Annotated in this window: 58 protein-coding genes and 1 other RNA gene (2 of these 59 cut by a window edge); 46 read left to right on the plus strand and 13 right to left on the minus strand. The window is 26.9% G+C overall.

All coding sequences use genetic code 11. The features are described from left to right. Window positions 1-290, minus strand: partial view of a YeeE/YedE family protein gene (locus NY022_RS04405; protein WP_267523846.1) — the 5' portion only. 598 nt of this gene lie to the left of the window's left edge; the window shows 290 of its 888 coding nt (coding positions 1-290); its start codon is at window positions 288-290; its stop codon lies off the left edge, out of view. A gap of 130 nt (window positions 291-420) precedes the next feature. Between NY022_RS04405 and NY022_RS04410 the strand changes: the two genes are divergently transcribed. The 8 genes from NY022_RS04410 to NY022_RS04445 all read left to right on the plus strand — a co-directional run bounded on the left by NY022_RS04410 (window position 421) and on the right by NY022_RS04445 (window position 7,643). After that, window positions 421-1,362 carry a methionine ABC transporter ATP-binding protein gene (locus tag NY022_RS04410; RefSeq protein ID WP_267523848.1) on the plus strand — a complete coding sequence of 314 codons (942 nt, stop codon included), beginning with the start codon at window positions 421-423 and terminating at the stop codon, window positions 1,360-1,362. Further along, entirely contained in the window at window positions 1,352-2,017 is a 666-nt protein-coding gene (locus tag NY022_RS04415; protein WP_267523850.1) for an ABC transporter permease subunit, read from the plus strand. The genes NY022_RS04410 and NY022_RS04415 overlap by 11 nt, the downstream gene beginning before the upstream one ends. Before the next feature lie 9 nt (window positions 2,018-2,026). Then, the gene (locus NY022_RS04420) at window positions 2,027-2,809 is read left to right on the plus strand and encodes a MetQ/NlpA family ABC transporter substrate-binding protein (protein ID WP_267523852.1); all 783 of its coding nucleotides are present in this window, start codon (window positions 2,027-2,029) and stop codon (window positions 2,807-2,809) included. Window position 2,810: 1 nt separating this feature from the next. Beyond that, window positions 2,811-3,584 (plus strand): DUF169 domain-containing protein, encoded by a 774-nt coding sequence (locus tag NY022_RS04425; RefSeq protein ID WP_267523854.1) that lies wholly within the window; start codon window positions 2,811-2,813, stop codon window positions 3,582-3,584. Between the two features lie 58 nt (window positions 3,585-3,642). Further along, the gene (gene ccoS, locus NY022_RS04430; RefSeq protein ID WP_267523856.1) at window positions 3,643-4,338 is read left to right on the plus strand and encodes a cbb3-type cytochrome oxidase assembly protein CcoS; all 696 of its coding nucleotides are present in this window, start codon (window positions 3,643-3,645) and stop codon (window positions 4,336-4,338) included. Then, the gene (locus tag NY022_RS04435; RefSeq protein WP_267523858.1) at window positions 4,335-5,711 is read left to right on the plus strand and encodes a bifunctional heptose 7-phosphate kinase/heptose 1-phosphate adenyltransferase; all 1,377 of its coding nucleotides are present in this window, start codon (window positions 4,335-4,337) and stop codon (window positions 5,709-5,711) included. The genes ccoS and NY022_RS04435 overlap by 4 nt, the downstream gene beginning before the upstream one ends. Further along, window positions 5,704-6,261, plus strand: a complete 558-nt coding sequence (locus NY022_RS04440) for a D-sedoheptulose 7-phosphate isomerase (RefSeq protein WP_267523860.1) — start codon at window positions 5,704-5,706, stop codon at window positions 6,259-6,261. The genes NY022_RS04435 and NY022_RS04440 overlap by 8 nt, the downstream gene beginning before the upstream one ends. Before the next feature lie 83 nt (window positions 6,262-6,344). Next, window positions 6,345-7,643, plus strand: a complete 1,299-nt coding sequence (locus tag NY022_RS04445; protein ID WP_267523862.1) for a type II restriction endonuclease subunit R — start codon at window positions 6,345-6,347, stop codon at window positions 7,641-7,643. Here NY022_RS04445 and NY022_RS04450 read toward each other — a convergent pair. Continuing rightward, entirely contained in the window at window positions 7,640-8,380 is a 741-nt protein-coding gene (locus tag NY022_RS04450; RefSeq protein WP_267523863.1) for a DNA-methyltransferase, read from the minus strand. The two genes, NY022_RS04445 and NY022_RS04450, sit on opposite strands and share 4 nt — an antisense overlap. Continuing rightward, window positions 8,377-9,168, minus strand: a complete 792-nt coding sequence (locus NY022_RS04455; protein ID WP_267524043.1) for a DNA-methyltransferase — start codon at window positions 9,166-9,168, stop codon at window positions 8,377-8,379. The genes NY022_RS04450 and NY022_RS04455 overlap by 4 nt, the downstream gene beginning before the upstream one ends. Before the next feature lie 284 nt (window positions 9,169-9,452). Here NY022_RS04455 and NY022_RS04460 point away from each other — a divergent pair, with 284 nt between their 5' ends. After that, on the plus strand, window positions 9,453-9,980 hold the full coding sequence (locus tag NY022_RS04460) for a restriction endonuclease subunit S (RefSeq protein ID WP_267524044.1): 528 nt from the start codon (window positions 9,453-9,455) through the stop codon (window positions 9,978-9,980). A gap of 17 nt (window positions 9,981-9,997) precedes the next feature. Further along, window positions 9,998-10,333: a restriction endonuclease subunit R gene (locus NY022_RS04465; protein ID WP_267523865.1), complete on the plus strand. Its 336-nt coding sequence runs from the start codon at window positions 9,998-10,000 to the stop codon at window positions 10,331-10,333. A gap of 896 nt (window positions 10,334-11,229) precedes the next feature. On the opposite strand, the gene NY022_RS04470 is transcribed toward NY022_RS04465, so the two are convergent. Both NY022_RS04470 and rnpB read right to left on the minus strand, forming a co-directional pair. After that, the gene (locus tag NY022_RS04470) at window positions 11,230-11,598 is read right to left on the minus strand and encodes a YbgC/FadM family acyl-CoA thioesterase (RefSeq protein WP_267523867.1); all 369 of its coding nucleotides are present in this window, start codon (window positions 11,596-11,598) and stop codon (window positions 11,230-11,232) included. Window positions 11,599-11,607: 9 nt separating this feature from the next. Continuing rightward, window positions 11,608-11,932: RNase P RNA component class A (gene rnpB / locus NY022_RS04475), an RNA gene on the minus strand. Window positions 11,933-11,985: 53 nt separating this feature from the next. Here rnpB and NY022_RS04480 point away from each other — a divergent pair. Beyond that, complete coding sequence (locus NY022_RS04480) at window positions 11,986-12,741, plus strand: hypothetical protein (RefSeq protein ID WP_267523869.1); 756 nt, start codon at window positions 11,986-11,988, stop codon at window positions 12,739-12,741. A 250-nt stretch (window positions 12,742-12,991) separates the two neighbouring features. Here the strand turns inward: NY022_RS04480 and NY022_RS04485 are convergent, their stop codons facing one another. Genes NY022_RS04485 through alaS form a run of 3 tightly spaced genes read right to left on the minus strand, consistent with a single transcriptional unit; the run spans window position 12,992 to window position 17,936 of the window. Continuing rightward, on the minus strand, window positions 12,992-14,935 hold the full coding sequence (locus NY022_RS04485) for a PBP1A family penicillin-binding protein (RefSeq protein WP_324287465.1): 1,944 nt from the start codon (window positions 14,933-14,935) through the stop codon (window positions 12,992-12,994). A gap of 8 nt (window positions 14,936-14,943) precedes the next feature. Continuing rightward, window positions 14,944-15,402, minus strand: a complete 459-nt coding sequence (locus NY022_RS04490) for a hypothetical protein (RefSeq protein ID WP_267523871.1) — start codon at window positions 15,400-15,402, stop codon at window positions 14,944-14,946. Beyond that, a complete protein-coding gene (gene alaS / locus NY022_RS04495; RefSeq protein ID WP_267523872.1) occupies window positions 15,396-17,936 on the minus strand; it encodes an alanine--tRNA ligase in 2,541 nt (846 codons plus the stop codon). The genes NY022_RS04490 and alaS overlap by 7 nt, the downstream gene beginning before the upstream one ends. 145 nt (window positions 17,937-18,081) lie before the next feature. On the opposite strand from alaS, the gene NY022_RS04500 reads away from it, so the two are divergent. From NY022_RS04500 to NY022_RS04520, 5 genes are read left to right on the plus strand one after another with little or no spacing between them, the layout of a single operon-like run. Beyond that, a complete protein-coding gene (locus NY022_RS04500) occupies window positions 18,082-19,176 on the plus strand; it encodes a DegT/DnrJ/EryC1/StrS family aminotransferase (RefSeq protein WP_420707983.1) in 1,095 nt (364 codons plus the stop codon). Next, complete coding sequence (locus tag NY022_RS04505; protein WP_267523874.1) at window positions 19,177-20,301, plus strand: 5-methyltetrahydropteroyltriglutamate--homocysteine S-methyltransferase; 1,125 nt, start codon at window positions 19,177-19,179, stop codon at window positions 20,299-20,301. Further along, on the plus strand, window positions 20,298-21,116 hold the full coding sequence (locus NY022_RS04510) for a Gfo/Idh/MocA family protein (RefSeq protein WP_267523876.1): 819 nt from the start codon (window positions 20,298-20,300) through the stop codon (window positions 21,114-21,116). Before NY022_RS04505 ends, NY022_RS04510 begins: the two co-directional genes overlap by 4 nt. Before the next feature lie 18 nt (window positions 21,117-21,134). Further along, a complete protein-coding gene (guaC, locus tag NY022_RS04515) occupies window positions 21,135-22,124 on the plus strand; it encodes a GMP reductase (RefSeq protein WP_267523877.1) in 990 nt (329 codons plus the stop codon). Between the two features lie 16 nt (window positions 22,125-22,140). Then, window positions 22,141-23,106, plus strand: coding sequence for a putative transporter (locus NY022_RS04520; RefSeq protein ID WP_267523879.1), 966 nt, complete (start codon window positions 22,141-22,143; stop codon window positions 23,104-23,106). A 17-nt stretch (window positions 23,107-23,123) separates the two neighbouring features. Here NY022_RS04520 and NY022_RS04525 read toward each other — a convergent pair whose 3' ends face one another. Continuing rightward, window positions 23,124-23,621 carry a DUF1523 family protein gene (locus tag NY022_RS04525; protein WP_267523881.1) on the minus strand — a complete coding sequence of 166 codons (498 nt, stop codon included), beginning with the start codon at window positions 23,619-23,621 and terminating at the stop codon, window positions 23,124-23,126. A 64-nt stretch (window positions 23,622-23,685) separates the two neighbouring features. Then, window positions 23,686-25,653, minus strand: coding sequence for an excinuclease ABC subunit UvrB (gene uvrB, locus NY022_RS04530; protein ID WP_267523883.1), 1,968 nt, complete (start codon window positions 25,651-25,653; stop codon window positions 23,686-23,688). A gap of 83 nt (window positions 25,654-25,736) precedes the next feature. Between uvrB and NY022_RS04535 the strand changes: the two genes are divergently transcribed. The 17 genes from NY022_RS04535 (at window position 25,737) to NY022_RS04615 (ending at window position 40,083) form a co-directional block, all read left to right on the plus strand. Continuing rightward, entirely contained in the window at window positions 25,737-25,973 is a 237-nt protein-coding gene (locus tag NY022_RS04535) for a hypothetical protein (RefSeq protein ID WP_267523885.1), read from the plus strand. After that, window positions 25,957-26,250 carry a hypothetical protein gene (locus NY022_RS04540; protein ID WP_267523886.1) on the plus strand — a complete coding sequence of 98 codons (294 nt, stop codon included), beginning with the start codon at window positions 25,957-25,959 and terminating at the stop codon, window positions 26,248-26,250. The genes NY022_RS04535 and NY022_RS04540 overlap by 17 nt, the downstream gene beginning before the upstream one ends. An 8-nt stretch (window positions 26,251-26,258) precedes the next feature. Next, window positions 26,259-26,756 carry a type II secretion system protein gene (locus tag NY022_RS04545; RefSeq protein WP_267523888.1) on the plus strand — a complete coding sequence of 166 codons (498 nt, stop codon included), beginning with the start codon at window positions 26,259-26,261 and terminating at the stop codon, window positions 26,754-26,756. Window position 26,757: 1 nt separating this feature from the next. Further along, window positions 26,758-27,240: a prepilin-type N-terminal cleavage/methylation domain-containing protein gene (locus NY022_RS04550; protein WP_267523890.1), complete on the plus strand. Its 483-nt coding sequence runs from the start codon at window positions 26,758-26,760 to the stop codon at window positions 27,238-27,240. Between the two features lie 9 nt (window positions 27,241-27,249). After that, entirely contained in the window at window positions 27,250-27,846 is a 597-nt protein-coding gene (locus NY022_RS04555) for a hypothetical protein (RefSeq protein WP_267523892.1), read from the plus strand. Next, on the plus strand, window positions 27,846-29,684 hold the full coding sequence (gene priA, locus NY022_RS04560) for a replication restart helicase PriA (protein WP_267523894.1): 1,839 nt from the start codon (window positions 27,846-27,848) through the stop codon (window positions 29,682-29,684). Before NY022_RS04555 ends, priA begins: the two co-directional genes overlap by 1 nt. 62 nt (window positions 29,685-29,746) lie before the next feature. Further along, window positions 29,747-32,299 (plus strand): bifunctional aconitate hydratase 2/2-methylisocitrate dehydratase, encoded by a 2,553-nt coding sequence (locus tag NY022_RS04565; protein WP_267523895.1) that lies wholly within the window; start codon window positions 29,747-29,749, stop codon window positions 32,297-32,299. A gap of 153 nt (window positions 32,300-32,452) precedes the next feature. Continuing rightward, entirely contained in the window at window positions 32,453-32,887 is a 435-nt protein-coding gene (locus tag NY022_RS04570; protein WP_267523896.1) for a copper resistance protein CopD, read from the plus strand. Next, entirely contained in the window at window positions 32,880-33,299 is a 420-nt protein-coding gene (locus tag NY022_RS04575) for a hypothetical protein (protein WP_267523901.1), read from the plus strand. Before NY022_RS04570 ends, NY022_RS04575 begins: the two co-directional genes overlap by 8 nt. Further along, window positions 33,292-34,485: an MFS transporter gene (locus NY022_RS04580; RefSeq protein ID WP_267523904.1), complete on the plus strand. Its 1,194-nt coding sequence runs from the start codon at window positions 33,292-33,294 to the stop codon at window positions 34,483-34,485. The genes NY022_RS04575 and NY022_RS04580 overlap by 8 nt, the downstream gene beginning before the upstream one ends. 85 nt (window positions 34,486-34,570) lie before the next feature. Then, the gene (locus NY022_RS04585; protein ID WP_267523906.1) at window positions 34,571-34,969 is read left to right on the plus strand and encodes an Rrf2 family transcriptional regulator; all 399 of its coding nucleotides are present in this window, start codon (window positions 34,571-34,573) and stop codon (window positions 34,967-34,969) included. 27 nt (window positions 34,970-34,996) lie between these two features. Beyond that, window positions 34,997-36,019 carry a DHH family phosphoesterase gene (locus NY022_RS04590; RefSeq protein ID WP_267523908.1) on the plus strand — a complete coding sequence of 341 codons (1,023 nt, stop codon included), beginning with the start codon at window positions 34,997-34,999 and terminating at the stop codon, window positions 36,017-36,019. Then, a complete protein-coding gene (locus tag NY022_RS04595; RefSeq protein WP_267523910.1) occupies window positions 36,009-36,221 on the plus strand; it encodes a hypothetical protein in 213 nt (70 codons plus the stop codon). Before NY022_RS04590 ends, NY022_RS04595 begins: the two co-directional genes overlap by 11 nt. Window positions 36,222-36,231: 10 nt before the next feature. After that, the gene (locus NY022_RS04600; RefSeq protein WP_267523912.1) at window positions 36,232-37,080 is read left to right on the plus strand and encodes an aminotransferase class IV; all 849 of its coding nucleotides are present in this window, start codon (window positions 36,232-36,234) and stop codon (window positions 37,078-37,080) included. An 85-nt stretch (window positions 37,081-37,165) separates the two neighbouring features. After that, window positions 37,166-37,783, plus strand: a complete 618-nt coding sequence (locus NY022_RS04605; RefSeq protein ID WP_267523914.1) for a hypothetical protein — start codon at window positions 37,166-37,168, stop codon at window positions 37,781-37,783. A gap of 159 nt (window positions 37,784-37,942) precedes the next feature. Beyond that, the gene (locus NY022_RS04610) at window positions 37,943-38,818 is read left to right on the plus strand and encodes an aspartate carbamoyltransferase catalytic subunit (protein ID WP_267523917.1); all 876 of its coding nucleotides are present in this window, start codon (window positions 37,943-37,945) and stop codon (window positions 38,816-38,818) included. A gap of 2 nt (window positions 38,819-38,820) precedes the next feature. Continuing rightward, window positions 38,821-40,083, plus strand: a complete 1,263-nt coding sequence (locus NY022_RS04615) for a dihydroorotase (protein WP_267523919.1) — start codon at window positions 38,821-38,823, stop codon at window positions 40,081-40,083. A 12-nt stretch (window positions 40,084-40,095) separates the two neighbouring features. Here NY022_RS04615 and NY022_RS04620 read toward each other — a convergent pair whose 3' ends face one another. After that, window positions 40,096-40,536: a low molecular weight protein-tyrosine-phosphatase gene (locus NY022_RS04620; protein WP_267523921.1), complete on the minus strand. Its 441-nt coding sequence runs from the start codon at window positions 40,534-40,536 to the stop codon at window positions 40,096-40,098. A gap of 84 nt (window positions 40,537-40,620) precedes the next feature. On the opposite strand from NY022_RS04620, the gene NY022_RS04625 reads away from it, so the two are divergent. Then, on the plus strand, window positions 40,621-41,406 hold the full coding sequence (locus NY022_RS04625; protein WP_267523923.1) for a prepilin-type N-terminal cleavage/methylation domain-containing protein: 786 nt from the start codon (window positions 40,621-40,623) through the stop codon (window positions 41,404-41,406). Window positions 41,407-41,566: 160 nt separating this feature from the next. Here NY022_RS04625 and NY022_RS04630 read toward each other — a convergent pair whose 3' ends face one another. Next, on the minus strand, window positions 41,567-42,469 hold the full coding sequence (locus NY022_RS04630) for a lactate/malate family dehydrogenase (protein WP_267523924.1): 903 nt from the start codon (window positions 42,467-42,469) through the stop codon (window positions 41,567-41,569). Beyond that, window positions 42,466-43,665: a methionine adenosyltransferase gene (gene metK / locus NY022_RS04635; RefSeq protein ID WP_267523926.1), complete on the minus strand. Its 1,200-nt coding sequence runs from the start codon at window positions 43,663-43,665 to the stop codon at window positions 42,466-42,468. The genes NY022_RS04630 and metK overlap by 4 nt, the downstream gene beginning before the upstream one ends. A gap of 154 nt (window positions 43,666-43,819) precedes the next feature. Between metK and sstT the strand changes: the two genes are divergently transcribed. From sstT to murC, 12 genes are all read left to right on the plus strand, one after another. Next, window positions 43,820-45,049, plus strand: coding sequence for a serine/threonine transporter SstT (gene sstT / locus NY022_RS04640; protein ID WP_267523928.1), 1,230 nt, complete (start codon window positions 43,820-43,822; stop codon window positions 45,047-45,049). Between the two features lies 1 nt (window position 45,050). Next, the gene (locus NY022_RS04645; RefSeq protein WP_267523930.1) at window positions 45,051-46,748 is read left to right on the plus strand and encodes a M3 family oligoendopeptidase; all 1,698 of its coding nucleotides are present in this window, start codon (window positions 45,051-45,053) and stop codon (window positions 46,746-46,748) included. Beyond that, window positions 46,745-48,754, plus strand: coding sequence for an ATP-dependent helicase (locus NY022_RS04650; RefSeq protein ID WP_267523932.1), 2,010 nt, complete (start codon window positions 46,745-46,747; stop codon window positions 48,752-48,754). The genes NY022_RS04645 and NY022_RS04650 overlap by 4 nt, the downstream gene beginning before the upstream one ends. Window positions 48,755-48,764: 10 nt before the next feature. Continuing rightward, a complete protein-coding gene (locus tag NY022_RS04655; RefSeq protein WP_267523934.1) occupies window positions 48,765-49,163 on the plus strand; it encodes a hypothetical protein in 399 nt (132 codons plus the stop codon). Window positions 49,164-49,238: 75 nt separating this feature from the next. Beyond that, on the plus strand, window positions 49,239-50,909 hold the full coding sequence (locus NY022_RS04660) for an OmpP1/FadL family transporter (RefSeq protein ID WP_267523936.1): 1,671 nt from the start codon (window positions 49,239-49,241) through the stop codon (window positions 50,907-50,909). Window positions 50,910-50,919: 10 nt separating this feature from the next. Further along, on the plus strand, window positions 50,920-52,437 hold the full coding sequence (locus tag NY022_RS04665; RefSeq protein ID WP_267523938.1) for a long-chain-fatty-acid--CoA ligase: 1,518 nt from the start codon (window positions 50,920-50,922) through the stop codon (window positions 52,435-52,437). After that, window positions 52,421-54,088, plus strand: a complete 1,668-nt coding sequence (locus NY022_RS04670; protein WP_267523940.1) for an ATP-binding protein — start codon at window positions 52,421-52,423, stop codon at window positions 54,086-54,088. Before NY022_RS04665 ends, NY022_RS04670 begins: the two co-directional genes overlap by 17 nt. 51 nt (window positions 54,089-54,139) lie before the next feature. Further along, window positions 54,140-54,376 (plus strand): exodeoxyribonuclease VII small subunit, encoded by a 237-nt coding sequence (gene xseB / locus NY022_RS04675; RefSeq protein WP_267523951.1) that lies wholly within the window; start codon window positions 54,140-54,142, stop codon window positions 54,374-54,376. Further along, window positions 54,373-55,161, plus strand: a complete 789-nt coding sequence (locus tag NY022_RS04680; protein WP_267523952.1) for a carbon-nitrogen hydrolase family protein — start codon at window positions 54,373-54,375, stop codon at window positions 55,159-55,161. The genes xseB and NY022_RS04680 overlap by 4 nt, the downstream gene beginning before the upstream one ends. After that, entirely contained in the window at window positions 55,133-55,789 is a 657-nt protein-coding gene (locus NY022_RS04685) for a HesA/MoeB/ThiF family protein (protein ID WP_267523954.1), read from the plus strand. The genes NY022_RS04680 and NY022_RS04685 overlap by 29 nt, the downstream gene beginning before the upstream one ends. Beyond that, window positions 55,786-56,625 carry a DMT family transporter gene (locus NY022_RS04690; RefSeq protein ID WP_267523956.1) on the plus strand — a complete coding sequence of 280 codons (840 nt, stop codon included), beginning with the start codon at window positions 55,786-55,788 and terminating at the stop codon, window positions 56,623-56,625. Before NY022_RS04685 ends, NY022_RS04690 begins: the two co-directional genes overlap by 4 nt. Window positions 56,626-56,634: 9 nt before the next feature. Beyond that, a protein-coding gene (gene murC, locus NY022_RS04695) for a UDP-N-acetylmuramate--L-alanine ligase (protein WP_267523958.1) crosses the window boundary here: on the plus strand, window positions 56,635-57,671 show its 5' portion. It continues 268 nt past the right edge of the window; 1,037 of the gene's 1,305 nt are visible here — the first part of the coding sequence; the start codon lies at window positions 56,635-56,637; its stop codon lies off the right edge, out of view.

Consider the following 57,671-nt stretch of genomic DNA (forward strand, 5'->3'; position numbering starts at 1 on the left):
ACTCTAGTAAAACTACCACTAACACAAGCCTTGCTAAACGCCATTCCAACGCCAAATGCAAAGCTACCTATAATAGTAGCAAGTATTGAGAATTTAAACTCGGGTATGGTAATTAGTTTAAAATGTTCTAATGTGAATAAGCCAAGAGATTGTAAAAATATACAAAAACTTAAAGCACTAACAAATGAAAAATCTTTAAAATAAAAAAGATTTCTAAAACCAGAAAAAAAGCAAAATCTATATCTTGCTAATAAAAATCCAAAAACAATTCCAAATATAAGCGTATTCATTACCTAATGACTTTCTAAAATAATTTTGCTAATTGTATAGCATAAAAATTACAATAAATTTAATTACTTGTTATTTGTATTTTGTTTATAGAATTTGAAATTATGCATACAAATTGGCGTAAGGAAATCAATGATAGTTGTAAAAAACTTAAATAAATTTTACAATAATAATAAAATTTTAAACAATATATCCTTGAAAATAAATGATGGTAAAATCTGTGCAATTTTAGGCAAAAGTGGCTCAGGAAAATCTACATTACTATCTTGTATAAATGGCTTAGAAAAATTTCAAAGTGGTGAAATTTATATAGATAATCAATTAATCAATACTTTAGATGAAAAAGCACTAAGAATAGCTAGAAAAAATATAGGTATGATATTTCAAAATTATATTTTAATATCAAGAAAAAATGTTTATGATAATATTGCTTTACCTATGCAGTGTTGGGGATATGATAAAAATATAATTGATTTAAAAGTAAAATCACTTGCAAAATTAGTAGGGCTTTTTGATAAACTTTATGTAAAACCTAATGAATTAAGTGGTGGGCAAAAACAAAGAGTAGCAATAGCAAGGGCTTTATCGTTAGAGCCTAAGTATTTATTATGTGATGAATGTACATCAGCACTTGATGAAGGCACTACTGAATCAATATTAAAACTATTAAAAGAATTAAATGAAAAACTAAATATAACAATAATTATAGTAACTCACGAAATGAATGTGGTAAGGGCAATTTGTGATGAAATTTACTATATAAAAAATGGCGAGATATCTAATCTATTTAGTGCCAGTGAATTTTTCTTAAATGATGATTTTAGGCTTAATAAATCAGGTTTAGAGTTTAGTTTATATATAAAAAATTATGAAAAGTATACGCAAATATTTTATGATTTATCAAAAATTTTAAATAATCCTTATGAAATTATAAGTACTAATTATCATCATTTTAATAATACTTCTACTATGCAAATTAATATTTCAATAAATGAGATTGATAAAAATACTTTTTTAGATTTATTAAAAAGTCTAGATATTACTTATAAACAAAAGGATGATAATGTTTGGTGATACAAGATTATTTGAATATATGAATATATTAATTATTCCATCAATTTTAGTAACTTTAAAAATGATATTTTTTTCATTTGTTTTTTCAGTGTTTTTTGGATTTTTACTTGGAATTTTAATGTTTATCACTAAACTAGATGGTTTAAAGCCCAATAAAATTATATTTTTCTTAGCAGAAAAATTTACTGATTTAATAAGATCATTTCCCACCCTTATTTTAATGGTAGCAATTACTCCCATAACAAAATTTTTTATAGGCACTTCAATTGGTGTAAATGCAGCTATTTTTACAATTACATTAGCGTGTACTCCTTTTGCAGCTAGAATGACTTTAAATTCGTTTAATACTATTGATAAGGATTTAATAAAAGTAGCAAAATCTTTTGGTGCTACAAATTTACAAATTATTTTTAAGGTTTTATTAGTTGAATCCTTACCGACTTTAATTTCTAACTACACAATAATGCTTGTAAATATGCTAAATATGAGTGCTATGGCAGGAGCTATTGGTGCTGGTGGTTTAGGAGCAGTTGCACTTGCTTATGGTTATCAACAATATGATGAGATGATAATGTATTTTATAGTTTTTATTTTGATAATTATAGTTTTTTTAATAGAAAAAATAAGCAAAATTATTTATTACAAACTTAAATAAGGAGAAAAAATGAGAATATTTAAAGGTATTTTGTTGCTTTTAGTATTTTTGCTAATAGCTTGTTCAAATGATGATAAAAAAGTCATAAAAGTCGGTGGAACTGTGATTTCAAAAGTAACTTATGATGCTATTAAGCCTGTTTTTGAAAGTAAAGGCTATAAAAGTGAATTTATTTTACTTGATGCAAATCCAGTTTGCCTTGAGGCTTGTAATAGTGAAGAAGTTGATATTTCATTAGGTCAGCATAAAAAATTTATAGAAAATTATAATACTAGTAAGGGTGGAGATTTAGTGATGGTTAAGCCTTATGGTTATTATACGGGTATAGGACTTTATTCTTTAAAATATAAAAATATTGAAGAAATTCCACAAAATGCAAGAATTGCAATAATGAACGATGCTATGAATATGCAAATTGCACTTAGAATTTTAGAAAACATAGGGCTTATAAAATTAAATGAAAATGTAAAAAATCCTACAATTATTGATATTATACAAAATCCTAAAAATATACAAATAATAGATTTAGACCAAGCCCAAACAGTAAAAGCATTGGATGAATTAGATGCTGCTTGCGTGTTTTTTACTCATATGAGTAATGCTAAAAAAGACCCAAAAAGTTATTTAGCAAGAGATAATGAAATGATAAATGTTCCTATGGGTGTTATTGTAAAGGCAAAAAATGAAAATGCAAAATGGGCAATTGATTTTGCAAATAGTTTTAAAGATAAAGGTGTGCAAGATAAGATAAATGCTGCTTTTCCTGGAGTTTTTGAGTTTTATAAGGACTAATATGAATTATATTGATATTGTTAATACACTTTATTCTTCACTAATTTTAAAGTATAAAATTATAGGAATTAAATTAATTAATTCAAAAGAAGAATATGAAAAAATTGATTTTAAAGAGCCATCAAAGACTCTTAATTATTGTGCTATGGTAAGAATGGCTGCTATGGGAGCTGCTTATAAGGCAAAAGAAGCTGATTTTAAGTGCAAAAGTGCTCCTAGAGTATTAGGTATAAATCCATCTGATACATTGAATGATAAAGGACAAAGATGGGCTAGTTGGGGGCTTTATAAAGACGATAAAACAGCTTTTAATGTTCGTTCAAAATTAAACTACTTTAAAGAGCAAAATTATGGAGTTGTTATAGCTCCTATTGAAAATTATTTAAATTTACCTGATGTTATAATTTTTATTTGCAATCCTTATAATGCTATGCGTATTTTTCAAGGATATACATATAGTTATGGAATTTGTGATAATCTTGAAGTTATAGGAAATCAAGCAATTTGTTATGAAAGTACTACTAGAATTTTACAAAATAAAAATATAAGCATATCATTTTTATGCACAGGCACAAGACACAAGGCTGGTTGGGGTGATGATGATATGTCAATAGGGATTAATAAAAAATGTTTAGAAGGTATAGCTAGAGGTATTTTAAATACCATAAATCCAATGGAGCACGATAAAAAGAAAAAAATTATAGAAGAGAATTTAAAATTAAATAAGATAGATTATAAAGTAGAATATTCGTGTAATTACTACAAAAAAGCTTAAACAAATTTATATTATTTATTAAAAAACTTTTCATAAACTTATACTATAAGGATGGTTTATGGAAAATGTTTTAATGCTTATGATAGGTATGTCTATATTTTTAGCTTTTATTGTTATTTTAGCATTTGTATGGGGTTTTAAGAATAAACAATTTATAGAAAATAGGGGATTTTTAGAGCTTAATGATAGTGAGGAATCATTACAAGATGCGATTATTTTAGAAAATCGTAAAAATGCGTTGAAAAATCAAAAAAAAGCTTTATTCTTAGATAGAGATGGTGTTATAAATAAAGATTTTTCTTATGTTTATGAATTAGAAAAGTTAGAATTTATACCTAATATTTTTGAAATTGTTAAATTTTTTCAAGATAAAGGATATTTAATATTTATTATCACGAATCAAAGTGGAGTAGGGCGTGGGTATTTTACAAAAGAACAAATGGAAAATTTTAATAATGCAATAATTAAAGAATTTTCTAATCATCAAATAAAAATTACTAAAATTTATACTTGTTTGCATACTCCAGCTGATAATTGTGAATGTAGAAAACCAAAAGCTGGATTAATTTTTAGTGCAGCAAATGAATTTAATATAGATTTAAATAATTCAATTTTTATAGGTGATAAACCAAGTGATATGCAAGCAGCTTATAATGCAAATATTAAAAATCGTTATTTTTTTAGTGATGATTTTAGTGAGGTTTCGTGTAAGCAAATTTGTAATTTATTAGATGTTAAAAAGGATTTTGAATGAAGGATATAAAAGCACTTGTAGTGGGAGATTTAATATACGATATTTATGTTTTTGCAAATTGTAATAGAATAAGTCCTGAAGCACCTGTTCCTGTAATTACTCCAACTAGCGAGAAAAAGGTCTTAGGCGGAATGGCAAATGTTGCTAGTAATCTAGCTTCTTTAGGGGCTAGTGTTGATATATTAAGTGTGTTAGGAAATGATGAAAGTGCAAAATTTATTGAAAATGAACTAAAAATTCAAAAAATAAATTCCTATATTTTAAAATTAAATGATAGAAAAACATCTACAAAAACTCGTATTTTTGGTTCAAATCAGCAAATTGTAAGAATTGACATAGAAAGCACAGATGAAATTAGTGAAGATATTGCTAATAAATTATTTTCTATGATAGAACAAAATACTTATAATGTTATAGTGTTTAGTGATTACGCAAAAGGCGTAATAACCCCTTATTTAGCTAAAAAATTGATAAATTATGCAAAAGATAAAAATATTTTAACATTAGCTGACCCAAAAAAAGATTTTTATAAATTTAGTGGAGTTGATATCATTACTCCTAATTATAAAGAGGCTTGCGAGTTTTTAGGTAAATTTAATGATAAAGATGATTTTGAATTGAATAACGCTTTAATGAAAATGCAAAATGAGTTAAATTTAAAAATTCCTTTAATTACATTAGGTAGTAATGGTATAGCAGCACTTTATGATAATAAATTAAACCATCATTACGCTCTTGCTAAGGAGGTTTTTGATGTTACTGGTGCAGGGGATAGTGTTATATCATCGTTATCATTTTTTCTAGCGAATGATTTTAGTATTAGTAAAAGTATAGATTTAGCAAATAAAGCTGCGGCTATAGTTGTGGGAAAAATCGGTGCTGTTAGTGTTGGACTTGATGAAATTATTAACTTTGATAATGAATTTTATAAATGCAAAGATATTAATGAGATAAAAGAGCTTAGTAAAGGAAAAAAAGTAGTATTTGCAAATGGGTGTTTTGATATTTTACATTATGGGCATTTAAGTTATTTAAGAAGTGCAAAGGAGTTAGGAGATATTCTTATAGTAGGGTTAAATTCAGACGATAGTGTAAAAAGACTGAAAGGAAATAAGCGCCCTATTAATGATATAATGACTAGAAAAGCTATGTTAAATGCTTTAGAGTTTGTGGATTTTGTATGTGAATTTAATGAAGATACACCACTTGAAATAATAAAAGTTTTAAAACCTGATATTTTAGTAAAAGGTGCTGATTACGAAGGAAAAGTAGTAGTTGGAGCTGAATTTGCTAAGGAAGTTAAATTAATAGAATTTAAAAAAGGTTTTTCAAGCACAAGTATTATAGAGAAAATAAGGAAAAATAATGATTAATAAATTAATGTATGAATTAAACGAGCATAAAAATGCTTTTAATAGAATTGATGAAAAATATTTAAATGAGATTATAAAAGCTTATGAGATTATAAAAAAAGCTTTAGAAAATGGCAAAAAAATATTGATTTTTGGTAATGGTGGAAGTGCTGCAGATGCTCAACATTTTGCGGCTGAATTAAGTGGTAGATACAAAACAGAAAGAAAAGGCTTAAGCGCTATTGCACTTAGCACAGATACTTCAGCGCTAACAGCTATAGGAAATGATTATGGATATGAATTTGTATTTGCTAGACAGGTTGAAGCTATTGCAAAGCAAGGTGATGTAGTATTTGGAATAAGCACGAGTGGGACTAGTAAAAATGTGATTAAAGCGCTTGAAGTAGCAAATAGTATGAATTGCGAGTGTATTTTAATGGCGAGTGAGAAATTAAAAGATAGTCCATATTTTACTTTAAAAGCTCCTAGTTTAGATACTCCTAGAATCCAAGAAGTGCATATTTTTACAATTCACAGCATTTGTGAATTACTTGATGGGTATTTTAAATGATTTAGTAATGAGATGTTTTTTATTTTATTATTATTAAGAATTATTAAATAATATAAATAAATTAGTAACATAAGGAGGGTTAAATGAGTTATAGTTTTACTTTGAGTGATTTGGAAAAAGAATTAAAAATGATTCCTTTTGCAGGGACTGATTATTTGATTGATAGATTAAAAAGAGACGATTATAGAGGAAAACATCTATCGCAACATAATAGATATACAAAAGATGATATTTTTATTATTTTAGATGAAATAGATAAAATTTTGAATAAATATAATTTGCAAGTGTTACAAATAAGAACCACAGATATGAGTAAAAGGCCGAGTAATACACCTGATGAATTGCAATATGCCGAGCTTACTAGCAATATTGCTAAGAAAATGGATAGAACCACTCAAGATAGTTTGAGAAAAAACCACTTAGTAGATATGGCTAGAATGGGGTTTGTTAATAGATTTAATAACAAAGGTAAGTTAAACAATCCACACATCAGGTCAAATACCAAATATATAAATATCACAGAATTAGGATATAAATTTTTAAATAACATAAGAGAAAATAAAATTTTTGATGCTGCTAGGTTTTGGTCTTTAGCCCTAGATAATTTACATTGTGGTTTTGATACTAAGCTTTTAAAATTTATGCTTTTGTTAGATACTAATAAGATAAAAAGTATTAGCGAGATAGAATTTATGCTTTTTGTTACTGAGATTGATAAAGTAAAATTTAATGATGTTTTAGAATATATTAAAAGTTTTAAAAAATTATCAAGATTTCAAAGAGAAAAGATAGTAGAGATTATCAAAAAATACGCAAATCCTAAAAACAATGATATCTTTAAAGGACTTGATAAAACTAAAAAAAGAGATTTTCATAATTGGATAAATGAAACTCAACAGCTTTTTATGTTGTTTGATTTCGGTATCTTATTTAGCGTTGGGGAGATAAATAAAGATGAATTAAGTCTAAGAAGCAAACAAAATAACGGTATAGTAAAAAACCCAGTAAAACTATTAAATCGCTCAAATAAAACAAAAGACGAATACTTTATAAACCATAAAATTGATAAAAATACAATTAAAGGAAAAGGCTATGAATTGCACCACATAGTGCCATTGCTTTTAGCTAAAACAGAAGAAGAGTTTTTAGAATTAGACCGTTGGGAAAATTTAATTTTAATAGATGCACATAGTCATTCAATAATAAGTCAAAATTGCAGTAAAAATATAAAATTAGATTTTAATGATTATGATATGAATTTTATTGATTTTAGTATACCACCACATATAGTAAAATGCTTATATGATAAAAATGTAAAATATCTGAAAAGCTTAAAAGAAGTTTTAGAAAAAATTAATGAGATGTTGCTAAATTCTATTTAATAATTAATATCAGTGCCAAGATATAGCCTATTTAAATCTTGGCAAACTTTTAATCCTATTCCACTACCTGCGAATAAATCTAATACCACATCATGTTCATTGCTACTAGCTAAAACCATTCTTTTTATCATTTCATAGGGTTTTATTGTTGGATGCTTTTGTTTTTGTGTTTTGCCATTGATTTTTTCTTTGTGTTTTTGGCTAGTTATCCCCCATACTTCGGTACATAATTTGCCATTTGGATTAGGATACCATCTTTTACCATTTTTTAAGATTCCTTTTTTTAATGCGTGTTCTATCCTTTCTTTGCTTTCATATTCTACTCTTATACTATCAGCGTTAAAAGTGTATTTTTTATCGTGCATTGTATAAAATAATATGCTTTCACTTGCATTGTTATATTTTTTCTTAGCGTTAGCAAAACCGTCTTTTTTATGCCAAGTAATCCAGTTTTTAAAATAGCAACTTTTGTTTTGTAGATAATTTAAAAATAAAGCATTATTAAAAGGGGTATTAAATATATAAAAACTACCATTAGGTTTTAGTTTTAGTAATACTTCATCTATCCATTTGTAGCTAAATTTTAAAAAATCATCTAAAGTTAAAAAAGTGTCCCAATCTGCGATTTTTAAATTATAAGGTGGGTCAATTATCGCTAAATCAACGGAATTATTTTCTATAAATTTTAAAAAATCAAATACATCAAGGTTATAAATTTCATTATAATTTAATTTCAAAATAGACCTTCTAATTTTTTATTTATGACATTTTTGTAATGTTCGTATAATTCATAACCTATATATTTTCTATTTAGCATTTTAGCCACTCTTAATGTAGTTCCACTTCCTGTAAAAGGGTCTAAAACTACATCATCAATAAAAGAAAAAAGCTTTATTAATCTATAAGGAATTTGCTCAGGCATTATAGCAGGGTGTATTCCAAAAGCTAAATCGCCTTTACTAGGAATAGGGATATTCCAAATTTGTTTGGTGTATTCTACCCATTCGCTTTGAGTTAATTTACTTTTTTCTTTTATTTCTTGAGATTTAAATTTTGGCTTACCATCTTTTACAAAAACAACTATAAATTCGCTAGTATTTTGTGCATAAAAATTGCCTGGATAAGGATACGAGCCAAACATCAATCCTTTAGAAGTATTAGTTCTATTCCAAATATACAAATCATATAAAAATAAATTAGTATTTTCTAAAATGCTATTTTGAATGCTGCTTTGTAAGTCAAAAATATGCCTATTGTAATGAGTATTTAAGTCTTTTTTAAGCATTGGCATTAAGGGTACATTTATGCAAATTTTGCCATTTGGCTCTAGAACCCTTTCGCACTCTTTCCATACATCAACCAAGGATTTTATATATAAATTAAAATTATTCATATTTCCTATATCACCGTTTAAAATTTCTGAATGCTTAAAATTTTGAGTTCCGTTTTTGCTGTAATCTTTAATATTAAAATATGGTGGAGATGTAATTATAAGTTTTACTGAATTATCTTTTACTTCACTCATATTACTAGAGCTTTTATAAAAGACTTTATTTATCATATTTTTCAAATTAACCCTTGTAATGCATAATACTAGTAATTATATTTTTTTAAGTTTAAATTGTAGTTAATTAGTTATATTTAAAAATTAATTAAGTAAAAAATTAAGTTTATATTGGATTTATTTTATATTTTTTTTACATTAATAAACACTTTTATATTATAGTTAAATATATTTGGTAGAATTACCAAAATTAATAATGAAAAAAATAAAAGAAAACAGTCATTAAAAAATTCAATAAGTTTTTAATCGGCGGTACACCTAGTAGGAAAAATCATTTATACTATGGTGGAAATAATTTATGGGTTAGTATTGCTGAAATGAATGGCAATATAATATCTGATACAAAAGAAAAAATCACAGAACTAGGTGTAAAAGAATCAAATGTTAAGTTAATACCAAGTGGGACTACTTTATTAAGTTTTAAATTAAGCATAGGAAAAATAGCATTAGCCGGAGCTGATTTATATACAAATGAAGCCATTGCTGGGCTTATACCTAAGGATAAAAATATAGTTTTAGATAAGTATTTGTTTTATCTATTTAAAAATAAAGTTATAGATTTAGATCTAAAAAATAAAAATACATTTGGCACTAGCTTAAATTCTCAAATTTTAAAAGATGAAGTTGAAATACCATTAATACCTATTGATAAACAAAAACTTTTAATCAACATTATAGATAAAATAGAGAATAAAATTCTTGAACTTGAAAGTTATCAAAATGATATAAGTAATAAGATAAATGGAATATTAAATAAATATTTAAGAATATAATTTTTAAATGATAGTGAGTGGGGAGGGGTAGTAGAATTGTTGAAAATGTAGATGATATTTATATCCCTTATTTTGATACACAAAGTCAAATTTATAGAAAATTTTACCCTGATTTTATTTTTTGGTTAAAAGATAGAGCAAGTGGAATTGAGAGCATATATTTTATAGACCCTAAAGGTTTAACTTGTAGTCAAAATTCGATAGATAAAATAAAAGGCTTTGAAAGTATCTTTAAAGTAAATGGAAAAAGTCATAATGATATAAAAGTATATTTATATTATTACAATAATAAAAACCCTTTAGATGGCTATAATGATTATGTGAGAGGTAGTATTACAGATATTTTTATTTAGTTACTTTAGTAGCTAAATAAAAAATTATTAAATATTTTATATTTTTTATGTAAAGTATAAGAAATGATAGATTTAAAAATAATGCGATAAATTACTGTTGAATTTATCAATTTTATTTGTTTGGTTAAATATGTATTGTAAAAACTAGTGATTTATTTTTTATTTTAATAAATGAGTTAAGTGATAAAAACTTAGAGCTTATTTTACAGCAATGGTATTAAAGGCTATTGTACTTTTGTTAAAAATTTATTTTTGCTATAAAAAATTATTTGATTATTAGTTTTATTTAGAAATCAAGATTTTTATAAAAATTATATGGATGATAATATTAATACAATGATTAATCAATGTATATTTAATATATAAAAAATTAAAAAGTTAAATTCCTAATAGTATATTTTTAAATATTAGTGTATTTAAAAAATTTAAAATAGAATATTTTTGATATTCAAAACAAATATTAGTTAATATTAAGTTAATTATGATGTTAAGGTGTAAAATTATAGTTCATCAAATAAGTTTTTAATATAATCTAGACAAAATTTTTTAATGTTATATAAATTTAAAATATTTGATATTTCAAAATCTTATGATAATAATATTTAAAAGATATTAAAAATATAAAATTAAATTATAAAATTATGAAAAATTAGCTACTATCATTAGACAAAAATAAATATGAAAAGTATAAAAAACTTATAAATGACATAATATACAATAAAGATTTTAGTGCAAATTCATATCTTAGTGATGATAGATACTGATTAATCTAATATTGAGTAAGTAATTTAAAAGTATGCAATACATATGATTATTTTACAGATTTATAAATTTAGTTTTGTTTATTAGATAAAGATTTTGTTGAAAATGTATAAATAATATTATTAAAAGAATATTTATCTAACTGATAAATATTCTTTTAATTCTTCACTAATTGGAGATAGTTTGCCATCTTTTATATGAACTAATTTTATAAAAGCTTCAAAAATAGCTTTATCATCTTTATAAATTATTTGCTTTAATTCTAAACAATATTTATCAAATCCTACAAGAATATTTTTAACTTCTAAAATATCTCCTAATTTAGCAGGTGCTTTATAAATAGCCTTAATTTCTCTTAATGCAAAAGGATTTTCTTTTAATAAATCTTTTCCTTCATTAGCGAAAAACCATTCGCTCCTAGCTCTTTCACAATATTTTAAATAATTTGTATGATAGACAATCCCCATACAATCAGTATCTTCATAATAAACTCTAATTTGCATCCTAATCCTTAAAAGAGTATGGCTATAAGCCGGGTTTTGTCTTGGATAATCATTTATCTACTTACTATTTCACAATAGCACTCTAGCGAAGGGTTTAAAATATAAGATAAAAACCACCCCTTCTTGCTGCAGGTTGGGTTTATAAGCTGAATTGCTTTTACTCGCATAATCACTGGTGGGCTCTTACCCCGCCGTTTCACCTTTACCTAAAATTAGGAAGTTTATTTTCTGTTACACTTTCCCTTAGATTGCTCTAGCCATCTGTTAGATGGAACCTCATCTTATTGCAGCCCGGACTTTCCTCTTAATTAAAAGCGATTATCCACCATACTCTTACGCCATTTTAACTAAGCTTGTTTAAGATAAAGAAAATTAAAGGAGTAAAAAATGTATAAATATAATTTATATTATCCAGCAGGAAATACTACAGCTTTGGTTATTGGTATTAATAACTTAGATTTTAAAAGTATAAATAATGAGATTTTATCTAAGCATAAAGATGTTGAACAAGTTGGCTTTATACAAGATTATGAATTAAAAATGGCAGGTGGAGAGATTTGTTTTAATGCTTTAAGATGTGCGGGAAAGTATTTTTTAGATACTAATAATTTAAAAACTACAAAAATTAAACTAAATGATAAAGATTATTTATGCGGTATTAGTAGCAGTGATTTTATAAAAGATAATAATATTAAAAAACTATATAAAGATGATAATTTTTATTATTTAAGATTTAAAAATGAATATAAATTAAATAAGCTTGATGATGATATATATTATGTAGATTTAGGAGATATTTTTCATATTATTTATACGAAAAAATTAAATTTATCTAAAATTAATTTAAAAGAATTTGCATATTCATATTTAAAAGATAATGATTTTTTAGACAAAAAAGCAAGTGGTTTTATGTATTTACAAGGTGATTGCCTTGAGCCTATTGTCTGGGTAAGAGATATTAAGACTTTATTTTATGAGAGCGCTTGTGGGAGTGGGAGTTTTGCTAGTTATTTATATTGCAATGAAGTTTTAGGTAAAAATTATTTAGCGCTAAAACAACCTTCAAATGAGTATTTGTTTTTAAGAGAAGTTGATGGCTTTATAGAAATTAGCTCAATTATTAAAGATATTACTAATTTATGATACAAAAATTGCTAGATTTATAATCACTAAATTATAGAAATTAAATTAGAAATTTAGATTTTAAAATTAAAATTTAAAAGCTTTTAATTTCAAGATTTTATATTATAAGCAAATTATTACATTTAAAATTAGTAATAATTATTCTAGCTATGTAGTGATATGTTTTATAAGTTATATGCTAATAATTTGAAGTCTAAAAATTAAATTCCTATTTTAAATTATTTAAAATAGGAACTAAAATAATTAAATATTAAAACATTAATCCATCTTCTTCTTGTTGTTTTAATATGTCATTTCTACTTGCTTTTGGTAAAGGTGATTTATCTGTATAAAACCAAGTTTTACCATCAATTACTCTTTTTTCAACGCCTTTTGGTATATCAAAAGTTCTTTTAATATTTGGATTTTCTGCTAAATATTTTTGCATAAAATATCTAAATACAGGAGCAGCCGTTCTAGCACCACCTTCATAATATTTCATAGGCTTATTATTATCATTACCATACCAAGTTATTACTTGAATACTAGGCGTAAAACCTACAAACCAAGCGTCTATACTTTTATTTGATGTCCCTGTTTTTCCAGCTACTTCAAGTCCTGCAATTCTTGCTGCACCACCAGTTCCGGCTGCGACAACATTTTTCATCATATCAATCATTAAATAAGCTTGTTCAGGTTTTACAAATTCTTCTGCTTCTTTGGTTTTTAACTCAATTTCATTACCAAATTTATCAGTAACTTTTGTAATCAATCTAATAGGTTGTTTTGTTCCATAATTTGAAATAATGCTATAAAGTTCAGCGTAATTATAAGGACTAACACCAAAAGAACCTAATCCTATTGATAAATCTTGTGGAACATTTGTAAAACCAAATTTAGTAATTGTTTGATGAACAAAACTAAGGCTAGTATCAAGTAATAAGTTAATTGTAGCTAGGTTTCTACTTTTTGTAAGTGCTTCTTTAAGAGTGATTAAACCATTAAAATCTTTTCCATAATTTTTAGGCTTCCAAATCATTTTCTTACCCTGTGCATCACGAGTTTCAAATACTCTCGCAATATCAGCAATCTCACTAGCAGGTGAATATCCAAGATTTAAAGCTGTAAGATATACAAATGGCTTAAAGCTTGAACCTACTTGGCGATTACTCATAGTAGCACGATTAAAATTACTTTTATAATAATCAACCCCACCAACTAAAGCTAAAATATCCCCGCTACTAGGCTCTGTAACTATCATAGCTCCATTGATTTGGTTTAAATCTATATCTTTATCTCTTTTGATAAGTTCATCATATCCAAACTTAATAGCTTCTTCAGCTATTTTTTGAGTACTCAAATCAACACTAAGTTCAACTCTATAACCACCTGTTTTAATGTCTTCAATTCCCATAGCTTGTAATTGTCTAATAGCTTCATCTATTACATAAGGAGCTTTATTTTGGGTTAAACTCTCATCATAAACAATCGGTTTTAAAGCTACATTTTGTTTATATTCAGCTTCACTAATCCAGCCTAAATCATACATTCTTTTTAAAACCGCATTAGCTCTTGAAAGCGATAAATCAATTCTTTTTGTAGGATCATATGTGCTAGGAGCTTTTGGTAAGCCAACTAGCATAGCCATTTCTTTAAGGCTAAGTTCGTTTAATTCCTTATGAAAATACCCAGCTGCAGCTGTTTTAATCCCATAATATCCATGCCCTAAAAATATAAAGTTTAAATATCTTTCTAATATTTGTTCTTTTGTTAGATTTTTTTCAATTTCATAACTAATTATTGCTTCATTTATTTTTCTTTTAATACTTTTTTCACTTGTTAAATAATGATTTTTCACAAGTTGTTGAGTAAGAGTTGAAGCACCTTCTGCTAAGCGACCTTTTTGAATATCTTTAATAATTGCTCTAAAAATAGCATCAATATTAATTCCTTCGTGTTCAAAAAAACTCGTATCTTCAATAGCAATTAATGCTTCAATTAGTCTTGGTGGAATTTCTTCAAATCTAGCATAAGCTCTATTTTCGTTAAAAACATTTGCAAGTAAAGTGCCATTTCTATCATAAAATTGAGTTGTTAAATCTACATCAAAATCTTTAAAATCAATGTTTTTATTTTCAATATTACTTAGAAAATACCCAATTATTGCTACTGATATGATAGAACAAATTGCTATAAAATAAAATATTTTTTTCATAAAATTCCTTATATTATTGTACTAATTATTAATGCAAAAAGCACACCAATAAGTGATATTAAAATATTAAGTGGAATAAAATAATAAATTATTAAAGCAATTTTTTCATTGCATATTAATAATTTATTTTCTTTTGCCGCTACACATAGTGTATATTGATAATATATGTATGATAAATTTATAGTTAAAAAAACATATAAAGACCATTGTGTTGATGCTAACGTATTAAACATAGGATTTGTTCCATTATCAATAATTGCATATATAGTGCTTAAAGCCATTATAATCATCAATATAAAAAAGGTATAAATTTGCCTTCTTAAAATATTTAAGGTTTTTATTAAAGCATTTTCATTTTCACAAAAATAAAAAATAGCATTTGCTCTAATTCCTATATGAAGACCTATAAAGCAAATTCCAGCTAATAAATGAATAAATGGTAAAAGAAGGCTATTTATATCTAGCATATTACCTTCTTGATTTCGTCTTTTGCTAAAGCTAAAGCTTCATTAATTTTGCTAATATCTTTTGCACCAGCAGTAGCAAAATCATCTCTACCGCCGCCATTTCCGCCTAAAAATTGAGCTACAATCTTAGCTAAATTTCCAGCCTTAACGCTAGTATTTTTTGAGCCAACCGCAATGCTTACTTTATTGTCTTTACAAGTGATTAAAACAATAACAGCTTTATCAAATTTATTTTTAAACTCATCTATGTCTGCTTTAATATCAAGCCCGTTATATTCACTAACACAAACATTAATTCCGTTAATAATCTCACTATTTAAATTATTAGCACCATTTTTTAAAGCGTCTTTTAGTTCTTTTATTTCATTTTTTAAATTCTCAAAACTCTTTAAAATATCATTTGTTTTTAGACTTTTTTTGATATTTTCAAATTCCGCAATCAAATTCCTTGAGTATTCTTTAGCAGCCTTACTTGCTATTGCTTCAATTCTTCTAACACCAGCACTTACTCCGCTTTCTTTTAATATTATAAAATCGCCAATTACTGAAGTATTGCTAACATGAGTTCCACCACAAAGCTCAATGCTATCTCCTAAAGTTAATACCCTTACTTTATCGCCATATTTTGTATCAAAAAGCGCCATTGCACCGCATTTTTTTGCACTTTCAATATCAGTTATTTGAATATTTGAATTTGTAGCTTTATAAATCATATCATTTACAATATCACTAATTTGCTTTAGCTCATCTTCGTTTAATGCACGGGTAAAATTAAAATCAAATCTAATTCTATTGTAATCAACAAATGAACCTGCTTGAGTTGCATTTTCTCCTAAAACCTTTCTTAACGCATAATGAAGCAAGTGAGTAGCACTATGATGTCTTGCGATTTCTGCTCTTCTTTCGGTATCAATTTTGATTAATAATTCATCATTTACATTAAAATCACCTACAATTTCAACTAAAGCTAAATTAATATCAAAAAATTTCTCAACTTCAAGCACATTTGCAACTAATTTATCATTTTTATAAATACTACCTAAATCGTAATTTTGCCCACCACTTGTTGCATAAAGCGGAGTTTTATCAAACATTAGCCAAGCTTTTTTGCTTTTAATTCCAATTTTAAATTCTTCATCTAAAGCAGCTAATAATTTTGCTTTAATTTCAGTGTTTTCATATCCAACGAACTCATTTAGACCGAATTTATCTAATAATTCTTTAAAATCTCCGTGAGTTGCTTTATCCCCACTACCTTTCCAATTTGCTTTAGCTAATTCTCTTTGTTTAGCCATTAGTTCATTGAATTTGTCTTCATCAATTTTAAGATTTTTTTCTCTTAACATATCAAGAGTTAAATCAAGTGGAAAGCCATAAGTATCATATAATTTAAACGCAACTTCTCCACTAAAAATATCTTTAGTATTGTTTAATTCATCATTAAAGATTTGCATACCTTTTTCAATAGTATTTAAAAATCTCTCTTCTTCGCTTAATAATTGCTCTTTTACAAAAGATTTTTTCTCATTTAAATATGTATAATGCTCTCCCATTAATTCACAAACAATATCTACTAATTTATACATAAATGCACTTTTAAATCCTAGTAAATATCCATGTCTTAAAGCTCTTCTTACGATACGGCGTAAAACATATCCTCTACCTTCTTTATCAAATGTTACGCCTTGAGCTAGTAAAAATGTAGCTGAACGAATATGATCAGCAATTACTCTAAAGCTTGCTCCACTTTTATATTCATATTTTAAGTTTGCTAAACTTGCGATTTTTTCAATTATTGGCATAAATAATGAGCTATCAAAATTGCTAAATTTACCTTCTTTAATAGCACTTACACGCTCAAGTCCCATACCCGTATCAATGCTAGGTTTTGGTAGTTTTGTCATAGTTCCATCAGGGTGTTTTTCAAACTGCATAAAAACTAAATTCCAAATCTCAAGAAATCTATCTCCATCTCCACCCATATAATCTTCATCACTTTTAAAATTTTCTTCACCTTGGTCGTAAAAAATCTCACTACAAGGACCACATGGGCCAGTATCACCCATTTGCCAGAAATTATCTTTATCTCCAAATTTATAAATGCGTTCTTTTGCAATGTGTTTTTGCCACATATTATAAGCTTCATCATCGTTTTCATGAACGGTTACATAGAGCCTATCTTTAGGTAATTTTATAATCTCAGTTACAAATTCCCAAGCATAAGCAATTGCTTGTTCTTTAAAATAATCACCAAAAGAGAAATTTCCTAACATTTCAAAAAATGTATGATGTCTTGCAGTATAACCAACATTATCTAAGTCATTGTGCTTTCCACCTGCACGAATACAAGTTTGACAGCTTGTTTTTCTAGGTGGATTTGGGCGTGGCACTTCACCTGTAAAAATACTCTTAAAAGGAACCATTCCTGCATTTGCAAAAAGCAAAGTCGCATCATCAGGCACAAGTGGGCTTGATGGGGTAATTTCATGACCTTTACTAGCAAAAAACTCTAAAAATTCTTTTCTTATATCCATTTTTATATCCTTATAATTTTTTATGATTTTAAGCAATTTATGCTAATAAAATAATAAAAATTATGCATTAGATTTAAATTTTTGGTATAAAAGAATTAATTATTAGAAAAAATTAGTAGAATGTGTCATTTAATTTTAAGGAAAAATGATGATAGCCTTTTGTAATCTTAAATCACAGTATGATAAATATAAATTTGAAATTGATGATAAAATACAGAATTTATTAAATAATACAAATTATATAGGTGGACAAGAAGTTAAGGAATTAGAAAATAATTTAGCAAATTATGTTAATGTAAAATATGCTTATGCTTGTTCAAATGGGACTAGTGCTTTATTTTTAGCATTGAAAGCTTTAGGGATTAAAGAAGGTGATGAGATAATTACTACGCCATTTACATTTATAGCTAGTTCAGAAATGATTGCATTAATAGGTGCTAAGCCTGTTTTTGTAGATATTAGTGATATTGATTATAATCTTGACATAAATGAAATTGAATCAAAAATTACATCTAAAACAAAGGCTATTTTAGCGGTTTCAATATTCGGTCAAATGCCAAATTTAATTAAATTAAAAGAAATTTGTAAAAAATATAACATTTATTTAATTGAAGATGCGGCACAGAGTTTTGGTGCTAAAGATGATTTTAACAATGTTTCATGTAGTATAGCTGATATTAGCACGACAAGTTTTTTTCCTTCAAAGCCACTTGGATGTTATGGTGATGGTGGGGCTATTTTTACAAATGATGAAAATTTAGCAAACACAATAAATTTATTAATTAATCATGGAAGTAAGGAAAGATATTTACATGAAATTATAGGTTTAAATGCTAGGCTTGATACTATACAAGCTGGGATTTTAAATGTTAAATTTAAATATTTTGATAAAGAAATAGAACAAAGAAATAAGATTGCTAAAATTTATACTGATAATTTAAATAATTGTATAGTCCCTAAAGTAAAAGATGGTTATAAAAGTGTGTGGGCACAATATAGTATCAGGGTTGAAAATAGACAAGAAGTGATAAAAAAATTACAAAAAAATAACATTCCTACAGCAATTCATTATCCTACTCCACTACATTTACAGCCTTGTTTTAGATATTTAGGGTATAATGAAAAAGATTTTCCTATTGCTAAAGTGGTTAGTGATGAGATATTATCTCTTCCTTTCTCGGCGTTCTTAAACTATGAAGATCAAAGTAAAATAATTGAAATTTTTAATAAAGGAGAATAAATGAGAAAATTAGATCAAGTTGGGTCATTTTTAAGACCTATAAAGCTTAAGACAGCTAGAAGTGAGTTTGCTAATGGAAAAATTACAAGTGAACAATTAAGAAAAGTTGAAGATGAATGCATTAAAGAGTTGTTAATTGAATGTGATAAAAATGGGCTTTATTACTTAACAGATGGTGAATTTAGAAGAAGTTGGTGGCATTTAGATTTTTACTGGGGATTTAGCGGTGTAGAAAAAGTAATAAGAGAAAAAGGATATATTTTTAAAGGTATTGAAACAAGAGCTGAAGGTGTTAAAATTGTAGGAAAAATTGAATGTAAAAATCATCCATTTATTAAAGATTACGCAAGATTAGTTGAGTTAGCAAAAGAATTAAATATAGATACTAATCGCTTAAAATTAACAATTCCAAGTCCAGCAATGTTTATTTATATGTTATTTATTAGAGGTGGATTTAATGTTGAATTTGAATATTATGGAAAAGATTATGCAAAATTAAAAGTTGATATTTTAAAAGCATATGAAGATTTTTATGCCGAATTTAGTAAAGTTGGTGGTGTATATTTACAACTTGATGATGTTAGCTTTGGTTCGTTTTGTGACGTAGATTTTAGAGCAAATTTAAGTGCAAATAAAGTAGATGCGATTAGCTGTGTAAATGAATATGTTGATTTTTTAAATAAGAGTTTAGATACAATGCCTAAAAATATTACAACTGGAATTCACATTTGCAGGGGTAATTATAGGAGCCATTTTAGTGCTAGTGGTGGATATGAATATGTGGCACAGAAATTATTTGGTGAACTTAAAATAAATAAATTTTTCTTAGAATTTGATAGTGATAGAGCAGGGGATTTTAATCCTTTAAGATTTATAAAAAATCAAACTGTAGTTTTAGGATTACTTACAACTAAAGTGAAAGAAAACCCTAGTTTAGATGAGTTAAAAATTAGAGCAAAAGAAGCTGCAAAGGTTATAAATTCAAAACAAATAGAATTTAGTACTCAATGTGGTTTTAGTTCTACAGAAGAAGGTAATGAAATTACATTTGATACTCAATGGGAAAAAATTAATCTATTAAATAATTTAAATTCTAGCTTAGAAAAAGAAGGATTTTTTGCGTGAATATTGCATTAATAGGCCTTGGTGTAATGGGTAAAAACCACTACACCGAGCTAAAAAAAAGAGATATTAATTTATTTTTACACGATGTTATAAAACCTAATTGGTTAGATAATTATGATAATTTTTTTATAAGTATTGATGAACTTTTAAAAAATAAAATTGATGGAGTTATCATAGCTACTCCTACTAAATTTCATTTTGAAATTTTTAAAAAAATTTATAAAAATATTAAAAATATTCTAATAGAAAAACCATTAAGTTTTGATATGAAAGAAGCTTATAGTATTAAAGAATTAGCTAAGGATAATAATGTTTGTGTAGGATTTTGTGAAAGATTTAATCCAGTTAGTTTGATGTTTAAAAAACTTATTGCAGATGAAAATATTTTAAGTGCAAATTTTATTAGAGTTTCACCTAAACCAGAAAGAATTAATGATGTTGGAGTTGATTTAGATTTAAGTGTTCATGATATTGATTTGGCTAGTTTTTTTGGTTTAAAAAATAAATTTGATATATTTAAAAAGAATTTTCCTTGTACTACCATAAAACTTCATTCAGATAATATTGAAATATTAGCTTCATGGGATTTTAATATTAAGATTAGAAGGGCTTTAATAAATACAAATGTAAATACTTATGAATTAGATTTTTTAAATTGTAAAATTTTAAAAAATAATGAAAATATAGATATCATAAAGCATTCTAGTTTATATATAGAACATGAAGAATTTATAAATTTAATAAAAACGAATGATTTTAATAATTTAGCAACTATTGATGATGCAATTTATACTCAAGAAATTTTAATAAATTAATTATATGAAAGGATAAAAATGTTAAACAATTTATTGGTTTTTGATTACGAAGATGTGCAGTTAATTCCTGCAAAATGTATAGTTAATTCTCGTTCAGAATGCGACACAAGTGTAAAATTAGGTAATAGAAAATTTAAATTACCCGTAGTTCCTGCAAATATGCAAACAATTATAGATGATAAGTTAGCTATAGATTTTGCGAAACAAGATTATTTTTATATCATGCATAGATTTGAACCTAGAACTAGAATAGATTTTACAAAAAAAATGCATAGCTTAGGGTTATTTTCATCAATATCAGTTGGAGTTGGAGAAAGTGAGTATAATTTAATAAAAGAATTTAAAAATCAAAATATAACACCTGAATATATTACTATTGATATTGCACATGGGCATAGTGAAAGTGTTATTAAAATGATAGGACATATTAAAGAAAATTTACCAAATGCTTTTGTAATAGCAGGAAATGTCGGAACTCCTGAAGCTGTTAGGGATTTAGAAAATGCTGGAGCTGATGCAACTAAGGTTGGTATTGGACCTGGTAAGGTATGTATTACTAAGCTTAAAACCGGTTTTGGAACTGGTGGTTGGCAGCTTGCAGCACTTCGCTGGTGTGCTAAAAGTGCTAAAAAGCCAATAATTGCAGATGGTGGTATTAGAAATCACGGAGATATAGCAAAATCAATTCGTTTTGGAGCTACTTTTGTAATGATAGGCTCATTATTTAGCGGACACGAGCAAAGTCCTGGAAAAACCATAGAAATTGATGGTAAAAAAATGAAAGAATATTATGGCTCAGCAAGTGAATTTCAAAAAGGTGAGCGTAAAAATGTAGAAGGTAAAAAAATGTATGTTCCATTTAGGGGAAATATTTTTGATACCTTAAATGAAATGAGAGAAGATTTGCAAAGCTCAATTTCATACGCAGGTGGAAAAGAACTTCGTGATATTAGAAAAGTTGATTATGTAGTGGTTAAAAACTCAATCTTTAACGGAGATACTATTTAATTTTCTAAGATTGTTAATGTTTAAGTCGTTTTATTTAACTAAAAAATGGTTTTTTTGGGCTTGGGGTGGAACGGCTTTTATATTGCTTAGCTTATATGCACAGACTTGGTTGAATGTTCAAATTAATGCTTGGTATAAAGATTTTTATGATTTGTTACAAAAAGCTCCTAAGGATAGTACATATGAGCAATTTATAAGTGAATTATTTAATTTTTCTTACATAGCCTTTCCTTATGTTTTAATATCTACTATTACAGCTTATTTTTCTAGACTTTTTGCATTCGCTTGGAGAGAGGCTATAACATTTGCATATTTAAATCAGTGGAAAAATAATAATGAAAATATAGAAGGCTCATCTCAGCGTATTCAAGAAGATATTTATCGTTTTGCAAAAATTATTGAGAGTTTAGGTATTAGTATAGTAAAGGCTTTAATGACTTTAATAGCATTTTTACCTATACTTTATGAAGTTGGGAAAGGTCTTAAAACTCCAATATTTGAAAGTGATTTTTCTCTAATTTATTGGGCTATTTTGGCTAGTATAGGTGGTCTTATAATATCATGGTTTGTTGGTATTAAATTACCGCATTTAGAATATAATAATCAAAAAGCAGAGGCAAAATTTAGAAAAGAATTAGTTTTAGCAGAAGATGATAGAAAAAATTATGCTAGTGATAAGACAATGTTTGAATTATTTACCGGTCTTAAGATTAACTACAATAAATTATTTTTACATTATGGGTATTTTGATATATGGCTTTATACTTATGAACAATTTATGGTAATTTTTGCATTTATTTTAGTTGGTGAGAATTTATTTTTAGGTACTTTGTCTTTAGGTGTATTAATACAAATAAATAATGCTTTTTCTAATGTACGAGCGAGTTTTAGTGTTTTAACTCAAAATTGGACTACAATAACTGAACTAAGAAGTATATTTATAAGATTAAGTGAATTTGAAAAACATATATCATTTAAGTAATTTAAATTGAATTTAAATTACTTCTTTTTAATAATAGCACTTATTAAAAATATCATAGATATAAGTGTTAAAATATAAAAAATATAGCTAAATATTGGATTAGATATATCATTTATATTATCTAATTTTTTAATTGAAACTATATTAGGAAATTTATCTAGCATATTTATTCTCCATCCATAATATTTAATTTGTACTAATGATTTTTCATCTAAAAAGCTTACAGCATTAGCTTGTATATCAGCAGAATTAAATTTGAAATAAAAAGGAAAACCCCATCTAGTATCTTCATTTTTATAAACTCTACTTTTTTCATTATCTTTTACATATATAAAATACGTATCCTTACTTAACTCGGGTGTATCTTGTGCTAGTTTTGTTTTATCAATTCTTTTTACTTCAGCACCGACAATATTTACAGCTTTATAATTAGGCATAGAATAATTGATAAACAATATTAATAATAAATGAAAGATAATAACAAATAAAATCATTACTTTTTTAAATAAATTCATAACATTCTCCATAAATTTTCATAATTATAATTTAAAAAAGTATTTTTTAGACTTTATTATAAAATTAAATACTTCTTAGTTTTTTAATCTCATCTCTATAAAATGCTGCTTGTTCAAAATCAAGCTCTTTTGCTGCTAGGTGCATTTTTTCTCTTAATTCATTTACTAATTTAGCCCGCTCATTTGCTGGCATTTTTTCTATTTTTGATTTTTTTATAGAAACATTATCTTCGTTTTGTTTTAAAGTCTTTTCTAATTTTCGCTCAACACTTCTTGGAGTAATTCCGTGCAATTTATTATAAGCTTGTTGCAAGCTTCTTCGCTCACTCGTAATATCTATTGCTTCTTGCATTGATTTTGTGATTTTTTTAGCATATAAAATTACTTTTCCATTGACATTTCTAGCTGCTCTTCCCATTGTTTGAATTAAACTCGTAGTTGAGCGTAAAAAGCCTTCCTTATCAGCGTCTAAAATAGCTATAAGACTAACTTCAGGTAAATCAAGCCCTTCACGAAGCAAGTTAATTCCAATTAACACATCAAAATCTGCATTTCTAAGACCAATTATCAATTCATTTCGCTCAATTGCATCAATATCTGAATGCATATATTTACATTTGATACCTAATTCTGTGTAGTATCTTTGCAATTCTTCTGCCATTTTTTTAGTTAGCGTTGTGATTAATACACGCTCATTTCTAGCAATCACCTTTTTAATCTCATCATATAAATGCTCTATTTGGTTTTCGCTATCAATTATGCTAATTTCAGGGTCAAGCAGTCCTGTTGGACGCATAATTTGCTGATAAACACACTCACCACTAAGCTCAAGCTCTAATTCAGCAGGGGTTGCACTCACAAATAAAAAAAAGCAATCTTTATTAATAAATTCATCAAATTGTAATGGTCTATTATCTAAAGCACTTGGCAATCTAAAGCCGTATTCAACTAGCACTTCCTTTCTAGCTCTATCTCCTGCAAACATTCCCCTAAATTGTGGCAAACTAACATGGCTTTCATCTACAATTACTAAAAATGGCTTTTGTTTTATTTTAAAATAATCAAATAAAGTATAAGGAGTTTCTCCTGCATTAAGCCCACTTAAATGCCTTGAATAATTTTCTATTCCTTTAGTCATTCCTGTAGTTTCTAGCATTTCTAAATCAAATTCAACTCGCTGTTCTAAGCGTTGTGCTTCTAATAATTTGCCTTGTTTTTTAAAATATTCTAACCTTTCATCAAGCTCATTTTTAATATCTTTACAAGCTCTTTTAAGCGTTGGAGTAGCGACTATAAATTGATTTGCAGCATAAAGTGTGAATTTATTTAAATCTTTTATTTTTTTATTATCAAAAGTATTAAAAGTATAAATCTTTTCTAATTCATCATCAAAAAATTCTAAGCGAATTGCATCATCTTCATAATAAGCTGGATAAATATATATAATATCCCCATTTACACGGAAATTCCCCCTATCAAAAAACGTATCATTTCTACTATATCCCATAGCTACTAAATGAAGTAATAATTCTTTTTGTTTATAACATTTGCCTACTTCAAAAAACTCTACCATATCAATATATTCAGCAGGATTTCCTAATCCATAATTAGCACTTACACTTGCAATACAAACGCAATCATCGTATGCTAAAAGCGAAGCAGTTGAGCTTAAACGAAGCCTTTCTAAATCATTATTAACCGAGCTATCTTTTTCTATAAATGTATCAGTTCTAGGAATATAAGCTTCAGGTTGATAATAATCATAATAACTTATGAAATACTCCACATGATTATTCGCAAAAAAGCCTTTAAATTCGCTATATAATTGCGCACAAAGTGATTTGTTATGGCTCATTATTAAAGTAGGCATTTTAAGTTTATTTATCACATTTGCCATTGTAAAGGTTTTACCCGAGCCTGTAACTCCTAAAAGAGTTTGATATTTTTGTCCGTTTTTTACACCATTTACAATTTTTTCTATTGCTTGTGCTTGGTCAGGTGATGGTTTATAATTACTAATTAACTCAAACATTTTAATCCTAAAAAATAATTTTTATTATTATATTAACTATAGGTAATTAAAATTATATCTTTAAATTTCGTTAAGGATATGGTATGAATGATTATACAATAACGTCGGCTTTAGATAAAAAAGTAGCAGAGTTAATAGAAAAATATAAATTTGTAGTAAGTGAAAATGAGAGATTATTAAATGAATTAACCCAATCAAAAGCAAAATGCGAAGCTCAAACTTATCAAATTAACAGACTAGAAGAGGAATTATTAAATAAAAATCTAAAAGATGAAGAAATAGAAAGAATGATAGAGCAAGTAATTGGAAACAACAACTAAATTTACGATAGTTTTAGGTACTAGAAGCTATACTTTTGCCGTGCCTGATGGCGATTTTTTAGCTAGTATTAATAACGATATCAATAAGTTAAAAAATGAAAATGGCAGTATAGAAAATACTGCTTTTATTAGTCATTATTTAAATGTTTCATACTTAAAATTTAAATTAGATTTAGAATATGAAAAATTAAAAAAAGAAAATAATAGTTTAAAAAATGAATTAAATAAGTTAGAAAAAGAGTTATTAGAAATTTTAGATAAATTTAAAGAAAATTAGGAGTGATTATGAGACAAGCATTTTCTTTAATAGAATTAGTATTTGTTATAGCAATAATAGGTGTTATATCAAGTATAGCAGTCCCTAAATTTTTTGCCACTAGAGAAACTGCTGAAATAGTTAAATTAAAAGAACAGGTTGAATCAATTAGAAAAGGCATAGAAGCTTATGCTGGAGCTAAGTATATAGAAACAGGTAGTAAGGATTATCCAGATGGATTATGTTATAATTCAAGTGGAAATATTGATAATTGCAATGATTCTTTAAAAAATAATAGATTGATTTTTCAAGTAGTTATGCAAACACCTCCGGTAGCTAATGTAAATTGGATTGGCTGGACTAATTCTTTAACCAACCCAATATTTTTATATAAAATCAAGAAAAATATTCAAAAAGGTTATTTGTTTGAATATGATAAAGGAAATGGAACTTTTAAGTGTATAGATTCACATAGTAAGTGTGCTGTAAACACTTGTGCTTTACCTTGTAAAGACTTAGGAGAATAATATGAAAAAAGCTATGAGTATGATGGAGATTATTTTTGTAATAGTAATCATCGGTATATTATCAGGTGTTGCTATCCCTAAGTTATTTATCAGTAGAACCGATGCTGAAATTTTAAAATTGCAAGAAACCGTTGCTTTAATTAGAGTAGGTATAGAAGCTTATGCTAATGATGAGCTATATGCTAGTGGCGTAAAAAAATATCCAGATTCGTTATGTACTGATAGTGCTGGTGCAGTAGCTAAAAGTTGTCAAAATAATTTTAATAAAGGTAGATTTTTTACAGCAGTATTGCAAAATTCAGTTGAGTATGGTAGCAAAAAAGGTACTTGGAATGGTTGGACTACGGCTAAACCAGAGAGATTTATTTATTATGTCAATAATAATAAGGAAGGTTTTGAATTTACATATGATGCTAGCAATGGCCTTTTTAAATGCGAGAAAGATTATAATAAAGATTTAACTTGTGCTATATTTGATAAATAAGGAATTTATATGAGAAAAGCGTTTACTATGATTGAATTAATTTTTATTATTGTAATAATAGGTATATTATCAGCTATTGCTTTACCTAATTTTTTTGATTTAAATTTTAAATCAGAAATCGCTAAAGTAAAATCAGAAGTTAATGCTATAAATAGTAGGGCTAAATCAGAATTTTTAAATAATGTAATATCAGGGAGAGATCCTAATTCTTACACAACAATTGATAATAAAGGTGGTAAAATGTTTACTAATATTTTTAAAGAAGGTTTAAGAAAAGGCACTGTTAATAAAGGTTGGTTTAAAAGCAGTGCTGAAACATCAGTTAGTAATACTTCAACATATCCTATATTAGCATTAGTAGACAAATCATACGATCCTATGACAGATTATCAAAAATATTTAGAGCAAGAGCTTAAAAGAGCTGGTCTTATTAAAGATGAAACAGTTATTGCCTATAAATATTCTATCAGTGAAAAAATTTATTATTCTTTTTTATTTAGAAGCAAAAAAGCAGAAATGGTGTGTGTCAAAGCAGTTTGTAATGGGTGTAATAAGAGCAGAAGAGATACTATGAATAATATGATAAGATGTGATACAGAGGCTTAATGTATTATAAAGTAGCTATTTTAGGCTATAACATAGAGGAATTAGTCTATGAAAGCGATAGTAAAATTGATAACTACACTAAGGTTGAAGTTAATTTAATCAATAAAGTTTGCGTCGGTATTGTTACAGGTGAATGTGAAAAACCTGATTTTAGTGTAAAAAAAATTAAAACAATTTTTGAAGAATATTTATACAATAATCAAATTGAATTATTAAATTTTATGAGTAAATATTACGCAGCTAATATATCTTTATGTGCTGATATTTTTACATTTTCTAATGTTAAAAATACACAAATAAAAAAGATAAATAATAATATAAATTTAACCTTAAATGATTTACAAAATAGTTGTTTAAAACACTGTGAAAATCATAAATTTAATTTAATATTTGGCGATACTGGAAGTGGGAAAACTGAAATTTATGCTAAATTAATAAATGAATGCATAAATAATGGAAAGCAGGTTTTGTTTTTAATGCCTGAAATTAGTCTAACTCCACAAATGTGTAAGCGTATGGATAAATATTTTAAAGATTTGTTTATAGTATGGCATAGTAAAATTACAAAGACAAAAAAGCAAAAATATTTAAATGAATTTTTAATAGGTGATAAGCCATTAGTATTAGGTGCTAGGTCAGCTTTATTTTTACCATTTACAAATTTAGGTTTAATTATTGTTGATGAAGAACATGATAGCTCTTATAAATCTAGTTCTTACCCTTGTTACAATGCTAAAGATTTGGCTATTTATCTTGCTAATATCAGTGATGCTAAGCTAGTTTTAGGTTCGGCTACACCTAGTTTAAATAGTTTTTATAATGATAAAATAGCTAAATTTAGACTAAAGGGTACATATTACTATAGTAAAAAAGAAATTATATATGATGATAGTTTAATAATACCAAGTGATTGTTTGATAGGTGAATTAAAAAAAAATTTGGAATTACGCAAGCAAAGTATAGTTTTTCTACCGGTTCGTGGTAATTATAGGCAAGTTTTATGTAAGGATTGTGGCAAAAGAAAACTTTGTTCTAATTGTTCAGTACCTATGAGTTTGCATAATAAAATATATAAATGTCATTATTGTGGCAAAAAAGAGTATGTAAAAAATACTTGTGAATTTTGTGGTAGTTCAATGCTTGAAAGTAAAATTATAGGCACTGCTGAATTGAAAAATAAGTTAGAATGTATTTTACCTAATGCTAGAATAGCTAAATTAGATAGTGATGAATTTAGTTCAGTTAAAAAATTAAAAGAAATTTTAAATTTATTTAGCGAAGGAAATATTGATATATTAATAGGTACTCAACTAATTTCAAAAGGACACGATTATAAAAATGTTACATTTTGTGCTATTTTAGGACTTGATGAATATTTATTCTATCCTGATTATAAAGCTCGTGAAAATACACTTGCACTAGCTATTCAAGTAGCTGGTCGTGCTGGTAGAGATGGAAAGGCTAGTATTTTAATTAATACGCAATATAAGGATTTTTTTAGTTCATATATTGAAAATTACGATGATTTTTTATTGGACGAACAAATGTTTAGAAAAAATTATCCACCAAATAAAAGATTATTAAGGTTATTAATTAATTCTAAAAATGATGAAGAAGCAAAAAATTTATGTGAAAATATAGTTTCTAATCTTAATTGTATAGATGCTGATTTTGAAATTATAGGTTATGGAAAATGTGCTATTGAAAAAATAAATAATGAATTCCGCTATTATATCCTACTTCGTTCTAGTAAAAAAATGCTGCTTAGCAATATAGCTTTATCTTATAAACAATTACAAAAAGTAACAATTGATATAGACCCTGTGCATTTTTCTTAAATTTAAAACCTTTTGTAAATTAATTCTTTTATAATCAAAATATAAATTTTTAAGGAGAATAAATGAGCTTTTTAAATGAATATCAAAAATTGGTTGATGAAAGAGCTAAGTTGAATGTCCCAGCTTTAGCTTTAAATGTAGAGCAAACCAAAAAATTGTGTGAGTTATTAGAAAATAATGATAAGGATAGTGATAAATTAAAGGATTTATTAATTAATCGTGTTGGTGTTGGTGTAGATGATGCTGCATTAGTAAAATGTGAATTTTTAGAAAAAATATTATTTAATAAAAGTAAATGTACCTGTATAAGCAAAATTGAAGCTACTAATATGTTAAGCACTATGCTTGGTGGGTATAACGTAAGAGTATTGCTTAAAGCATTAGAAAATAATGATGTAGCTAGTTTAGCGGTAGATGCTTTTAAAGATATTATATTTGTTCATGATGGTTTTGATAAAGTTGTTGAATTGCATAAAAAAGGAAATAAATTTGCAACTCAAGTTTTAACAAGTTGGGCTAATGCTGAATGGTTTATTAAAAAACCTGAAGTAGCATCTGAAATTGAATGCGTATGCTTTAAGGTAAATGGTGAAACAAACACCGATGATTTAAGCCCAGCAAGTGAAGCTTTTACTAGAAGTGATATACCGTTACACGCACAAGCTATGCTTGTTAAAAGACAGGCTGGTAGTCTTGAAAAAATAGCTGAACTTAAAAAATTAGGCGTTCAAGTTGCTTATGTGGGCGATGTTGTAGGAACTGGTTCAAGCCGTAAATCAGCTATAAATTCAGTTCAATGGCATTTAGGTAGTGATATTAATGGAGTTCCAAATAAACGCACTGGTGGAGTTATTTTAGGACAAACTATTGCCCCAATTTTCTTTAACACAGCTCAAGATAGTGGTGCTTTACCTATAGTTTGTGATGTTACAAGTCTTGAAATGGGCGATAAATTTGTAGTTGATATTAAAAACGAACAAATTTTAAAAGATGGTAAAAAAATAAGCGATTTTAAAATCACTCCAAATACCCTTTTAGATGAAGTTCGTGCAGGTGGTAGAATTCCATTAATTGTTGGTCGTGGATTATGTGCTAAGGCAAGGAATGTTTTAGGAATGGAAGATGAGAAAATTTTCAAAAAACCAGTTCAACCTGAGAACAATGCCAAAGGTTATACATTAGCACAAAAAATGTTAGGTAATGCTTGTGGATTAAAAGGTGTAGTTCCTGGAATGTATATAGAGCCAAAAACTACTACCGTTGGTAGCCAAGATACAACAGGACCAATGACTAGAGATGAAGTAAAAGAACTAGCTAGTTTAGGTTATAACGCTGATTTTGTAATGCAAAGTTTTTGCCATACGGCAGCATATCCTAAACCAAGCGATGTAATTACTCATAAAACTCTACCTAATTTTATGAGTTCAAGGGGTGGTGTTGCATTAAAACCTGGTGATGGCGTTATTCATAGTTGGTTAAATCGTTTTGTAATGCCTGATGAGGTTGGAACAGGTGGAGATTCTCATACAAGATTTCCTATAGGTATAAGCTTCCCAGCTGGTAGTGGGCTTGTAGCATTTGCTGCAGTTACAGGGTCTATGCCACTTAATGTACCTGAGAGTATTTTAGTTCGTTTTAAGGGAGAATTACAACCTGGTGTTACTTTAAGAGATTTAGTAAATGCAATTCCTTATGTAGCTATAAAAGAAGGTTATTTAACTGTTGAGAAAAAAGGTAAAAGGAATATTTTTGCTGGTAAAATTTTAGAAATAGAGGGACTTGAAAACCTTAAAGTTGAACAAGCATTTGAATTAAGTGACGCAAGCGCTGAAAGAAGTGCAGCAGCTTGTTGTGTAAATTTAAGCGAGGAGAGCGTAGCTGAATATCTAAAATCAAATATAAGTTTAATTGATGCAATGGTAGAAGCTGGTTATGAGAGTAAAGAAACACTTTTAAGAAGAAAAGCTAGAATGCAAGAGTGGTTGAAAAATCCAAAATTACTAAGAGCAGATAAAGATGCTAAGTATGAGCATATTTTTGAAATAGATTTAAATACCATTAAAGAACCGATTTTAGCATGTCCGAATGATCCTGATGATGTTGCAACACTAAGCGAAATTTTAGCAGATAGTAAGCGTCCACATAATATTGATGAGGTATTTGTGGGTTCTTGTATGACAAATATAGGACATTATAGAGCTTTAGGTGAAATTATTAAAGGTAAAGGTATGCTTAAAACTCGTCTTTGGATAGCACCTCCTACGAAAATGGATAAAGCACAATTAACTAATGAAGGATATTATTCAATTTATGGTGCTGCTGGTGCTAGAATTGAAGTTCCAGGATGTAGCTTATGCATGGGTAATCAAGCTCGTGTAAATGATGGAGCTGTTGTATTTAGCACAAGTACTAGAAACTTTGATAACAGAATGGGATTTGGTGCTAAAGTTTATTTAGGAAGTGCAGAACTTGCAGCTGTATGTGCTATTTTAGGAAAACTTCCTAATGCAGCTGAATATTTAGAATTAGTAAATGATAAATTAAGTGATAGTAAAAAAGCTAATATTTATAAGTATTTAAATTTTAACGAGATTGAAAATTTCCAAGTAGATTGATTTTATGATTGTCGTTTTCATATATTTTGAAAACGACTTTATATTTTAGATATTTTATTGAATATTAATTTTTATATACAATAATTGATAAATATCAATTAGAAAATAAAAAAGATAAATATAATCTCATTTAAAATTATTTAGGAGTTATTTATGGAAGCTTTTTATCCATTAGCACTTATTATTCATATTTTTTGTGCGATTATTTTTGTTGGTTATTTATTTTTTGATGTTGTTATTTTTTCAAAAGTTAAGAAATCTTTAAGTAAAGATTGTAATGATATAGAAAATTCTATTTCAAAAAAAGCTATTAAGATTATGCCTATTTGTGTTTTTTTACTCTTATTTAGCGGTGGATTTATGATGAGTAGGTGGGTAAATTCAGATTTAGGTTATTTTAATGAATTATATCAAAAAGTATTTATGATAAAAGTAATTTGTGCTTGTTTAATTTTTTTAGCGGTTATTTTTTCTTTGTTTTGTAAATTTATGAAAATAAAAAATCCTATATCAAGTATTATTCATCCTTTAGCTTTGATATTAGCTACTATTATTGTGATTTGTGCGAAATTAATGTTTTATGTTTAAAAAAATTATAATAACTATTTTAATATTTGATTTAATTTTATGTTTATATTTTTATGACTTAGGTGCTTTTTATACTATACAATTATCTATTATTGCAAATTTAAGTTTGCCTTATTTAACATTTATAAATTTGAAAAAAAAATTACCTAAATTTGTATTAGCACAAAAGCCACGCATTTTATTGCAAAATCAGTATATAGATTTTATTGAAAAAAAAGGTTTTAAAGCTACATTATCAGGAATTAAGCATTATAAAATATTTTTAAATTTATATAAAGTTTTAACTTATATTATTTTTGCTATATTAATTATGATTTTAATGAAGTATAAATTATTTCATATAACAGCTTTTTTTATAGCTTCATTTATTGTAATGATAATTTTATTTATATTTAGGTTGAAAAATGTTTAAAATTATTAATTCTTTAAGAGCTTTGTTGTTTGCAGCATTTTTGTTATTTGTTGGTAATTCATTTTTATTAAGTTCAAATTCAATTATTTTAAAGGAATTAGGATATACGGATTTTTATGTAGGTTTGGTTGGTTCGTGTATTTATTTAGGTGCTTTAGTTGGTACATTTTTTTCTCAAAGTATTATTCAAAAAGTAGGGCATATTAGAAGTTTTGGATTTTTTATATCTGTTTTTGGTATTTTAACACTTTTGCATATTTTTACAAAAGAAGTTTTTTTATGGGCGATTTTTAGATTTGGTATAGGATTTACTTATTATGCTTTAGTAGTAATTATAGAATCGTGGATTAATCAAAAATCAAAAAATGAAATTCGTTCAAGAATGTTAGCAGTTTATGAAATAGTTTTTTACACTGGATTTGCTGTCGGGGTTTTATTGTTATATGTAAAACCAGAGTATGATTATGTTTTCATAATATCAGTTTTAATATTGATGCTTTGTGCCATTCCATTGAATTTATTGAAAATTAAACAACCTAAATTACTTGATAAGGCTAAAGTTAGCATTCCTAACATATTTGCGGTATCAAAATTAGCTTTTATATGTGCTTTTATCGGTGGTTTTTTAATGAATGGTTTTTTTTCTATGAGCCAGACTTATTTTTTAGCATTGGGGTATAATGTAAAACAAATTTCAATGCTTATTTTATTAGCTATGTTTGGTGGATTTATAGCACAGTTATTTGTAGGAAAATTATCAGATATTTATGGTAGAAAATTAGCCATTTTAACTTGTTCTTTAATAGCTTTAATATCTAGTTTATGTTTATGTATTTTTAAAAGTAGTAATAATTTAATTTATTTATTAATCTTTTTATTAGGAATGGGTTTATTTTGTTTATATGCATTGGCATTAGCTAGGGCTAGTGATAGAGCAAAGGAAAGTTCACAAGTTTTAGAAATAGGTAGAAGCTTATTATTTGCATATATTTTAGGCTCAGTTTTATCTCCGTTGGTTTTAGGACTTATGTTGGATATATTTGGTGCAAGAGCTTATATGTTTGTTTATGTAATTTTATTATTAAGTTTGTTTTTATTTACTCTTACACAACCAAAAATAGATTCTATTAATAGAATAGGTTATGATGAAAAACCAAGTCAGTTTTATTATCTTAAAAATGAATAATTATAAGCATTATTAATAAAGTTTATAAATTTATGTGATATTAAATAAAAATAGTTAAGATTACAATAAAATATTAAGGATAAAAATGTTATTAACAAGAGCTAGTGAGTATGCTTTGATAAGTTTAATTTATATAGCAAAACAAAATATTCCAATAGATGTAGATACTTTATCAAATGAATTAAATATACCTAGAAGTTTTTTAGCAAAAATTTTGCAGAGCTTAGCAAAAAATGGATTATTACATTCTTATAAGGGCATTAAAGGTGGTTTTATTTTAGCTAAAAAACCAAATGAAATAAATATAAAGGATATAATTACAGCAGCTGAGAAAAAAGAACCTTTAGTTTTTGAATGTTCTAGCATTAGTGGCTGTCCTAACAATAAAGAAGAATCATGTATGATTTTTCCAATGCTTTGTAAATTACAAGATAAAATAGATTTGTTTTTAACAGATATTACACTAGAACAAATTTTAAATTAATTAATTGCATTAAAAGAAAGGAGATATATGAAAATATATCATTTAAGTCATACCGATTTAGATGGGTATGGCTGTCAATATGTTGTTTCGCATTATTTTGATAATTGCGAATTTTATAATTCTAATTATGGCAAAGAAATTGAAGAAAAATTTGATGAAATTTTGATAAAACTAGATAAAAATAAAGATGAAAAATCATTAGTATTAGTTACTGATTTAAACCCAGTAAGTAGCGTGTGTGAAGAAATGTCTAGAAAAATACAAGATTATCCAAATGCTAAATTATTTTTATTAGATCACCATCAGACTGGTGAAGAATGTATGCAAAAATTTTATTGGTATTTATTAGATAGCTCAAGGTGTGCTACTAAGATTACTTATGATTTTTTTAGCAAAATTTTTGGAGAGAATAAAGAGCTAAGCCTAATGGTAGATATTATAAATAGCATTGATATTTGGCTAAGTGATAGCAAATATTTTGAATTAGGCAAAATCTTAATGCAAATAATTGCTAGTAGTAAGGAGATAAATAGAACTATGTTTGCTAAGCAAAACCATGCTTATATGTTCTTTTTATTAAATAAAGCTAAAGAGTATTTTCATGTTAAAAATCCACATATAGAATTAGAAAATGCAGTTCATTTTATAAAAAAAGATTTTTTTAGGTTAGATATTGATAATACTTTATGTAATTTAATAAGCGATTATTTGGTAAGAATTTTAAGTGAAAATAAGCAAGATTATACGATTTATTATAAAGATAAAAAAGGCTTATTAGTCTATGATATAGGAAATGTTAGCGTTATAGGAAATGATTTTTTAGTCAAAAATCCTGAATATGATTTCTTTTTAGAAATTAATCCTGGCAAGAAAATCTCTCTTAGGGCTAATAATAAAATTGATGTTAGCTTATTTGCAAAAACGGCTTTTAATGGTGGCGGTCACGCAAATGCTAGTGGCGGGATATTTACAAGTTATAAAGATAGTAGTGTATATTCTAAGATTTACGAACAAACTAAAACTTATTTGGAGAAATTTAATGAAAAATGAAGAAATTGAAGATTTAATGTATGAGATTGCTTTAATGCATAAAGCTGCTTTGTATTATGCAGGAGTTAAGAAAAATTGCTTAGAAAAGGCTGCATTTACTTATCTTGAGCTAATTGATGAAGCTAAGAGTGAAGATGATTTTGAGCTTATTTTAGAAACTATAGAGAAATTAAAATTAAAAAATCCAGAATTATTTAATTAGGTAAAATTTTATGAATGAAAATTATGTATATTTAAATGGTGATTATGTAAAAGAAAATGAAGCTAAAATTAGCGTATTTGATAGAGGTTTTATATTTGGAGATGGAATATATGAAGTAGCTCCTGTTTTTAATGGTGTAATTGTTGATAAAATTGATTTTTTAGAAAGACTGTTTAGTTCGTTGTCAAAACTTGATATAAAATTAAATCATAGTTGTGATGAAATATGCAAAATTTTAGATATCTTAATAGCAAAAAATTCATTAAAAGAGGGTGGGGTTTATTTACAAATAACTCGTGGTGTTGCTAAGAGAAGTTTTGAATTCGTAAAAGGATTAGAACCAACAATAATGGCATTTACTTATACACAAGATATCAAAGAATATAAATACGCTAATAAAGGTGTTAAATTAATTAGTTTTGAAGATATTAGATGGCAAAGGCGAGATATAAAATCTTTAAATCTTTTAGGTCAATGTATGGCTAGAACTTATGCTATAAATAATGGCTATGATTATGCACTTTTGGTTAATAATGGCTATGTAAATGAGTGTGATAGTGCTGGATTTTTTATTATTAAAAATAATGTTTTAGTTACAAAAGCTTTATCAAATGAAATTTTACCTAGCATTAGACGAAAAAATATTATAAGTATTGCTAAAAAAATAGGTTTAACGATTGAAGAAAGAAATATTAATATAGATGAAGTATATAGTTGTGATGAATGTTTTATTTGCGCTGCTACTATATTAATAATTCCTGTTATCAAAATTAATGATAAAGAATTTAAAATTGGCAAGTATTCGCAAATTTTAAGAGAAAAATATTTAGAAAAAATAACATTAGAATCTAACAAATAATTTTATATTTGATTATTTTGATTTTATAATAACTAAGTTTTCTTTAAGTAGTGAATAAGTATTATATACACTTCAAGGAGATTTTATGAAAAAGTTTTTTTATTCTTTAATTTGTGTAGGTGCTTTGAGTCAAGCTTTATTTTCTGCTAATTTTGCTCATGTAGATTATGATTATTCTAATTTAAAATATGATGGTGTAAAAATTAGAGCTAATTCATTTGGTCTTGGTATAGATACATTTAAGCTTAGTGATAGTGATTCATCAATAGTATTTAAAGGTGATTATAAATATAGCAAAGTTAAGAATAAAGATAATGGTGATAAAGCTAAAGTTAATGACTTTAATGCAATGCTTGGTTATAGTTTTTATCTACCTAATTCAGTTGCAAATTCATCAGTTAATTTTTTAGCAGGTTTTGGTTATTTTAATTTAAAAGATGATGATAATAGTGAAGGTAGTTTCAGTGCAAAAGTAGGTGTTAATAATATGAACGTATTTAATAATAATGTTTATTTAAGTCTTGGTGCTTTTGCTACACATTATTTTGATTATGACTTTGATACTAGAACAAAATATGAAGCTAATTTAGGTTTAGGATATATCTTTGATGGTGGAGTTTATGCTGGTGCTAAGTTAGGTTATGAAAAAGGTATTTTGGGTAAAGGTAGTGTTACTGGAGTTGTCTTAGGATATTCATTTTAATTTTTAAGTAAGCTTTATGCTTACTTAAGTTTATTTTAAGATTAATATTGTATCATAAACAGATTTTTTTAAACTTCTATATATCTTACAAATTAAAATCCGTAAATTTACATCATTATTTTGGCGGTTAGACCTTACTCTCGTGGGAGAAGAAGGACAATGCGTAATTTTTTAAAGATGAAAGATTTGGGTAACGATGAGGTTTTTGCTTTAATAAATAGAGCAATTTATTATAAAAATAACGATAAATTTTATACAAAATATGAAAATAAAATTGTAGCAAATTTGTTTTTAGAAGATTCAACTAGAACAAAAATGAGCTTTCAAGTAGCTGAAAATAAGCTTGGTTGTAAGTTGTTAAATTTTTATGCAAATACATCTAGCATCAATAAAGGAGAGACATTTTATGATACTTGCAAAACTTTTGCTAGTTTAGGTGTAGATGCCTTAGTCATAAGACATTCTATTAATGAATATTATAATGAATTAATAGGTATTGACACTTGTTTAATAAATGCTGGAGATGGTAGCGGAGAACATCCATCACAATGTTTGTTAGACCTTGTTACTATTTATGAACAATTTGGAACTTTTGAAGGCTTGAAAGTTGGTATAGTAGGGGATATTAAAAATTCTCGTGTAGCAAAATCAAATAAAATTGCATTAGAAAAATTAGGTGCAAAAGTGTTTTTAGTAGCACCTAGCATTTACCAAGATAGTCAGTTTAGTGAATATTATAAATTAAATGAAATTATAGGTGATTTGGATGTTTGTATGTTGCTTCGTGTTCAACATGAAAGGCACACTGTAAAAGAATTTGATTTAGATACTTATAGAGCTGATTTTGCATTAAAAGTTGATAATTATAAAAAATTAAAAGATAATGCAATTATAATGCATCCAGCTCCAGTTAATCGTGGGGTAGAGATTGATAGTTGCTTGGTTGAATGTGAAAAATCTAAAATTTTCCCACAAATGACTAATGGTGTATTTGCTAGAATGGCGATATTTGATTATGTTTTTGAGGGGCTTTAAAAATGCTTCTTAAAAATTGTAATGCATTTATAGATAATAAATTTGTTAAAACTGATATTTTAATTGAAGGTAAAAAAATAGTAAAAATAGCTCCTAATATTGATTATAGTGGAGAAATAATTGATGTTAAAGGTAAGCTTGTTAGTGCAGGTTTTATTGATATTCATCAGCATTTAAGAGAGCCAGGATATTCACATAAAGAGAGTATAAAAACAGGCTCAATGGCGAATGCAAAAGGTGGAATTACTACAGCTTGTGCTATGCCAAATCTAAAACCTGTGCCTGATACTTTAGAGAATTTAAAACTTGAATTAGATTTAATTCAAAAAGATTCTTGTATGAAAGTTCTTCCTTATGGAGCTATTACTATGGAAGAAAAAGGTCAAAGCTTAGTTAATTTTAGCCAATTAGCTCCTTTTGTTTTTGCGTTTAGCGATGATGGAAGAGGTGTTGCAAATGCAAAAATTATGAAAGATGCAATGAAAGAATGTGCGAAATTAAATAAATATGTAATTGCGCATTGCGAAGATTTAGACCTAGTTGAAGGCGGTCATATGCACGATGGAGTTCAGTCTAAAAAATTAGGAATTAAAGGAATTTCAAGTTCAAGCGAGAGCGTGCAAGTTGCAAGAGATATGCTGCTTTGTAAAGAATGCAATTCAAATTATCATGTATGCCATATAAGTGCTAAAGAAAGTGTTGCGATGGTTGAGTTTGGCAAAAAACTTGGAGTAAATATAAGTTGTGAAGTAACTCCACATCATTTAATTTCTTGTGATGAAGATATTAAAGAAGATAATGGAATGTGGAAGATGAATCCGCCTTTAAGAAGCAAATCTGATAGAGATTATTTAATAAATGCTTTAAATGAAGGCATAATTGAAGTAATAGCAACAGATCATGCACCACATTCAAAAGACGAAAAGCAAGGTGGATTTAATAAGGCTTATTTTGGAATTATAGGAAGTGAGTTTGCGTTTTCATTGCTTTATACAAAATTAGTAAAAACTAATTTAGTAAAACTTGAGACAATTCTAAACGCTTTTAGCACTAATCCTAAAAAAATATTTAATTTAGAAAATGCAGGGGAGCTTAAAGTTGGTTCGATAGCTGATATTGTAGTAATTGATTTAGATAAAACTTGGGAATTAAAAGAAGATGAAATCGTTAGTTTAGGCAAGAATACGCCTTATTTAGGAAGTGTATTAAGCTCAAAAGTAGAGCTTACAATTTGTGATGGAAAAATTATTTTTAAAGATATTTAAGTGTTAGATATGCTAACACTTATCTAATTCTTTTAATAAATTTTTACAAGAATTATTAATGACGGTATAAACTTCGTTAAAATTACCAGTATACCAAGGATCTGGAACATTTTTATAACCTAAATCGCAATAATTACATAATGGTTTTACTTTATCTTTAAAATTTGAAAAATTTGTAGTTATAAAATTATAGTTACTTTCATCCATGGTTAGTATTAAATCGTTGTTTTGACAGTGAAATTTATCTAATTTTTTAGATATAAAACCATCACATTTTATATTGTTTTGAAGTAAAATTTCTTTAGTTTTTATATGCATATCTTCTCCATCATGATAACCAGAAGTTCCAGCGCTACTTATTGTATAGTTTGTATTTTTGCACAAGTTTTTCATTATAAACTCAGCCATAGGTGATCTGCAAATGTTTCCTAAACAAACAAAAATTATTTTCATAAATTGCCTTTAATAAGATTAATTAAATTTTAATAATGTATTATAAATATTAAATTTACAATTTAATTTTAGTGAGAAATTATTATGAATAATAAACAAGCCTTTACTTTGGTTGAATTAGTAATTGTTATTGTTGTATCAGCTATTTTATCAAGTATTGCGATTAGTAAAATACATATAAATTCGCTAAAGTATGCAGCTTATAGTGTTTTAAATGATATTAGATATGCTAAAAGTTTATCATTAACGAGTGATGTTTATTTAAAAACTAGTAGTTTGCTTTTTATAGATAGCGATTATTATAAATCATATTGGCAGTTTAGAATTCATTGTATAGCAAATGAAAAAAGTGGCAAAACATACAAGTGTAAAAGCAAAGATAAAGATTATGGTTATACCATATTTTCGGATTTTAGTGGAACGCATACTGGTAATCCTGATTTAAAAGAAGTTGCAAAAGATTATATAAATAATAGTAAATATTTAGGTGCTAGATTTTCTGGCATAAGTGCTTTAGATAGTGATTATACCGATAGAACAAATTTAACCCAAGAGTTTGGAATTAAGTATATTAATTTATTTTATGTGGATAAATTTAGTCCTAAAAGTGTTAGTACTATTATGTTTGATGAATTTGGCGAAATGAATGCTATAACATATAATGCTAAGAGAAATTATAGTTTTAAAGTTGCTGATAAATTCGTAGTAGGGCTTAGTTTAAAAGATGATAAATTTGATAAAGATAATTCTATTTGTATTTTATTTGATGGAAAATATTCTATAGGAGATATCCCTAAAAATGATAGTAATGGTCAATTATTATGGACTAATAAAGGTAAAAATGTGTACTGTCATGAAATTTTAAAATAAAGTAATTATTTTATACCTTAAGATTTAAAATATTTTTTAAAAACTATTTTTATAATTTATTGTAGTCTCGTTTTATTTTATAAAATGTATTATTTATGAATATAAAATGTTTTAAGTATCAATTCTAAATTTATATATTTAGAATTGATAAATTATTTAACTATAAAAAATTAACTATTGAATTTATAGTTTTTCTTATATAATCTTTTGAAATTTCTAATTTTTCTCTTTCTTCATTATTTAAATTTAAATCTAATACCTTTTTTATGCCATTTTCTCCCAAAATAACAGGTCTTGAATAAGCTAAATCTCCTTGAGCAAAACTTAAAGGTATTATTAAATTCTCATCTTCAAATATAGCTTTAATTACTCTAGCTATTGTACTACCTATACCAAATTCGGTTTTTTTCTTAACTTGAAAAATTTTTCCACCTTTAAATCTAGTATCGTTTTCTAATTCATTTATGTTTAGCTTTAAATTTTTATATATTTCATTTAAATTTTTATCAGCAATTCTAATTTGACTTTCATATATGAATTGAGTATCACCATGCTCACCTAACATATAGGCGTTGAAACTTTTATAATTTATATTTAAATCATTTGCAATATGTATTTTTAATCTTGCACTATCAAGCGAAGTCCCTGTTCCTAAAACTCTAAAAGATGGTAGTTTGCTTAGTTTTTGTGCATAATATACTATACTATCATTTGGGTTTGTTGCTATTACAAAAATTCCAGCAAAGCCATCAAGTTCTAATATAATATCTTTTAGAGCTTCATAATTCCTTCTTAATTCAAAAGTTCTATCTTGCATTATGCAAGTAGTAAATGATAATACTATAATATCGCACTTTATTAGTTCAGAAAGATTTTTTGCAGCTTTGATTTTAGTATTTGAATTTGTATATTCTAAACTATCTTCTAAGTCCATTTTAGAGGCTAAAGCTAAATTTTCTATTTTGTCATATAGTATAAGCTCATTAGCAATATTACGAGAACTTAGCATAAAACTTGCGGCCGAACCAACAGCACCAATTCCTATAATTCCCACTGATTTCATTTTAATAATCCTTTAAAAATATTAATACTATCAAGCTGCTCCCAAGGATAACTTGCAACTCCAACTTGCCCATAAGTTGCAACATCAGCATAAGAAAATCCAGCTTTACTAGGCTCATCTAATCTAAATTTTTCTTTAATCCATCTAGGAGTTAATGCGAAATTTCTTTCAACAAATGCACTTAAAATATTATCATCAACACTTGCATTTGTCCCCATACAATCAACATTTACGCTAATTGGTTTTGCAATTCCTATTGCATAGCTAATTTGCACTATACATTTTTTAGCTAAGCCACTTGCAACTATATTTTTTGCTACATATCTAGCTGCATAAAGCCCACTTCTATCAACTTTTGTGTAATCTTTTGAGCTTTGTGCACCTCCTCCTATTGGGCTATATCCACCAAAACTATCCACTATTAATTTTCTTCCTGTTAAGCCACTATCGTGAAGGCTTGAGTGGTTTACATATCTTCCTGTTGGATTAATATAAATAATGCAATCATCTTTATTAAATAGCTCTTTTGGTAAGCCCGAATTACAAATTAAATTCATAATTTTTGAGCGAACTTCATCAAGACTTAGGCTACTTACACTTGGAGCTGAAACTACTATTGTATGGATTTTTTTAGGCTTACAATTTTCATAATTTTCCTTGCTCTCATAATCAATTGTAACTTGAGTTTTAATATCTACTCCAAATTCATGTGGATTATTTAGAGCATATTCATATACTTTATTACAAATCATTCTCGCATAAAAAATCGCAGCAGGCATAAATTCAGGTGCTTCGCTACTTGCAAAGCCAAACATCATACCTTGATCACCTGCTCCTATTTCTCCACTTTCTTGATCTACGCCTTGATTAATATCATTACTTTGCTCGTTTAATAACACTTGCACTTTAACATCACTTGGGTGTAAGCATTCAGCCTTGCTAAAATGAGAATTTTCTTTATAACCTATTTTAATTAAAGCGTTTTTAACTACTTCTTCATATTCACTTTCACTAACCTTTAAATTAGATTTAATCTCTCCACCAATTATTACATTCTTTCCAGCGACAAAAACCTCACTAGCAACGCGAGCGTTTTTATCATAATTTATATGCAAATCAACAATGCTATCAGCAATGATATCAGCACATTTATCAGGGTGTCCTGCACTTACTACTTCACTTGTAAATAAATACATTTATTATCCTTAAACTAAATTTATTTGTTTTAATTTTATTATTAATAGTTAATATTTTGTAAGACAAATTTTTATATTAATATAATCATCCTTAAAAATTAATATAATTTTTAATTAATATTTGATATATTAAGCGTTTTTAAAAGGAGAAAGTATGAATGTTTTAGCTTCTATGGTTAAAAGGTATAAGAGTACAAATTTAATTATACAAATTTTAATCGGTATTGTTTTAGGTATTTTAGTTGGGTTATTTGTTCCTGATTTTGTTGATTTTACATCTTTAATGGGTAGTTTATTTGTTGGGGCTTTAAAGGCTATTGCGCCTATGCTGGTTTTTATATTAGTTTTAAGTGCTATATCTACTCGTGAATATGGTAATGGAACTAAAAAATTAAGAAAAGTTATAATTTTATATTTAATTGGAACATTTTTAGCATCAGTTTGTGCTGTTATTGCTAGTTTTTTATTCCCTACAACTTTGCATTTGCAAATTTCAAATAGTGTAAGTATAACCCCACCTGCAAGTATATCAATAGTATTTAAAGACTTAATTTTTAAAATGGTTGATAATCCTGTTAATGCCCTTGTAACAGGCAATTATATAGGAATTTTAACTTGGGCTATTGCTGCTGGAATTGCTCTTAAATCAAGTTCAAAAGAAGCTAAAAAAATTTTAATTGACTTAAATGAAAGTGTAGTAAAAGTTGTTCGTTTTATAGTTCGCCTTGCACCATTTGGTATTTTTGGTCTTGTTAGTGATAGTGTTAAAACTGCTGGTGTTGAATCTATGGCAAATTATATTCAATTATTGTTTGTTTTAGTTGGCACTATGCTTTTTATTACATTTATAATTAACCCATTAATGGTATTCATGGTTACTAGAAAAAATCCTTATCCATTAGTTTGGGTTTGCATAAAACACTCAGCAATTTATGCATTTTTTACAAGAAGTTCAGCTGCAAATATTCCTGTAAATATGGCACTATGTTCAAAAATTAATGTTGATAAAGAATTATATGGAGTATCAATTCCACTAGGTGCTACAATTAATATGGCTGGAGCTGCTGTTACGATAGCTATTTTAGCACTTGCTGCTGTTCATACATTAGGTCTTAATATTACTTTTACACAGGCTTTATTGCTTAGCTTTTTAGCTGCATTTGCTGCTTGTGGAGCTAGTGGGGTTGCTGGTGGCTCACTTTTACTTGTTCCTTTAGCGTGTTCATTATTTGGGATAAATGATGATATTGCTATGCAAGTAGTTGGGGTTGGCTTTATAATTGGAGTTATTCAAGATAGTGTTGAAACAGCTTTAAATAGTTCTACTGATGTATTATTTTCAGCAATTTGCTCAGATACTGAAGTTGATATAAGTAGGGTATAAAATGGAATGGGATTTAAGTATAATTTATAAAAACAAAGAAGAATTATATAAAATTTTAAAAGATTTAGAAAATCAAGCAAACGATTTTGCTTTAAAATACGAAAATAATTTAAAAAATGAAAAAGAATTTGAAAATATCATTTCAAAATTAGAAAGCATTTATAATGAGTTAAGCCGTGCTGGAGCTTATGCGTATTTACATTTTGCAAAAGATAGTGCAAATGGAGCGTTTTTACAAGAAATAAGCACAATTTGCACTAATATTGAAAGTAAATTGGTGTTTTTTGAAATTGAGTTTTGCGAATTAGAAAACGCACAAGAAATTGCAAATAATTGTAAAAAATATTCATATATGCTAAATAATTGGCTAAAAGCTAAAAAATATCAATTAAGCAAAAGCAACGAGCAAGTATTTATGAAAATGAATATAAATGGTAAAGAAGCATTTTCAAGATTATTTGATGAATACTTAAGTAATATTACCTTTAAACTTGATTTAAAAAAAATCAGCGAAGAAGAACTATTAAGCAAACTTTATAGCCCTGATAGAGCTTTAAGAAAAAGAGCAGCCGATGCACTTACAAAAGGACTTAAGAAAAATATAAAAACTCTATGCTTTATTTTTAATATGATTAAAAATAATCACTTAAGTGAATGCGAGCTAAGGGGCTATGAAAATCCTATGCAAGCAAGGAATTTGAGTAATCAAATTGAAGATGAAAGTGTAAAAAGCCTAATAAAAGCAGCCGAAAATAATTATCATTTAGTAGAAAATTATTACAATAAAAAGCGTGAAATTCTAGGTCTTAAAGAATTAAAAGACTATGATAGATACGCTCCACTTTATGATGATATTAGCAATGATTGGGATTTTGAGAAATCTTGTAAAGTTGTAAAAGATACTTTTAATAAATTTAGCCCAAAATTTGCTGAACTTATGCAAAAAGCACTTGATAATAAAGCCCTTGATGTATACCCTGCTAAAAATAAGCGTAGTGGAGCATTTAGCTATGGCATAAATCCTCAACCATTTGTAATGCTAAATCATACAAATAATAGAAGAGATTTATTCACTTTAGCACACGAATTAGGGCATTTAATCCATCAAAGTCTAGCAGGAGAAAATCTAGGGTATTTTAATGCAAATACTCCGCTAACTACAGCTGAAACTGCTAGTGTTTTTGCTGAAATGCTAGTTTATGACGCTATTAAAGATACACTTAGCCCTAAGGATAAAAAAGCACTTTTAGCAAGTAAAATTGAAGATATATTCGCAACATTTTTTAGACAAATTAATTTTACAAATTACGAAATCGCTCTACATAATCACGAAGGTGAATTAAGTGTTGATGAGTTTTGCGACTTATGGCTAGCTGAAGGACAAAAAATGTTTGGTAGTAGCGTAAAACTACGCAAAAAATACAAATATTGGTTTAGCTATATCCCACATTTTATCCATTCGCCGTTTTACTGCTACGCGTATTCTTACGCACAATTATTAGTTTTAGCATTATTTGGGCTTTATAAGAGTGGAAAATGTGCTAATTTCGTAGAGCTTTATACAGAATTTTTAGCAAGTGGCGGAAGTCGCTCTCCGGCTGAATTGGTAGGACTTTTTGGACTTGATTTAAATAGTGATGAGTTTTGGCAATTAGGAATTAATGAAATTGCTAAAATGGTTAAGGAATTTTGCGAATGAATTATTTAGATAGACTAAATCCTGCTCAAAAACAAGCCGCTACATTTGTAGATGGAAGTTTATTAATCTTAGCTGGTGCTGGAACTGGCAAAACCCAAACAATGATTAGCAGATTAGTCTATTTAATAAGTGAAGTTGGAATTAGCCCTGAATCAATTTTAAGCCTTACATTTACAAATAAAGCCGCAGCTTCAATGAAAGAAAGAGCTATAAAAATGCTAAATGAAATAGGTTTTGATGGTAAATTGCCAATTCTTAGCACTTTTCATAGTTTTGGAATGGATTTTTTAAGTGAATATGTAGAATTACTTGATGGTCGTAGGCGAAAAAATTATAGATTACTTGATACCGATGATAAGAAAGACATTGTAAAAAATTTAGTTTTGGATAGGATTAAATTAAACGACCCAAATTTTTTACAAAAAAAAGATGCAGAAATATTAAAAGAAGAAAGAGAATACTTAAGTGAGCAAACAAAATTTGCTCTTTCTTATATAGAAAAAGTAAAAAATACTTTAGAATTTGAATCATTAAATTCTTTTCATGAAATATATTTAGATTACGAAAGTATTTTGGCAAGTAGTAATTTAATTGATTTTGATGATTTAATCGTTTTACCACACGATATTTTAAAAGATAATCCAGCTATGGCAAAAAGAGTTAGTGAAAAATATTCTTATATAATGGTAGATGAGTATCAAGATACAAATTTAGCTCAATTAAAATTATTAAAATTATTATGTAAGGCTCATCAAAATATCGTTGTTGTTGGCGATGATGATCAAAGTATTTATTCATTTCGCCACGCAAGAGTTCAAAATATATTAGGATTTTCTGATGATTTTCAAGACGCAAAAATTATAAAACTTGAAGAAAATTATAGAAGTACTAAAACTATCCTAGAACACGCAAATAGCGTGATAGCAAACAATAAATCAAGATATGGAAAAGAACTTTTTACAAATAATACTTATGATGATAATATTAGCAAACTTGATAATCACTATGAAGTAGTTTATGAGATTAAAAGATTGATTGATAGTGGCGTAAAACATAATGAAATTTGTATTATTTATAGAATGAATATGAGCGCAAATTTTATGGAGCCGAGATTAATTAGTGAAAATATACCTTATAAAGTTATAGGTTCAGTGCCGTTTTTTGAAAGAGCTGAGATAAAATTGCTTTTAAATTATTTAAGACTTTATGTTGATCATAATGATAATATTGCTTTTAGAAAAATCATAAATATGCCTAAAAGAAAATTTGGAGAAAAGGCATTACAAAAACTTGAAAGTATCGCTACAAAGCATTCTTTATTTGAGAGTTTAAAGGATAATTTAGCAATTTTTAAAAATAAAGAAATAGAAATGTTTGTAGATTTATTTACTAGCACACAGGATAAATTTGCTTTATTTTTGAATAAATTATTAGACTTAGAAGTTCATAAATTATTTGATAATGTAAAGATTAGAGAAGAAAATTGTGGATTATTTTTTGATATTGTTAGAAGAGAATGTGGCTTTAATGCTGATATCACAAAGCTTACAAATTTATTAAATAAAATTGTTTTACAAGAGCAAATTTTAAGAGAAAGTAATGAATGTATAAATCTTTTAAGTATTCATGCAAGTAAGGGACTTGAGTTTGAATATGTGTTTTTAATTGATTGTGATAGTGGCAAAATGCCTTGCACTTATATTAAAAATGTAGATATAGAAGAAGAGCGAAGACTTTTATATGTTGCAATTACTAGAGCAAAAAAGAAATTTTATTTACAATATGATTTAACAAATCCTAGTATTTTTGTAACTGAAATAATGTTTAAAAAAGAAGAAAAAAAAGAAAAATTAATTGAAAGTTATGATGAATTTAAAATAAATTCTTTAGTATCTCATAAAATATTTGGCATAGGTAAGGTTGTAGGAACTGATGGTAATACAATAAGTGTCAATTTTCAAGGGAATATTAAAAAAATAAATAAAGATTTTATAAAATTAATTTAATAGGGTGATTATGAAAATATTATGTTGTCTGTTTTTTGCTTTTAGTGTTTTTGCTTATACACTTGATTATCCTGGTGATACTCCGCCATTAGATGCTAGTCCTAATTGGCAAGACCCTACGATACCTGATGATTTAGATAATACAAATGTTGAAAAACCTAATGAAATTGATGAGTTTGGAAAAATGTTTAATGAACTTGACGAGAAAAAACAAAAAAAACTTAAAAAATTTTTTAAGTTTTTATTAGAAGATGATGAAGAAGAAAAGGTTATAGAAGAACCTATCCCAGAAGTAGTAGAGAAAAAGAAAGGCGACGGAATAGATATAAAAGTCTATGAAAATGGCAAACCATATAAGGCAAAATCCAATAATAAGAAAAATGGTAACATACAAATAAATATCAATTAGATTAAGATATGGGTTAATAAAATTCAGTTAGAATACAAGTTTTATTTAAATTTATTTTGAGGAAATGTTTAATAAATGAATAAGATAATCTTATCATTTGTTGTTAGTGGTAGCTTACTAGCTTCAAATTATAGGCTTGTCCATCTAAGTTCAGATGGTGTAGCTTTATCTAGCTCGAACCTTGCAAAAAGCTTTAGTGCTGATGCTGCTTTTATTAATCCAGCGAATATGGCATTTTTAGGCGATAAACCTAGGCTTCATACTAGTATTAATTATTATAATATTAGTGGTTCTAGATATAAAAATAATTTAAAAACAGTAAATGGTAAGCCTTATTTAAATGCAAGTGATACACATGGTAAGGAATTTACATTTTTTTTACCTACTATTGCTGCGGTTTATCCTATTAATGATAGACACTATGTAGGACTTGCCGGATATTCAGATTTTGCAGCTGTTTATGGCTGGAATGGAGATTATGCTAAAGCATTAATAGATACTATGGATATTCGTGGCGGAACTCTTGCTATATCTTATGCTTACAAGGCTAGTAGTGAATTGAGTTTTGGTGCTAGTTTGAAAGTAAATTATGCTAAAGTTAAGTATTCTTTAATAAAAGACAATGCGAAAAATCCAAGATATGTTCCAGTTGATGGTCGTAAACCTATTTTGACAGTTTATGATGATAATGGAGTTTCTCAAAATATATATCCTAGTTTTGCATATAGCGGTAGTGGAAAGGCTGATACAAAATACACATTAGGATATTCATTATCAGCTACATATAGACCTGATTATTTTGATAATAAGTTGAGTTTTTCATTGTTATACAATTCATCACATAATAATCGTTTTAGGGGTAATTTTGATTTTAAAATGTCTAAATTTGCCATGCATGATTTTATGTATTCATTAATCCCTAGTTCATTAGAAAATATAAACCCTAGTGATAATAAAAAAATGGGTGAGTTGCTTGGTATGGCTATAGGATATGCTTCTGTTATAACCGAAACTGTAAATCCTATTACAGGTAAACCACAAAAATCACAAGATGATACAGTTCATTATAGTGGACCTATGGCTACTAGTATGCTTTATCCTGCAAATGTAAATTTAGGTATAGCTTATGAACATGGAAAGCATGAATTTATGTTTAATATAGGTAGGACATTTTGGAAAAAGAGTAAAGAGCTTAGCATAGATATAAATGTTCCAAATATGCCAGGTAAATTACAAGAGTTGGCTTATAAGTTAGGTGAAGCATGTAAACAACAAGATTTATGTAAAGATGGTGAACAACTTAACCCTATTAAAGTTATAACAGAAGCTAGTAAATTAGCAGCTAGTTTAAGTCCAGATGAACGCAAACAAATACAAGAGTATATATTAGCTAATTTTATTAAGCAAAGTTTTGATCAAGGATATAAAGATACCACATTAATTAGCTTAGGCTATAGATATAATTATAGTGATGAGCTATCGTTTATGTTGGGTTTTGCTACTGAAGATAGCCCAGTAAGAAGACAAAAAATAAGCTTCTTAGCAAAGGATAGTAGAATGTATATGTATTCAGCTGGCGTTGAATATAGGTTTGATAAGCAATTAACTTTAAGTTTATCAGGTGCTTATCAGCATTATGCTGATATAGAAATAAATAATGTTGATAATTTATTATTGTATTCTAGTGGTAAATTTTCTCGCCAATCAAATCAAATTATAAATTTAGGTATAAATTACGAATTTTAAAGGATAAGAAGTGCAAAATTATTATGAATATTTACAAGAATACTCCAAGCTAAATCGTACAGCTATTTTTGATGCTAATGGTAAGATTTCTTTTAAGGAGTTAAAACTTTTAGTTGATAAAATGATAGCTTTTTTACAACATAATGGTGTTAAGAGTGGGGATAATGTAGCTTTTATTATGAGTAATTGTAAAGAATTTATGATTTTATATTTTGCTATTACTTCTATGCGTGCAGTTGCAGTTCCAATAAATACAATGCTTAAAAAAGATGAGTATAGTTATATTATAAAAGATTGTAATGCAAAGTTGTTGATTATAAGCGATGGAATACCTGAAGCCATCGCTTTAAAAGATACTTATAGTGATATTTTAATAATGCATTCTTTTGATATGGAAGTTAAAGATGGTTATTTATCAAGTTATTTAAAATTTGCTCCAGTATATAACTACGAAAGCAAAGCTTGTATTAATGATAATGTTCATATAATTTATACATCAGGCACTACTGGGCTTCCTAAAGGTGTATTATTGAGCTATAAAAATATTTTATCAAATATAAATTCTATAAGGCGTGATTTTAATGTAAATAGTAAAGATAGAGCTATTGCATATTTACCTATGTTTCATAGTTTTACTCTAACCGCTGTATGTTTATTATTATTATTAAGTGGCTGTTCTTTAGTAATTGAGCGTTCAGTTTTACCGTTTTCAAATGTTATAAAGCAAATTTTATTTAAAAGAGTAACGATATTATTTTCAGTACCAGTAATATTAAATGCATTAATGAAAGCAAAGTTACCTTGGTATTTTATGTGGTTTCATAAAATTAGAATTATAGTATCAGGCTCTAGTGCTTTAAGTGAAACTACACTTAGATATTATAAAGATAAATTTAAAAGAACTAGTGTATTAGAAGGTTATGGACTTAGTGAATGTTCTCCTGTTGTTTCAGTTAATCGTATAGATAAGCAAAAAGTTAATTCAGTAGGATTACCTTTATATGGCTATCAGGTTAAAATAGTTGATGATGATTTAAAAGAAGTAGCTGCTGGAGAAACTGGTGAGCTTATAGTAAAAGGTGATTGTGTTATGCAAGGATATTATAATAAACCTGAATTAACTAGCGAATCTATAGAAGGCGATTGGCTTAAAACCGGTGATATTGCTAGAGTTGATGATGATGGTTTTATATATATTGTAGATAGAAAAAAAGACATAATCATATCTAAAGGAATTAATATTTATCCTAGAGAAATAGAGGATGTGATATTAACTTTAGAAGAAGTTGAAACTTGTGCTGTTATAGGTGCTAAGGACGAAGAGCTTGACGAGAGTGTTGTAGCGTATGTTTGTTTAAAAGAAGGTAAAAAACTTTTAGCTAAGGATATACAAAAACATGTTAGAAGTTGTCTAGCAAATTATAAAGTTCCTAAAACAATATATTTTAGAGATGAACTGCCGAAAAATGCGGCTGGAAAAGTTTTAAAAAAAGAATTAAAAAAAGAGTTGAATGTTGGAAAAAATTAAAGAATTTTTATCGGAAAATTATAAAGAGTGTGAATTATATAATAAATTAAAAAAAGATGGTATTAGTGATGATTCATGTGAAGTTTTAAGGGTTATGCTTGATAAAACTATACAATCAAATTTTGGTACCAAATTTAATTTAATTGTAAAAGAAGCGTTTGGCGTAAAGGATAGTAGGGATTATATATCGTATTTGCCTTGTTTTGTAGAACTTTATGATAATAATTTTATACAAGAAATTACTGGAAAACAAATAAATTATAAAGATAATTCAGGATTAATTTTATTTCAATCATTAGCATTGACAAGATATGCACATATTTATTTTGGATTAGCGAACGAATTTGATAATGCTAAATTAATAAGCGATAGTGAATTATTAGAGTATAAGAGTAAGCCATATAATGATTTGAATATATATCTTAATGATTGCTTTGATATGATAGATGCTAGAATCAAGTTAGAATTTTTAACAGCCGATTTAAGATTTGATTTAATTAATTCAAGATTAAAAAATAGTCATAATTTTTATAATCCTTTTAATGAATTAATGAAGGAATTTGGCTTAAATTTAGAAGAAGTTTTGGTTTTAATGGCGTTAGCAAAAGAGGAATTTACAGGTTCTAAAAAACCTTTACACTATGAAGAATTATTAAATTTAATAAGCCCTTATCAAATAGATAAGATAAAAAATTATGAGATTTTGAGTGAGGATTCAAAATTATTAAGTAATGAATTAATAGAATATTTTGGCAATGACAATAGATTTATTTTGGGTGAAAATAGTATAAAATATTTTTATCCTAATAAGGGTGATAATTTAAAATCTATTGTTGAAAATATGGGCTTTTTTGAATATTTAGATATCAGTGAAGTTGATTTGGTTTTAAGTAAAGATGTTAGTGAATTAGCTACAAATTTAAAAAAGCGCTTAAGCAAGAGTGTAGCTAAGAGATTAAAAGAATGGGGTATAGTAAAGGACGATATTTTAAGGGCAAATATTATTTTTTATGGTCCTCCAGGTACTGGAAAAACAATAAGTGCTAGTTATATAGCAAAAATTTTAAAAAGAGAAATTATAACGCTTGATTGTTCTAAAGTATTAGATAAATATGTTGGTGAAAGTGAAAAAAATGTTAGAGCAATTTTTGATAATTACAAAGAAATTTGTAAAAATATTAAAAATCGTCCTATTTTATTATTAAATGAGGCTGACCAGTTTTTAAGCACTAGAAGCGTTGCAAGTCATGGAAGTGAATTAATGCATAATCAAATGCAAAATATATTTTTAGAACAACTTGAAAAATTTGATGGTATTGTAATAGCTACAACTAACTTTTTAGATAGTTTAGACCCAGCGTTTTCAAGAAGATTTGAATATAAAATTAAATTTAGTAATCCTACAAAGGATGAAAGAGAAAAAATTTGGAAATTACATCTTCCTAAGAAAGCTACATACGAGAGTGGTTTTAAATTAGATACTTTACTTGATTATGAGTTAAGTGGTGCACAAATTAAGATGATTATAAAAAATACTGCTATTAAAATAGCACAACAAGATGGAATCTTTAGGGTTAATGATTTTGTATCATATATTAAAAAAGAATTAGAAAGTGATTTTTCTAAGGATATCAAAATGGGGTTTAATTAGTATTTTATTTTTTAAGAAAGTTTATTTTAATTTAATATTAAGGAGAAAGATATGAAAAAAACTTATGAAGAAATATGTGAAATTTTAGATGAAAAGATGGCTATTATTGAAGATGAAAATACACCATTATTTGAATTAGTTGATGCATATAAAGAAGGTATTAAACTAATTAGCGAAGCTAGAACTTTATTAGATGAGGCTACTAAAGAAATTGAAAATGTTAGTCAGAATAAAGATGGTGAAAAATCAGGAGAAATTTATTATGCTGATCATGGGGCTATATTTTGAAAATAGCTGCTTTGCAATTAAGTACCCAACCATTAAGTAATGCTAGACTTGATTATTATTTGAGAATTTGTGAACAAAAAGGTGTTCGCTTAGTGGCTATGGGAGAGTATGTTTTAAATAGTTTTTTTACAGAACTAAAGAATATACCACATAACTTAATTAAAGAGCAAAGTACAATAAAAATAAATGCTTTAAAAGAATATAGTAAAAATTATAATATTTGTATAGTTGCGCCAGTTATTTTACCATTAAATAAACAATTAAAAAAAACTTGTTTGATAGCTAATAATGGCAATGTCAAATATATTGACCAGCAGATTTTTATGCCTTATTCTCATTGGAATGAGGCTGATTTTTTTCAGGTTACTAATAAAGTTTGTAAATTACATACTTTTAAATGTGATAATTTTAAAATTGGCGTATTATTTGGATACGAAGTACATTTTGATGAATTTTTTAAAAAAGCTAGTGAATTAGATTTGCTAATAGTCCCTACCGCAAATACATATAGTAGTAATTCTCGTTGGATGGAATTAATCAAAATGAGAGCTTTTTTAAAAAATATTAATATTTTAAGAGTTAATCGTATAGGTAGTGTTATGGTAGATGATTATGAATGGTCTTTTTACGGTGGCTCTTTTTTGTGTAATGGATATGGTGATATTATCCAAGAATTAGGTGAAAATGAAGAAGTTTTAATTAGCGAAATTGATAAATTTAATAGTGCCGCTAATTTTTGGAGATTTAAAGAAGTGAGTGATAGAATTGGTAAAAGAGTTTTATAACAGACAAGAATTATTATTAAAAGATAAACAAAATAATCTTTTTGGCAAAAGGGTAGCTATTATAGGTGCAGGTGGCTTGGGTAGCACAATAGCTTATGCTTTAGGAAGTGTTGGATTAAAAGAAATTATTATAGTTGATTTTGACATAGTTAGCGTTAGTAATATACAAAGACAAATTATGTTTTCATTTGATGATGAAAATAAATTTAAGGTTGATTGTTTTAAAAAATTAGAAAATAGAAGTTATACAAAAATTACTCCTTTGGTTATGAATGCAAGCGATTTTTTTGATACTTATCCTAATGTTGATTTGATAATGGATGCAACTGATAATGTAGAAACTAGACTTGTAATTGATACTTATGCTAAAAAAAATAATATTGCTTGGGTGTATGCTAGTGTTGAAGAATTTTTTATAAATTTTGGAATTATTAAGGAAAAGGAATTTTTATTTAATAAAGAAGTAAAAAGAGTTAAACCACAAACTACTCCTATGGTTATGCTGAGTGCATGTCTAGCTTCATCTTTAGCCTTAAAATATTTAGCAGGTTATGATGTTAAAATTAATTATGTTTATTATTTTGATATATCAAAAGATATTATAAATTTAAATAAGTTTAATTTATGAGTATTCAAATTAGAGCCTTTTTATTATTAGCATTTGCTGCTATTGTTTGGGGACTTTCTTTTAAACCTACACAGTGGATATTAGAAACTAGTGGTGTATATGAGTATTTATTTTATAGATTTTTCATATCTGCTATAGTTTTTTTTCTTATTACTAAAAAAGATATTTTATTACATTATAAGAAAACTTATTTTTGCGGAATAATTACTGGAATTTGTATGGGTATAGCATTTGTTACTCAAACTTTAGCTTTGCCTCATACACAAAGTTCAAGTGTTGCTTTTTTAACTGGACTAAGTGTAATTATCGTACCATTTTTAAATTTCATTATAAATAAAGAAAAAATAAGTATAAAAGCAGTTTTATTATCATTTATTGCTTGTATAGGAATGTTTTTCTTTAGTGATGCGAATTTAAATAATTTTGGAATAGGTGAATATTTTTCTATAATTTGTGCTTTCTTTTTTGGTTTATTGATAATTTTAAATACGAGGTATTTAAAGGATAATGATTTAAATACATTTGTATTTTTTCAATTTTTGGGTTGTGTAATATTATGTTTTTTAGCTAGTATATTTTTGGATAAATTAAGTGTATCTCCTATTAAAAATTTAGATGTTTTTTTATATATTGTTGCTGCTGCTTTAGTTTTAACCATTTTTTGTTTCTTTGCACAAAATTATGCTCAAAAATATTTAAGTGCTGAAAAAGTTGCTATATTGCTATTGTTAGAACCAATATCAGCTGGAATTTTAGGTTATTTTTATGGTGAAATTTTTACTACTTTACAAATCATAGGAGCAGGGTTAATTTTGATTGCTCTAGCATTTTCTTAAAGGATTTTTATGAAAAAAATATTTTTTATCGGTATTGGTGGCATTGGTCTTAGTGCGTTGGCTAGATTTTTAAATGAGCGTGGAATTAGTGTTTTAGGAAGCGATGTTTATGAGAGTGAATTAGTAAAAGAATTAAGAGCAGAAGGAATTGCGGTTTTTATAGGTCATAGTGCATCAAATTTAAGCAATGATATTGATTTAGTAGTGCATTCAGCAGTAATTCGTGAAAACAATCCTGAAATAAAAAAAGCAAAAGAACTAGGTATAAGAGTTCTATCAAGAAAAGAAGCCTTGCCACTTATTTTAGAAAACAAAATGCTTTTTGCAGTTGCAGGTGCACACGGCAAAAGCACTACAAGTAGTATCCTAGCAAATATTTTGCAAAGCTCTTTTATAATCGGTGCAGTGGATAAAAGAGCTGGTAAAAATATGGTGTATAAAACTAGTGAAAAATTAGTTTTTGAAGCTGATGAGAGTGATAGTTCGTTTTTGAATTTAAATCCTGCTTTAAGTATAGTAACTAATGCTGAACCTGAACATTTAGAGCATTATAATCACGATTTAAACGCTTTTTATAAAGCTTATACAGACTTTTTAAAACAAAGCAAAATTAGAGTAATTAATGCTGAAGATGAGTTTTTAGCTACAATTGATTTAGATTGTGAAAGGCTAGTGCCTAGCGAAGATATTAAAAACTTAGAATTTGAAGTTAAGGATTATTTGCCTTTTATATCTTTTGATTTAAGAGATTTTGGTCGCTTTAGCGTGCAAGGTCATAGCGAATGTATAGCTATTGATACTGCTTTAGCAATACTTGCTGCTAGGTGTGTTGGACTAAGCCTAAGTGAGATTAAGCAAAATTTAAAAGATTTTTGTGGTATTAAAAAGCGTTTTGATGTTTTATATGCTAGTAAGGATTTTGTAATAATTGATGATTACGCTCATCATCCAACCGAAGTAAGAGAGACTAAAAAAGGCATATTTTCTTATGCAAAAGCACTAAATTTAGATGATACTATAGCGATTTGGCAACCGCATAAATACAC

Source organism: Campylobacter sp. MG1, assembly GCF_026616895.1.
Classification (GTDB): domain Bacteria; phylum Campylobacterota; class Campylobacteria; order Campylobacterales; family Campylobacteraceae; genus Campylobacter_E.

Bases quoted from the DNA above. Each gene is read 5' to 3' on its own strand.
- NY022_RS04455 (WP_267524043.1), bottom strand. From the start codon at position 9,168: ATGAGTGAAGTAAAAGATAATTCAGTAAAACTTATAATTACATCTCCA.
- NY022_RS04670 (WP_267523940.1), top strand. From the start codon at position 52,421: ATGTTGGAAAAAATTAAAGAATTTTTATCGGAAAATTATAAAGAGTGT.
- NY022_RS04525 (WP_267523881.1), bottom strand. From the start codon at position 23,621: ATGAATTTATTTAAAAAAGTAATGATTTTATTTGTTATTATCTTTCAT.
- NY022_RS04555 (WP_267523892.1), top strand. From the start codon at position 27,250: ATGAGAAAAGCGTTTACTATGATTGAATTAATTTTTATTATTGTAATA.
- NY022_RS04480 (WP_267523869.1), top strand. From the start codon at position 11,986: ATGTATAAATATAATTTATATTATCCAGCAGGAAATACTACAGCTTTG.
- NY022_RS04650 (WP_267523932.1), top strand. From the start codon at position 46,745: ATGAATTATTTAGATAGACTAAATCCTGCTCAAAAACAAGCCGCTACA.
- NY022_RS04545 (WP_267523888.1), top strand. From the start codon at position 26,259: ATGAGACAAGCATTTTCTTTAATAGAATTAGTATTTGTTATAGCAATA.
- priA (WP_267523894.1), top strand. From the start codon at position 27,846: ATGTATTATAAAGTAGCTATTTTAGGCTATAACATAGAGGAATTAGTC.
- NY022_RS04490 (WP_267523871.1), bottom strand. From the start codon at position 15,402: ATGCTAGATATAAATAGCCTTCTTTTACCATTTATTCATTTATTAGCT.
- NY022_RS04440 (WP_267523860.1), top strand. From the start codon at position 5,704: ATGATTAATAAATTAATGTATGAATTAAACGAGCATAAAAATGCTTTT.
- uvrB (WP_267523883.1), bottom strand. From the start codon at position 25,653: ATGTTTGAGTTAATTAGTAATTATAAACCATCACCTGACCAAGCACAA.
- NY022_RS04410 (WP_267523848.1), top strand. From the start codon at position 421: ATGATAGTTGTAAAAAACTTAAATAAATTTTACAATAATAATAAAATT.
- NY022_RS04500 (WP_420707983.1), top strand. From the start codon at position 18,082: ATGATGATAGCCTTTTGTAATCTTAAATCACAGTATGATAAATATAAA.
- NY022_RS04625 (WP_267523923.1), top strand. From the start codon at position 40,621: ATGAATAATAAACAAGCCTTTACTTTGGTTGAATTAGTAATTGTTATT.
- NY022_RS04655 (WP_267523934.1), top strand. From the start codon at position 48,765: ATGAAAATATTATGTTGTCTGTTTTTTGCTTTTAGTGTTTTTGCTTAT.
- NY022_RS04415 (WP_267523850.1), top strand. From the start codon at position 1,352: ATGTTTGGTGATACAAGATTATTTGAATATATGAATATATTAATTATT.
- NY022_RS04425 (WP_267523854.1), top strand. From the start codon at position 2,811: ATGAATTATATTGATATTGTTAATACACTTTATTCTTCACTAATTTTA.
- NY022_RS04595 (WP_267523910.1), top strand. From the start codon at position 36,009: ATGAAAAATGAAGAAATTGAAGATTTAATGTATGAGATTGCTTTAATG.
- NY022_RS04445 (WP_267523862.1), top strand. From the start codon at position 6,345: ATGAGTTATAGTTTTACTTTGAGTGATTTGGAAAAAGAATTAAAAATG.
- NY022_RS04580 (WP_267523904.1), top strand. From the start codon at position 33,292: ATGTTTAAAATTATTAATTCTTTAAGAGCTTTGTTGTTTGCAGCATTT.
- guaC (WP_267523877.1), top strand. From the start codon at position 21,135: ATGTTAAACAATTTATTGGTTTTTGATTACGAAGATGTGCAGTTAATT.
- NY022_RS04420 (WP_267523852.1), top strand. From the start codon at position 2,027: ATGAGAATATTTAAAGGTATTTTGTTGCTTTTAGTATTTTTGCTAATA.
- NY022_RS04585 (WP_267523906.1), top strand. From the start codon at position 34,571: ATGTTATTAACAAGAGCTAGTGAGTATGCTTTGATAAGTTTAATTTAT.
- alaS (WP_267523872.1), bottom strand. From the start codon at position 17,936: ATGGATATAAGAAAAGAATTTTTAGAGTTTTTTGCTAGTAAAGGTCAT.
- NY022_RS04630 (WP_267523924.1), bottom strand. From the start codon at position 42,469: ATGAAATCAGTGGGAATTATAGGAATTGGTGCTGTTGGTTCGGCCGCA.
- NY022_RS04520 (WP_267523879.1), top strand. From the start codon at position 22,141: ATGTTTAAGTCGTTTTATTTAACTAAAAAATGGTTTTTTTGGGCTTGG.
- NY022_RS04600 (WP_267523912.1), top strand. From the start codon at position 36,232: ATGAATGAAAATTATGTATATTTAAATGGTGATTATGTAAAAGAAAAT.
- NY022_RS04535 (WP_267523885.1), top strand. From the start codon at position 25,737: ATGAATGATTATACAATAACGTCGGCTTTAGATAAAAAAGTAGCAGAG.
- NY022_RS04610 (WP_267523917.1), top strand. From the start codon at position 37,943: ATGCGTAATTTTTTAAAGATGAAAGATTTGGGTAACGATGAGGTTTTT.
- NY022_RS04615 (WP_267523919.1), top strand. From the start codon at position 38,821: ATGCTTCTTAAAAATTGTAATGCATTTATAGATAATAAATTTGTTAAA.
- NY022_RS04435 (WP_267523858.1), top strand. From the start codon at position 4,335: ATGAAGGATATAAAAGCACTTGTAGTGGGAGATTTAATATACGATATT.
- NY022_RS04660 (WP_267523936.1), top strand. From the start codon at position 49,239: ATGAATAAGATAATCTTATCATTTGTTGTTAGTGGTAGCTTACTAGCT.
- NY022_RS04575 (WP_267523901.1), top strand. From the start codon at position 32,880: ATGTTTAAAAAAATTATAATAACTATTTTAATATTTGATTTAATTTTA.
- NY022_RS04565 (WP_267523895.1), top strand. From the start codon at position 29,747: ATGAGCTTTTTAAATGAATATCAAAAATTGGTTGATGAAAGAGCTAAG.
- NY022_RS04470 (WP_267523867.1), bottom strand. From the start codon at position 11,598: ATGCAAATTAGAGTTTATTATGAAGATACTGATTGTATGGGGATTGTC.
- NY022_RS04690 (WP_267523956.1), top strand. From the start codon at position 55,786: ATGAGTATTCAAATTAGAGCCTTTTTATTATTAGCATTTGCTGCTATT.
- NY022_RS04570 (WP_267523896.1), top strand. From the start codon at position 32,453: ATGGAAGCTTTTTATCCATTAGCACTTATTATTCATATTTTTTGTGCG.
- xseB (WP_267523951.1), top strand. From the start codon at position 54,140: ATGAAAAAAACTTATGAAGAAATATGTGAAATTTTAGATGAAAAGATG.
- NY022_RS04485 (WP_324287465.1), bottom strand. From the start codon at position 14,935: ATGAAAAAAATATTTTATTTTATAGCAATTTGTTCTATCATATCAGTA.
- NY022_RS04505 (WP_267523874.1), top strand. From the start codon at position 19,177: ATGAGAAAATTAGATCAAGTTGGGTCATTTTTAAGACCTATAAAGCTT.
- NY022_RS04550 (WP_267523890.1), top strand. From the start codon at position 26,758: ATGAAAAAAGCTATGAGTATGATGGAGATTATTTTTGTAATAGTAATC.
- NY022_RS04645 (WP_267523930.1), top strand. From the start codon at position 45,051: ATGGAATGGGATTTAAGTATAATTTATAAAAACAAAGAAGAATTATAT.
- NY022_RS04605 (WP_267523914.1), top strand. From the start codon at position 37,166: ATGAAAAAGTTTTTTTATTCTTTAATTTGTGTAGGTGCTTTGAGTCAA.
- metK (WP_267523926.1), bottom strand. From the start codon at position 43,665: ATGTATTTATTTACAAGTGAAGTAGTAAGTGCAGGACACCCTGATAAA.
- ccoS (WP_267523856.1), top strand. From the start codon at position 3,643: ATGGAAAATGTTTTAATGCTTATGATAGGTATGTCTATATTTTTAGCT.
- NY022_RS04590 (WP_267523908.1), top strand. From the start codon at position 34,997: ATGAAAATATATCATTTAAGTCATACCGATTTAGATGGGTATGGCTGT.
- NY022_RS04620 (WP_267523921.1), bottom strand. From the start codon at position 40,536: ATGAAAATAATTTTTGTTTGTTTAGGAAACATTTGCAGATCACCTATG.
- sstT (WP_267523928.1), top strand. From the start codon at position 43,820: ATGAATGTTTTAGCTTCTATGGTTAAAAGGTATAAGAGTACAAATTTA.